Genomic DNA, 52,996 nt, shown 5'->3' on the forward strand with positions numbered 1-52,996 from the left:
CCGACACCGAGGCGCCCCCCGAATTGGTCACCCCATCGACGGCGCGTGCCGCCTCTTCCATCGCGAGCGCCTGTGCGACCATCGTCCCGCTGTCGACATCAGATGCATCGAACTGGTCGAGATCGAGCGCGTCGCGCGCCAGCCGCCGCGAATCGGCAAGCCCGGCGAATGCGTCCTCCGGCGAGACCTTGGCCATCGCCACAGCACGCTCGGCGAGCGGCTGGGCATCGGCGTGGATGTCCGCCGAGACGGTCGCCACGCGGCGGCCGACGAAGACGCGGAGCGACATATCCTCGCTCTCGGCGCTTTCGGTTTCCTCGACCTTGCCGAGCCGAACCGAGACAGAGCGTCCGAAGGAGCGGACTACCGCCACGTCGCAGGCGTCCGCCCCCGCCTTGCGTGCGGTCTCGATGAGCCGCTCGGCGGTCGCCAAGAGCCGCGTCGTATCCTCGTGCATGATGTCGCCCGCTGGTTTTCGTTCAGGAACCATCTATTGTGCGACGCGACACCCATCAAGACGCCGAATGCGAGGCGGCGCGTTTACGGCCGCCGAATCCGCGAGACAGGACGAGCCGCCGACAGTGGAACAGGCCACATCCCTCTTCATGCAAGTCGTGCTGATTCTCGGCGGCGGGATCGTCGCCGGCACCTTGTTCATGCGCATCGGCCTCGGCACGGTGCTCGGCTATCTCTTCGCCGGCATTGTGATGGGGCCGGTGTTCCAGCTGATCGGCGAAGGCAAGGAAATCCTTCATATCGGCGAGCTCGGCGTCGTCTTTCTTTTGTTCATCATCGGGCTCGAATTGAAGGCGAGCCGGTTGTGGGCGCTGCGACGGCAGATTTTCGGACTCGGTCTGACCCAGGTCGTGCTGACGGGCGCGGCGCTGACGGGGATTGCGATCCTGTTCGGCATGAACTGGCAAGCTGGCGTCGTGATCGGCTTCGGTCTCGCGCTGTCCTCGACCGCGTTCGGCCTGCAACTGCTCGAAGAGGCCGGCGAGACCAACACACGGCATGGCCAGTCGGCCTTTTCCATTCTGCTGTTCCAGGATCTCGCCGTCGTTCCGCTGCTCGCGGCGATTCCGTTCCTGGCGCCGTTTTCCGAGGGCGCCGAGGTCGATATCGAACGCATCGCTCTGTCGATCGGGGCAATCGTGGCGCTGCTCGTCGTCGGGAAATACCTGCTCAACCCCCTGTTTCGGATCATGGCGACGTCCGGCGCGCGCGAGGTCATGCTGGGCGCGGCGCTGTTCGTGGTGCTCGGTTCAGCGATGTTGATGGAGGCCGCTGGATTCTCCATGGCGATGGGCGCCTTTATCGCCGGCGTGCTGCTGGCCGAATCCTCCTACCGGCACGAACTCGAAGCCAATATCGAACCGTTTCGCGGGCTATTGCTCGGTCTGTTCTTCATCGCGGTGGGGCTGTCGCTCGACCTGTCGGTGATCACGGACAACTGGCTGATGATTCTGGTCCTCACACCGGTCCTGATGATCGTCAAGGCGGCCTTCATCTATCTCCTGTCCCGCGCCTTCGGCCAAAGCCATGCGACCGCCGTGCGGGTTTCGGGACTCCTTGCTCAGGGCGGCGAATTCGGCTTCGTCCTCTTCACCGCCGCGGCCGCGAGCCTGATCTTCCCGCGCGAGACCTCCTCGCTGCTGATCGCGATCGTCACGCTGTCGATGGCGCTGACACCGCTGGCCACATGGCTCGGGCGACGGTTTTCCATCGATCATACCGAAGAAGAGACTTTGGAAGAGGATTTCGAAGGCGCCGGTTCGGCCGTTCTGATGGTTGGCTTCTCACGCTTCGGGCAGATGGCAGCGCAGGTCCTGCTTTCCAGCGGCATCGACGTGACGATCATCGATTCCTCGGCCGAGCGCATCCGTAACGCGAGCAAATTCGGTTTCCGGATCTATTTCGGCTCCGGCCTGCGCAAGGACGTTCTGGAGGCGGCCGGCATCCGCAAGGCGAAGCTCGTCGCGGTCTGCACCAACAAGCGCGAAACCACGGATCGGGTCGTCGACCTGATCCGATCCGAATTCCCCAATGTCAGCCTTTATGTCCGTTCCTACGACCGCTCGCACGCGCTGTCGCTCCGCGCCCGTGGTGTGGATTTCGAAATACGGGAGACGGTCGAATCAGCGCTGGCCTTCGGTGCGGCAACGCTCGACGCCTTCGGAATCGAGGAGGAACTCGCCGATCGCATCGTCGAGGACGTCAGGCGGCGGGATCAGGCGCGGCTGAAGCTGCAGGAAGCCGAAGGCTTCTACGCCGGCAACGACATGGTGACGACGCGCGTCGTCACCCCCGAACCGCTGGTCAAGCCGCGCCCCTCCTTGCAAGCCATCGAAAAATCGGCTGATGAGAACGGAGACACGTCACCGATCGACGAAGGCCCTCCACGCAAACGCCGCCGTGGGCGCCCCTTTGCCGGGCGCCGCCGCAACTTCGACAAGGTCCAGTCCCGATGAGCACGACACCGTTCCACCTTGCCTTTCCCGTTCGCGACCTCGAGGAAACCCGGGCATTCTACCGCGATGTCCTCGGCGCCAATATCGGCCGATCCTCTGAGAGTTGGGTCGATTTCGATCTGTTCGGCCATCAGCTCTCGGCGCACAGCCGTCCCGGAATGACAAAAGCCGACGGCGGCGGCCAGGTGGATGGCCACGCCGTGCCGATCCCGCATTTCGGCGTCGTGCTGACGATGACCGATTGGCAGGCACTCGCCGATCGCCTGACGGAGCGCGACGACGTCGACTGGATCAAGCGCCCGATGATCCGGTTCAAGGACGAGCCAGGCGAACAGGCGACGCTGTTTCTCTACGATCCCTCCGGCAATGCCCTCGAATTCAAGGGTTTCTCGGACATGAACCGGGTTTTCGCGAGCTGAGGCCCAGCGCGGCGACGCTCAGTCGCGTACCACGGTAAGCGACGCCAAATCGCGGAAGGGATGGGTCGTGCCAGGGCACGCCCTCCCAAGCGCGCCTATGCCCGTCAAGGATTCCCTGACACGGCGCCCAATCTCCGCTGCAGCAGGTCTCGCCGTCAGAATGACGGGCCTTTCGTGACGCCGAATCTCGATTGTCTTTTTTTCAAATCTTTAACGCATTTAATCCCGTTTGTTGATTTTATTCACGATTGGTTGCTCTTACCGCATAAGGCAGTCGACTGAGACACATCCGCCGCTTCGAGACCGATAGGCAACTCTACAATCTCACTCCAGGCGTCGGAACCGGTTTCGCAAAGCTGGCGTTTCCGAGGGCCGAAGAACACGCCGGATGCATGACGTCTCCCGATGAACCGACATCTCGCCCTCCACGCCGAACGGTTTGGCCTTAGCGTCGTCGCGCCGGAGACCTTCGACGTCGAGCGGCGTTTGAACGGCAAGGGGTTCCGCATCTGTTTCCGCGATGGCGAGCCGATCACCGACAAGGACATCAAGCGAAGGGTCAAGGCGCTGGTGATCCCGCCGGCCTGGACCGACGTGCGGATTTGTATCGAGGCGACCTGCCATATCCAGGCGATCGGCCGCGACGAGAAGGGCCGGCTGCAATATCGCTACCATGACGAATGGGTGAACGTGCGCAACGCGGTAAAGACCGAGCGGCTCCTGCGCTTCGGCCGCGCCTTGCCCCGGCTTCGGCGGATGGTGGAAAAGGATATGCGCCGTAGCAAGGTCGACCGGCGGACGACATCGGCGATCGCGACGCGGCTGATCGACCTCACCGCCATGCGGCCAGGTCACGAGAAATATGCGGCCGATGGCGGCCGGGGCGTGGCCTCGCTGCGCAAGGGAAACCTCCGCATCGTCAAGAAGGTCGCGATTCTGAACTTTGTCGGAAAATCCAACAAGGAACACTGCATCGAGATCGGCGACAAGCCGCTGGTGCGCTCGCTGAAGCGGGTTCGCAAAGGCAAGGGGCAGCGTCTGTTCCGGTTTCCTGGCCAGAAGAAGAAGCAGCGCGAGCTGACCGCGAACCTGTTGAACGACTATCTGCACGAGGCCGGCGCGGCACGAATCTCGGCCAAGGATTTCCGGACGTTCCACGGCTCGGCCGAGGCGCTGCGCTATCTGGTCGAGGACGTGGGTTCAGCAGCCGACACCGAGGCCAAACGCAAGCGCGCCGTTGCCGCAGCGATGAAATCGGTGTCACGCGTCCTGCGCAACACGCCGACCGTAGCGCGATCCTCGTATGTCCATCCCGGGATCGTGCAGGCCTTCGAGGAGAAAAATCTGCCGCCAGACATGATGAAGGGCCGCAGGCGCGATGGGCTGACCCGGGTCGAGACCGGGCTGATGCGGTTTCTCGAGCAGACCGCCCGGTAGAACGGGCGACGCATCAGTGCGCCGAGGCTCTCCCAGCGCGGGCGTTTTCGACCGCCGCCGCGGTGCCTTGGTCTCCCAACAGGCGGCCGAGCGCGCGTTTCGTTTCCTCCTTGAACGAGGCCGTCTCCTCGAGGATTTGCCGCGTCCGCAGGAAATCGAGCACCCGATAACCCGACACCGATGGGCGCAGCAGCAGGTCGGGTGGGCACATCCGCAGTTTGGAGTCGGTGATCGACTGCATCATCAGCTGCGAGGCGCCGAACATCGCCTCCATCTGCGTCGGCATGGTGTCGCCACTGCCCACCGGACCGCCGTTGACGTCGACCGCGACGACAAGGTCGGCCTTGCCCCGCAGCCGGTCGAAAGGCAGCGGATTGAAGATACCGCCGTCGAACAGCACCTTGCCGTCCCGGCGAATCGGGCGGAACACGGCGGGGATGGCCGCCGAGGCCGCCAAGGCGCTGAGCAGGTCGCCGCTGTCGATCTCGCACTCGGTGCGGGCGTAGAAGTCCGTCGCCATCACCCCGAGCGGTATTTCGAGGCCCTCGAAGGTCGTCGGCAGATCGGCGGGCAGGAAGACCGACAGCACGCGCTCGGCATCGAAGGGGCCGAAGCGCAGGGCCCCGTCGCTCATGAAGTCCTGGAAGGGCGTGGGCCGCGTTTGCCAGAGCCGGGACAGCACGAGCCGCTTGCGGGCAAAGCTGTCGAGCGCGAAGGCGCGCAGCTCGGCACCGCTCATGCCGGCGGCGTAGCCCGCGCCCATGATCGCGCCAATCGAGGAACCGACGATGCGCTTCGGCCGCACGCCGAGTTCATCGAGCGCCTCGATCACGTGGATATGGGCGATGCCACGGGCACCGCCGCCGCCAAGCGCCAGCGCGAAATCGCTCACGCCGTCAGGCTCCGCCTGGGCCGACGGTGATGACGGTGGGTTCGTCCGAGAGCAGCTTGCGCGCGATCTGCTTCACCTCCTCCATCGTCACGGCATCGATAATCGCCTTGCGACGATCGATATAGTCGTTGCCGAGGTCGTCGAGCTGAATCCCCACGAGTGTCGAGGCGATCGCCAGCGAGGAGTCGAGATTGCGGATGGCGTAGGAGCCTTTGACATAGGCTTTGGCCTTGGCGAGTTCCTCCTCGCTCGGACCGTCCTTCGCCATGCGCTTCAGTTCGTCGCGGATGATCTCGATGCTTTCGGCCGCCTTGTCGGAGCGGGTCGCGGTGCTCGCGCCGAGCACGGCGGCATGATCGTAGCTCGCCAGCCACGAGCCAGCGCCATAGGCAAGACCACGCTTTTCGCGAATCTCGGTATAGAGCCGCGAGGTGAACGAGCCGCCGCCGAGGATATGATTCATCAGATAGGCGGCGAAGAATTCCTCGTCGTTCCGCATGACGCCGGGAAGCGCGAACTGGATCGCCGTTTGCGGCACGTCAAGCTCGACGGCGATGGTCTTGCCGGTGACCGGTTCGGTCTGGGAAACCGGCTTCAGATCGGCCGTCTCCGGCAAGGCGCCAAAAACAGCGTCGAGCCTTTCACCCAGCTTTTCCGGGCTGATCGCGCCGACGACGCCGACATACAAATTGTCCTTGGCGAAGGTCTTGCCGCGCAAAGCCTTCAAATCCTCGGACGTCACCTTGTCGAGGCTTTCCAGGGTGCCCTCAGTCGGACGCGAATAGGGATGGCCGGCGAAGACTGTCTCGCGGAATGCCTTGCCGGCAAGTTCGCCGGGGTCGTTCTGGTCAGCGAGGATGCCGGCCTTGATCTGACCACGGATGCGCGCCACCGGCTCCTCGTCGAAACGCGGATCGTTGACCGACAGCTTCAAGAGATCGAAGGCATCGTCCTCGAACTCCACGATGGTGCGGAAATTGCCGGTGAAATTGTCGAGGCTGGCGTCGTAGCTCAGCGAGACACCGAGATCGTCGAGACGCGCCTGAAACGCGCGGCTGTCGATCTCGCCGGCACCCTCGTCGAGCAAACCCGACATCAAATTGGCGGTGCCTTCCTTGCCGTCTGCATCCTGGGTCGAGCCGGCGCCCTTGAAAGCGAATTTCATGGCAATCAGCGGGTTCGTGTAGTCCTCGACGAGGAGGGCCTTGATCCCGCCTGGGCTCGTCACCTCCTGGATTTCCACCGCGCCGACCGGGCCGAGCGAAGCAAAGGAAAGACCGAGGGACAGGGTCAGGGCGGCGACTGCGCCGGCAAACGGATTGGCGAATGGCTTCAACGGTTTCTTCCTTCCGCGATGCGAAAAATCAGGAGCGGGTTTCGTCGGACGGCTCCGGCAGCAGATAGCCGGTCACGGAGCGCTTCGGCTGGAGATATTTCCGAGCCGCGGCCGCCACGTCTTCGACGGTGACCGCCTCGATCCGCTCGGGCCAACCCTCGACATCCGCGATGGTGCGGCCCGTCGAAAGCGCCGCGGCATAACGGCGCGCCATCGAGGTCTGGCTGTCGCGCAAATAGATGACATCCTTGCGGACGCGGTTCTTGGCGCGCTCCAGTTCCTCCGCGGTGATGCCCTTTTCGACGATGCGGGCGATCTCGGCATCGATCGCCGCCTCGATCTCCTCCAGGCTCGCCTCGCCCCGCGGCATCCCGTAGACGACGAACTGTCCCTCCTCCAGCGCGGTTCCGGCGTAGTGGGCACCGGCGCCGGCGGCGATCGCCTTGTCGACGACAAGGCCGCGATACAGCCGGCTCGTGGTGCCACCGCCGAGAACGTCGGCCAGGACGTCGAGCGCTTCGGCCTCGCCCGGATCGGCGGTCGTATCGGAAGGCACGAGATAGGTTCGTTGCATCGACGGCTGGGTGACGCGCGCGTCGGTCAGCGTCACCGTCCGCGCGGCCAGCGGCTCCGGCTCCACCGGCCGGACGCGCTCGCCAGGTTCCGCGCGGCGCGCAACCTTGCCATAGGTCGCCTCGGCAAGCCGGCGAACTTCCGCTTCGGTCACGTCGCCGGCGATCAGGAGGATCGCGTTGTTGGGGGTATAATATTTGTCGTAGAAGGCGACGGCGCCATCCCGCGACAGCGCCTCGATCTCCGAGCGCCAACCGATCACCGGATCGCCATAGGGGCTGTTCTGGAACAGTGCCGCCTGAACGGCCTCGGCGAGCTGCGAGCCGGGATCATTGTCGACTCGCGACCGGCGCTCTTCCAAAATGACGTCGCGCTCGGGTGCCACCGTTTCCTCGGAGAGCACAAGGTTCTCCATGCGGTCCGCCTCGAAGGTCATAACCATTTCCAGCGCGTCGGCCGGCACCTGCTGATAGTAGCCGGTATAGTCCGAGGTGGTGAAGGCGTTCTCCTGGCCGCCGATCTCGGCGACGGCCCGCGAGAAGGTGCCTTCCGGGTTGGTCTTGGTGCCCTTGAACATCAAATGCTCGAAGAAGTGGGCGATGCCGCTTTCGCCGGGCGCCTCGTCCGCCGCGCCGACCTTGTAGTACAGCATCTGGGTCACGACCGGGGCGCGATGGTCGGGCAGGACCACGACCTGCAGCCCGTTGTCGAGCATGAAGGTCGAGAGTTCCGCCGCCTTTTCCTTGGCCGTGGCCTGTTGCGTCGCGGCTTCGGCCTTCGGTGCGGCCACCGTTTCGGCACGGGCCGCGAGCGGCAAAGCGAAGGCGACGGCGAGAGCCGACAAGCCGATCTGGCGCGAGAAAAGCTTCATCGTTCGGTCTGATCCTCGTTCAATGCGTCTGGTCAGGGACGCCCGGACTATGGCGGATCGCAGGAATCGTGACCAATTACGGTTTAGTTAGGTCGCCGGTTTCAGGGACGCGGAGTCGGACGCGGCCACCAGAAAGCGCAAAACCGTCTCGCCCATGGCCCGCTCTTCTTCGAGCGTGAAGCCGTCCGGCGTCTCGAACGGGGCGGAGACCGCCTCCTCGACCACTACGAGCGCGCCCGGCTTCAGCCAGCCGCCATCGCGGGCGGAGACCAGCGCTGCCTCGCCGAGCCGCTGGCCGTAGGGCGGATCGGCGAAGAGACAGGAGAATGGCTCCATCGTGCTGACGCCGCCGAGCCGGGTCGCATCGCGCCGAAAGATCTTCGATCGCCCCTGCAGCCCGAAGGCCTCGACATTCTCGCGCACGAGCCCCCGGCCCTCGACACCCTCCTCGATGAAGAGACAAAAGCGAGCGCCACGTGACAAGGCTTCCAATCCCAGCGCGCCGGTACCCGCGAACAGATCGAGCACCCGGGACCCATCAAGGGTGAAGCCGCCCCTATGGGCCAGCACGTTGAACAGGGTCTCGCGGTTACGATCCGTGGTCGGGCGGATCGCGTCGGTCTTCGGTGTCGCCAGGTGGCGGCCGCGAAATTCACCCCCGACGATGCGCATCGCGGCTCAGCCCTTGCGCGGCGGTCGCGGGCCGCGCGGTCTATCGCCGCCCTCCCGCCCGGTCGAGCCGGCGCCGGCCGATGGCCTGCCCCCGCCTCCCGGTCCCCGGCGCTGCGGCCGGTCCTGAGCCGCCAGCCCCTTCTTCGTGCCCTGTGGCCGCGCGCCCGGCGCCATCCAGACATTGGCCGAACGCTTGCCTTCCCCGAACGGCTTCTTGGCTGCCGACTTGTCACCATCGGCAGATGCCGCGCCGCGATCGCCATAGGGTTTCTTCGGACCGTCGAAGCGCTTGCCGGCGCCGCCGCGCTCCGGCCTGTCCGGCCGCTCTCCGCGCTGCGGACGCGGTGCGCGCGTGTCCAGGCGGCCGAGGGCATCCTCGCGCTTGGCCTCACGGGCGCGCTTCTTGTTCGGCGCCGTTTCGCTGGCGGAAATCCAGTCGCCGCGCTTGATCGGCCGCAAATCCTCGTTCGGCTGTTCGGCCTCGACCGGCTTGTTGGAGAAGGGCTTGGCGACAGGCGCGTCGAAGTCGGCTCCGGCCTCCTCGATCAGGCGGTCACCAAGCTGGTCGCGCAGAGTCCGTCCCTTGATCTCCTGCACCGAGCCTTCGGGGAGATCGCCGAGCTGGAAGGGGCCGAAGGACAGCCGGATCAAGCGGTTCACGTCCAGGCCGAGATGCGCGAGGACGCGTTTGACCTCGCGGTTCTTGCCTTCGCGCAGGCCCAGCGTCAGCCAGACATTGGAGCCCTGCTCGCGGTCGAGACTGGCCTCGATCGCGCCATAGAAGACGCCATCGATGGCGATGCCCTGACGCAGCTCGTCGAGGCGCGCCTGATTGATCGCGCCATGGGCGCGGACGCGGTAGCGGCGCAGCCACCCGGTCGCGGGCAGTTCGAGGATGCGCGCCAGACCCCCGTCATTGGTCAGGAGCAGCAGGCCCTCGGTGGTGATATCGAGCCGGCCGACGGTGAGGACGCGCGGCATATCCTTCGGTAATCGCTCGAAGACGGTCGGACGCCCTTCCGGATCGCGGTTCGTCGTGACCGTCCCGGCCGGCTTGTGAAACAGCCACAAGCGCGTGCGCTCGATCGCCGGCAGCGGTGCGCCGTCGATCTCGATCCTGTCGGCGGCGGTTACGTCCAGCGCCGGCGTGTCGAGCACCTTGCCGTTCACCCGCACCCGGCCGTCGGCGATCATGCCCTCGGCGTCGCGGCGCGAGGCGATGCCCGCCCGCGCCAGCCGCCGGGCGATCCGCATCTTGCCCGGCATCGTCGCTTCCGCGTCGGCGCTCGCAGGACGATCCGTCCGTGGTGGCCGTCTTTCTTTGTCCGCAGGCCTTGGCTTGCGCTCGGCTTTCCCGGAATCATGAGCGAGCTGTCCGTAGCTGCGCGGCTTCGACGCCGCGCCGTCGCCGCTCTCGCTTCGTGGCCCGCCATGGGAGGCCATTCCCCGGCTGCGCGGCGTGAACGGCTTGCGCTCGCCGTCGGCGCCGGCGCCACCGGCGCGGCCGGTTCGCGGCTTGTCCGATGAGAGACGGTCACCGCGTGACTTGCCGGCATCCGGCCGATCGCCAGTCCGGGCCTCGGCGCGCGGCCGGAACGGGCGGTTTTCGCCGCCACCGCCACTCTTGCCGCCGCGCGCACCGCCGCCGTCACCCGGTTTGCGGCCGCGGCCTTTCCTGTCGTCGCCGTTCGTCGTATCGCTCATGCCATTGCCTTTGCTGCGGCGGACCCTGGCCTCGGGAACCCCTCAGATCGAATAAAATTTGCCTTTGTCCGGCATGCCGGATCGGCTGGAAAGACCGGTCTGCGGCGCGGCGAAGGGCGCGACGAGCTTCAGTCGATCCGCGCACCGACCGTGGATCGCTCTAACAGGTCGTCACCCCTGGAGCGAGAGGAACCCGACGGTGGCCAGTCAGAATTTCATGGATGTCGCGCTCGAAGAAGCCCGCGACGCGGCCGAACGCGGCGAGACGCCGGTCGGCGCCGTGTTGGTGCGAAACGGCGAAATCCTCGCCCGGGCCGGCAACGAAACGCGCCAACGCCACGATCCGACCGCTCATGCCGAAATCCTCGCTATCCGCGCTGGCGCAACGGCGCTCGGCTCGGAACGGCTGCCGGACTGCGATCTCTATGTAACGCTGGAGCCCTGCGCCATGTGCGCCGCGGCGATCTCCTTCGCGCGAATCCGGCGGCTCTATTTCGGCGCCAGCGACCCGAAGGGCGGCGCCGTCGAGGCAGGTCCGCGTTTCTTCAGTCAGCCCACCTGCCATCATGCGCCGGAGGTCTATGCGGGCATCGCGGAAAGTGCGAGCGCAACGATCCTGCGCGATTTCTTCCGCGCCAGACGATGAGACCGGCACGTCGCGCAACGCAATAGCCCGCTACGACCGGGGTGTCCCGCCCCGGTGATCAGAACGGCAGCAGGTTGCGGATTTTCGAACCGATACTGCCGTCGCTGCCGCGCATTCTCCGCTCCTTGACGCTCTCGTCCTCGCCCGGATCGCCGACCGGCGCCGTGGCCGCTGGCTTGCGATAGGCAATCGGCGGCTCGCTCAGATATTTGCGCTGGGTCGCGCTGCCCTGCTGACTGTCGCGCTGGCGCTGACGAATGAGTTCGCCGCGGCTGCGAAGTTCTCCAGGCGAAAGCGTGGTGTCGGGCCTGCCATTGTCGAATTTGTAACCGTTACCGCCCGCGCGATCGAGATAGGCTTGGGTCACGCCTTCCTTGCGCGCCGTCGCAACGTCGGCCGGCACCGGGCCATCGCCCTGATAGGCGGCCGCCTGCAGACGCGCCGCGCGCTGCTCCGGCGATTCTGGCCAGTTAGGGTCGCCAGTGGTGTTGCGGGTTGCCTGCGGCGGCGGCAAAATGCTGGTGTTCTCAGGCTTCACCAATTCCGGTCGCGGGGCGTAGGCGATCTGGGTGGCATCGCTGCTGCCCCCAAGGGAAACCACGTTGTTGAGATCGTCGAACAGCGTCTCGCCCTGCGACTTGCCGGTGCCGTAGGTCGGTCCGAGACAGCCGGAGAGGGCCAGCGCGACCGCGCCGATGGCCATCGCGTGAAACGCGAATCGAACTGTCTTCGTCATACGGTACGGCCCCCTAGCCGAATTTGCCGCCCTCATGTCAGCGGAGGGGCGGCGGCCGGCACTCGCCGGACGCGGCCCGCGCATGCCACGAAATTCAGGCGAATTCCGGGCGCATTTTTAAGCCGCTCTCCATCACCGCGCAAGCGCGGTTGGCAGTTTTACCCCGCCATCTTCGATGGGAGAGCCGTCCACCGGCGCAATTCACGAGCCTACCGAGAACCCTGGGGTCTCCTGGAGGACGCGCGCGGGGGTAACGCCCAATTCCCGCAAGGCCGCCGCGTCGCGCGCCGAAACGTCGGGGAATTGCGGATCCGATCCGACATCGTCGGTGATCTTCCAGGACCGGGCGCATTTCGTCCCTTGCGCCTTTCGGAAGATAACTGCGATGCCGGGCGTGTCGGCCAGGCGGAAGGCCTCGGCCGGCGCCGGCTCGCCGGAGATTTCGAGGCCGCTGGTGATGGCGATCTCGGCGAAATCGACGGACGCGGCGAGCGCGCGCAGATCGGCGTCGTCGAGATGGAGGACAGGTGCGGCCTCCAGCGACGAGCCAATGGTCTTTGCGCGCCGCTGTTCCTCCAGCGCGCCCATGACGACGCGGCGGACTCGGCGCAGCTTTTGCCAGCGGGCGGCAAGCGCGTCGTCGCGCCAGGCCGGATCGACATCGCGGAAGGATTCCAGATGCACCGACCGCGCCTCCGGATAACGCGACAGCCACGCCTCCTCCATTGTGAAGGGCAGCATCGGTGCGAGCCAGGTGACCAGATGGTCGAACAGCGTCCGCACGACCTGCAGCGCGGCCTTGCGGCGGACCGCCGAGGGCGGATCGCAGTAGAGCGAATCCTTGCGGATATCGAAGTAGAAGGCCGACAGCTCGACCACGACGAAATCGAGCAACGCCCGGCTGATCCGCTTGAAATCGAAGCTGTCGTAGCCCTTGCGGACCACCTCATCGAGCTCGGCGAGCCGGTGCAGCATCAGCCGCTCCAGCTCCGGCATCTCGGCCAGCGGCACCGTTTCACCGGTGTCGTGGGCAAGTGTCCCGAGCATCCAGCGCATGGTGTTGCGCAGCTTGCGGTAGCTGTCGATGTTGGTCTGCAGGATCGTCTTGCCGAGCCGCAGATCCTCCGAATAGTCGGAACTGACCACCCACAGCCGCAGGATGTCGGCGCCGGACTGCTTGATGACGTCCTGGGGGGTCACGACGTTGCCGAGGGACTTCGACATCTTGCGCCCCTCCTCGTCCATGACGAAGCCATGGGTCAGCACCGCGTCATAGGGCGCCCGGCCGCGCGTGGCGCAGGATTCCAGCAGCGAGGAGTGAAACCAGCCGCGATGCTGGTCGGAGCCTTCGAGATAAAGGTCGGCCGGCCATTTGAGGTCGGGCCGCTTTTCGAGGCAGAAGGCATGGGTCGAGCCGGAATCGAACCATACGTCGAGGATATCGCGGACCATCGTCCACTTCTGCGAATCGTGTTCGTTGCCGAGGAAGCGCTCCTTGGCACCGTCGGCGAACCAGGCATCAGCGCCCTCTTCCGCGAAGGCTTCCAGGATGCGAGCGTTCACCGCATCGTCCTTGAGGATCTCGCCATTCTCGTCGGCGAAGACGCAGATCGGCACGCCCCAGGCGCGCTGGCGGGACAGCACCCAGTCCGGTCGATCCGCGATCATGCCGCGCAGCCGGTTCTGGCCCGATGTCGGCACGAAGCGGGTGGCGTCGATGGCGGTCAGCGCGCGGGAGCGGAGTGTGTCCGGATGATCCAAAAGCATGGCCTTTGCAATGCTTTCATCCTGTATTCCATAACCGCCGAGATCCTTGTCCATATGGACGAACCATTGCGGGGTGTTGCGGAAGATTACCGGTTTCTTGGAGCGCCAGGAATGCGGGTACTGATGCTTCAGACGGCCACGGGCGAGCAGGTTGCCGGCCTCGATCAGCGCGGCGATGACACGCTTGTTGGCGTCGCCCTTCTTGCCCTTGTCGTCGATGACGCGCGCGGGACCGCCCTCGGCGTCCGGACCGAAGCCCGGCACGTCCTTGGTGTAGAAGCCGTCGTCGTCGACGGTGAACGGGATCGCCGTGTCGATGCCGCGCGCTTCGAGATCGCGGCGGGCGGCCATCCAGGCATCGAAATCCTCGCGGCCGTGGCCCGGCGCGGTGTGGACGAAGCCGGTGCCAGCCTCGTCGGTGACGTGATCGCCGGCGAGGAGGGGGACCGAGAACTCATATCCTCCGCCAACGCCGGCGAGCGGGTGAAAGCAGGCCATACCGAAAAGTGCAGTTGCTTTCACGTCCCTCAGTCTTTTCGTCCCGCCTTCCGGAACGCGCGCCTTAGCGAAAACGTCAGCTGCGAGAGCATCTGCCAAGATCAGTTTTTCGCCGTGCTTGGCCCAGCGTGGGTTCTCAGCATCTTCTGACGCTGTGACCTCATAGAGCCCATAGGCAATGCGTGGAGAATAAGCGATTGCGCGGTTGCCCGGCATTGTCCATGGCGTCGTCGTCCAGATGACGACGGACGCGTTCATGAACTCATCTGGATTGTCGCCACCCTCGCCGACAGTTCCGCCCGCCTCGGATACCGCGAACTTCACCCAGACTGTATCGCTCTCGTGGTCGTGGTATTCGACCTCGGCCTCGGCCAGCGCGGTCTTTTCCACCACCGACCACATGATCGGCTTGGAGCCGCGATAAAGCTGGCCCGACATGGCGAATTTCAACAACTCGCCGGCGATCACCGACTCGGCCCCATAGGCCATGGTCAGATACGGGTCCTTGAAGTCGCCCTCGACGCCGAGGCGGCGGAACTCCTCAGTCTGCACCCCCACCCAATGGGCGGCGAAGTCGCGGCATTCCTTGCGGAACTCGTTGACCGGCACCTCGTCCTTGTTCTTGCCCTTTGCCCGATACTGCTCCTCGATCTTCCACTCGATCGGCAGGCCGTGACAGTCCCAGCCGGGGACGTAATTGGCGTCGTAACCGCGCATCTGGAACGAGCGGGTGATGACGTCCTTGAGGATCTTGTTGAGCGCGTGGCCGATATGCAGGTTGCCGTTGGCGTAGGGCGGCCCGTCATGCAGGACGTATTTCGGCCGGCCCTCGGACGCCTTGCGCAAGGTGCCGTAGAGATCCATCGCGTCCCATTTGGCGATCCATTCCGGCTCGGCCTTGGGCAGGCCGGCGCGCATCGGAAAATCGGTCTCGGGCAGGAACAGCGTCTTGGAATAATCGACGGCGCCGTCGGAATCTGTCGTCTTGGTGTCGCTCATGATGTCAGCCATGTCGTCCGCCGCGATCAAAGCACGGCACAAAGGAAAAAAGCGGTGGTGGCGCGGCGGCCGGCAAACCCGGACCCTCCCCGGCCGAGCCGGTCAGAAGGCCGGGCGGCTAATTCGTATGAAAACGGAATGCGCGCGCGGACTGAGCATGGCTCGAGCCTTTAGCAAGTCCGGCCAGCGAAGGAAAGGCGGGCGCGGTGGCCTGCCTCAAGGAGGCAAGCGCCACGTTGGCCTGGCGGGCCGAATGATATAATTTCGAACATCGGGGTCGGCACGCTTGCTCGACGCCCCGTAAGGAGGTCGCGATGCCCCATCTCTTTCGCTTTCTCGCCCGCAACGCGCTGATCGGCTTTTGTGCCGCCGCGTTCTTCGTCGCCGTGCTGGCGCTTGCCGATATCGGCGGTTTCGGGACGACGATCGCCCGCTCGGATTCCGGCCCGCTGGCGATCGGGCTGGTCATCTATTTCCTCGGCCTGACCTTTTCGAGCGTTCAGATCGGCATGGTGATCATGCTCAACGGGCGCTTTCCCGACGATGACGAGGGGCCGAAGGGCGGCAAACGCAAACGCTTGGCCGGATGGTTCTCTCCGCCGGCCGCTCGCTCGCCGATTATGGTGTCGGCTCCGGCGCCGAGACCAAGGCAGGCCGGCTAAAACGCGATCGCGTTGTCCAGCGGCGAGAGCGGCGCCACGCCGGCGAGTACCGCCTTCGCCTCTTCGGCATCTCGGTCCATCTGGGCGACAAGGGCCTCGGCACTCTCGAAACGTGCCTCGCCGCGCAAAAAGGCGAAGATCGAGACGTCGACCGTTTCGCTATAGAGATCGCCGGAAAAGTCGAACAGGAACGTCTCGAACAATGTCGCGCCATTGTCGAAGGTCGGGCGGCGGCCGAAGCTGGCGACGCCGTCATGCAGCGTGCCGTCGGCGCGGCGCAGGCGCACGGCATAGATGCCGTGCTTCAGCATCTCGTCGGGCTCAAGCACCAGATTAGCGGTCGGATAGCCGAGGCTGCGGCCGAGCTTCTGGCCGTGGACGATCTCGCCGCGGATGGTCCAGCGATAACCGAACTGGCCGGCCGCCGCCGCGACGTCGCCGGCTTCGAGAAGCGCACGGATACGGCTCGACGAGACTGTTTCTCCGCCCTCGTCGGCGAAAGCCGGCACCAGCGTCACGCCGAAGCCGTGGCGCGGGCCCGACTCGGCAAGCGTCTGCGGGGTGCCGCCGCGCTTGGCGCCGTAGTGAAAGTCGAAGCCGGCAACGACGTGATGGGATTTCAGGCAATCAACGAGAACGGTTTCGACGAAGGCCTCAGGCTCCAGCGCGGCAAAGGCCCGGTCGAAGGGCTGCTCGACCACGGCGTCGAACCCAAGCGCTCCGAGAAGCCGCGCTTTCATTGGCGCCGGGGTCAGTCGCGCAACTGGCAGGTCGGGACGGAAGACCGTGCGCGGATGCGGCTCGAAGGTGAGGCAGACGAGCGGCCGGCCCTCGGCCTCGGCCAATTCGCGCGCGACCGCGAGCACCGCCTGGTGGCCGCGATGGACGCCATCGAAATTGCCGACCGCGACGACGCAGCCCGCGAGGCTCTCGGGAATGTCCGCGATGCCGCCAAGCCGCAGCGCGGCGCCTTTCGTCATGCCAGCGCCGCCATGAAAGTGCGGGCGTCGAGACCGCGTTCGCCCAAGACCCGCGCGACCGCCTCGGGGTCGGGGTCCGGTCCGCCGAACTCGTCGCCATGGACGCCGTCGGTAATCAGCAGCACGTCGATGCCGAAATCGTTGGCGCCCTTGATGTCGGTCATCAGGCCGTCGCCGATGGCGAGAATGCGCCCGCGATCGGACATGCCGGCCACGCGGGTCGCGACGTCGTAGATCGGCCGATGCGGCTTGCCGGCGAGATGGACCGTCGCCCCGAGCGCGGCATAGTCACGCGCCAGCGCGCCGGCACAGTAGATCAGCCGGTCGCCACGATGCACGACGAGGTCAGGGTTGGCGCAGATCATCGGCAGGCCAAGGGAATGCAGCCGGGACAGCAGGTCGCTATAGTGGGCGGGCGTTTCCGTCTCGTCGTCGTAGAGGCCGGTCGCCACAACCACCGCCGCGTCCGCCTCGTCGACCCGCTCGACGCCGAGCCCGTCGAACAGCTCGATGTCCCGTGCCGGGCCGAGATGGAAGACCGGCCCGCCGGTCTCCGCGATCAGCGCGCGGGTGGCGTCGCCGGAGGTGACGACCGCATCATAGGCATCACGCGAAAACTCCAGCGCATCGAGTTGGTCGATGACGCTGGCCGAGGGGCGCGGCGAATTGGTCAAAAGAACCACTTTGGCGCCCGCCGCGCGCGCCTCCGTCAAGGCGGCTTCGGCGGCCGGGTGCTTGCGCTCGCCATTGTGGACGACGCCCCATACGTCGCAGAACAGCGCCTCGTAGCCGCTAGAAATCTCGGCCAGAGCCTTTATCTTGCGACTGATGCCGGAATTACCGGGAGTGGTGATGTCCATCGACGGCCCGTTATCTTTCAACTGGTCGCCCGAGGCGATAGAGGGGGGCCGCCAGCGGGTCAAGGCACTGGCCGACCGGGCCGCCCGGCCGCGACAGGGTGCCCAATCCAGCTTGGCCAACCCATAAAAATCCTGTCATCCGTCGTTGCCGACATCTTGACATCGCGTCGCTCGCCACCCTATCTGCCTCGTCGTTAGCACTCTCCATTGGTGAGTGCCAAATTCTTCGAGCCGGGTCCCGTTCTGGGTCCGGCCGTATTCGTTCAACGAAGGGTTCAACGAACATGGCAGCTGTGAATTTCCGTCCCCTGCACGATCGCGTCGTCGTACGCCGGGTGGAATCCGAAGCCAAGACCGCTGGCGGGATCATCATTCCGGATACGGCGAAGGAAAAGCCCCAGGAAGGCGAGATCATCGCGGTCGGCTCCGGCGCGCGTGACGAGTCCGGCAAGGTCGTTCCGCTCGACGTCAAGTCCGGCGACCGTATTCTCTTCGGCAAATGGTCGGGCACCGAGGTCAAGCTGAACGGCGAAGACCTTCTGATCATGAAGGAATCCGACATCATGGGTATCGTCGGCTGAAGACGAGCGACGGCTCCTGAGCCGACGTTCCACAACGACATTCCAAGAAACTTCAAACGGCGCGGCCTTCGATGGCGCGCCCGGGAGAATTAAGACCATGGCAGCTAAAGAAGTAAAATTCGGCCGCGACGCACGTGAACGCATGCTGCGCGGCGTCGACATCCTCGCCGACGCGGTGAAGGTGACCCTCGGCCCCAAGGGTCGTAACGTCGTCATCGACAAGTCCTTCGGCGCGCCGCGCATCACCAAGGACGGCGTCACCGTCGCCAAGGAGATCGAGCTCGAGGACAAGTTCGAGAACATGGGCGCCCAGATGGTGCGCGAAGTGGCCTCGAAGACCAACGACAAGGCCGGCGACGGCACCACGACCGCGACCGTTCTCGCCCAGGCGATCGTTCGCGAGGGTGGCAAGTCGGTTGCCGCCGGCATGAACCCGATGGACGTCAAGCGCGGCATCGACATGGCCGTCATCAAGGTCGTCGAAGCCCTGCAGGCATCGGCCCGCAAGATCGAGACCTCGGACGAAGTCGCCCAGGTCGGCACCATCTCGGCCAATGGCGAGAAGGAAATCGGCGAGATGATCGCCGCCGCCATGCAGAAGGTCGGCAACGAGGGCGTCATCACGGTCGAGGAAGCCAAGACTGCCGAGACCGAGCTCGAAGTCGTCGAGGGCATGCAGTTCGATCGCGGCTATCTGTCGCCCTACTTCGTGACCAACCCGGAGAAGATGGTCGCAGAGCTCGAGGACGCCTACATCCTCCTGCACGAGAAGAAGCTCTCCAACCTCCAGGCGCTGCTGCCGGTGCTCGAGTCCGTCGTGCAGTCGTCCAAGCCGCTGATCATCATCGCCGAGGACGTCGAGGGCGAGGCTCTGGCCACGCTCGTCGTCAACAAGCTGCGTGGCGGCCTGAAGATCGCCGCCGTCAAGGCGCCGGGCTTCGGCGATCGCCGCAAGGCGATGCTCGAGGACATCGCCGTCCTCACCGGCGGTCAGGTCATCTCCGAGGACCTCGGCATCAAGCTCGAGAATGTCACGCTCGACATGCTCGGCCGCGCCAAGAAGGTCTCAATCACCAAGGAAAACACCACCATCGTCGATGGTGCCGGTGAGAAGGAGCAGATCCAGGCCCGTGTCGGCCAGATCAAGGGCCAGATCGAGGAGACCACCTCGGACTACGACAAGGAGAAGCTGCAGGAGCGTCTCGCCAAGCTGGCGGGCGGCGTCGCGGTCATTCGCGTCGGCGGTGCGACCGAGGTCGAGGTCAAGGAAAAGAAGGACCGCGTCGACGACGCGCTCAACGCCACCCGCGCGGCTGTTGAAGAGGGTATCGTTGCCGGTGGTGGCGTCGCTCTGCTGCGCGCCTCCAATGCCCTGACGATCAAGGGCGAGAACCAGGACCAGGAAGCCGGCATCACCATCGTGCGCCGCGCGCTCCAGGCTCCGCTTCGCCAGATCGTCACCAATGCTGGCGCCGAAGGCTCCATCATCGTGGGCAAGATCCTCGACAATTCGTCGGTGACCTTCGGCTACAACGCCCAGACGGGCGAATATGGCGACATGATCCAGATGGGCATCGTCGATCCGGTCAAGGTCGTGCGCTCGGCGCTCCAAGACGCGGCTTCAGTCGCCGGCCTGCTGGTTACCACCGAGGCGATGATCTCGGAGGCTCCGAAGAAGGATTCGGGCGGCGGCATGGGCGGCGGCATGCCCGGCGGCATGGGCGGCATGGGCGGCATGGACTTCTAAGAAGCCGTCAGGCTTCGCGGAAGACCATCAAGCCGCCCATCACTCCAAAGTGCCAAAACCGGGCAAGCCCGGTTTTGGGTGGCGGCATGGACTTCTAAGAAGTCCACCATAGCAGTCTGCTGTAATATGGAAGGGGCTCGGCATCGCCGGGTCCCTTTTTCGATTCCAGGTCGTGGCCAACGATTTATCGATCCATCTTCGGAACGCGCGCCGAGGAAAAGCGTTTGTTTTTCCGAAGCCTGGCAGTTCGCCGGACTATTCTCAAAGGAATGGATCGATGGTCGACAAGAACGAGATCAAGGGCGGCGCCAAGGAAGTTGGTGGCAAGCTCAAGGAAGCAGCGGGCAAAGCCGTCGGTAACGAGCGGCTGGAAGCCGAAGGTCAGATTGACCAGGTCGAGGGCAAGACCCAGAAGAACTACGGCAAGGTCAAGGATGCGGTGCGCGACCAAGTGAAGTGACCATTGGTCGCACCGGACTGACATCGAGGGCTGCTCCGACGCTGGAGCGGCCCTTTTGTTTCGCCCCTTCGCCAACGTCGGCGGGGATCGACCTGCCCACCACGCCCGTGGTTGCCGTCAGTGGATCCGCCCAGAGACCAGAGGTGAACACAGAGTTCCGCTTTTCGGCCACGTAGCTGCACTTGTCTCGCGCAAGGCCGCGGCTAAGTTTTAGCAAATGCTAATTTTCGGCCGCGGGAAATTTCCGGCCGCTCCCTTTCAGCCAACCGCAAGGAGGCTTGCTTGATCAATTTCACGCTTAACGGCGAAGAGAAGACGTTCGACGGTGATCCCGACACACCGCTGCTCTGGGTGATCCGCGACGCGGAAAAACTGACCGGCACGAAATATGGCTGCGGCATCGCCCAATGCGGCGCCTGCACCGTCCATCTCGACGGCATGACCCGCCGCTCCTGCATTACCCCGATCTCGACGGTTGACGGCTCCAGCGTTACCACCATCGAAGGGGCCGAGGGTCGCGAGGCCGAAGCGGTCCAAGCCGCCTGGACGGCGATCGACGTGCCCCAATGCGGCTATTGCCAGTCCGGGCAGATCATGTCGGCTGTCTCACTACTGCAGTTCAATCCCAAGCCGAGCGACGAGGACATAGACAACGCGATGGCCGGCAACATTTGCCGTTGCGCCACCTATGTCCGCATCCGCCAGGCGATCCATGACGCCGCCGCGAAGCTGGAGGGCTGACCCATGAATATCCAGAGCATCCAAACGACACGGCGCGGCTTCCTCGCTGGCGCCGGCCTCGTGATTGGCGTCAGCCTCGCCATGCGCGGCAGAGCCGCGGCTTCCTTGCTGCAAGGCGCGCCGGCCGGCGCGGCGGGACCGGTCCAGGATCTCAATGCGTTCGTGCGCATCGCGCCGGACGGCGTCGTCACTGTGCTGTCGAAGCATATCGAGTTCGGCCAGGGTCCCTATACGGGCTTGACCACACTGGTGGCCGAGGAACTCGACGCCGATTGGGGCCAGATGCGGGTCGCGGCCGCCCCTGCGAATGACGAACTCTACGCCAATCTGGCCTTCGGCATTCAGGGAACCGGTGGCTCGACCGCGATCGCCAATTCCTACGAGCAGATGCGCAAGGCCGGCGCCACCGCACGGGCGATGCTGGTCGCCGCGGCCGCCGAGGAGTGGAGCGTTTCGGCCGGCGAGATCACCGTCGCCAAGGGTCGCATCCGGCACGAGGCGTCGGGCAAGGAGTCCGGCTTCGGCGAACTCGCTGAAAAAGCCGCCACCATGGACGCGCCGGCCGATCCCGTTCTGAAAGACCCGAAGGATTTCGTGCTGATCGGCACCGACCGGCCAAAACTCGACACGCCGGAAAAGACCAATGGTCAGGCAGTGTTCACGCTCGACGTGCTGGCCGACGATATGCTGATCGCCATGGTCGCTCACCCCGCGCATTTCGGCGCAACGGTAAAGAGTTTTGACGACACCGAGGCCCGCAAGGTTCCCGGCGTCGTCGACGTCAGGCAGATCACGCAAGGCGTCGCGGTGTTCGCCGAAAACACCTTTGCCGCGCTTAAAGGGCGGGCGGCGCTCACGATCGACTGGGACCTCAGCGCGGCGGAGACGCGCTCCAGCGAGGCGATCTACGCTGACTATCGCAAGCTTCTCTCGGGCGACGGGCTCGAAGCGACCAACAATGGCGATACCGAAAGCGCCTTGTCCGCCGACGGCATCACCACCTTGCGTTCGGAAATCACCTTCCCCTTCCTCGCCCACGCACCGATGGAGCCACTTGACGCGGTGCTGATCCGGGCCGCGGATGGCTCGATCGACTGTTATAACGGCTCGCAGTTTCCCGGCCAGGACAAGGCGGCGATCGCCGATGTGTGCGGCGTCGATCCGGCCAAGGTGCGGGTCAACACCCAGCTTGCCGGCGGCAGCTTCGGCCGGCGCGCGCAGTTCGGGTCTCCCTATATGCGCGAAGCGGCGGAAGCGTTCAAAGCCTCTGGCATGACGCGGCCGATCAAACACATGTGGACCCGCGAGGATGACATTCGCGGCGGCTTCTACCGGCCGATCTACGTGCATTCGCTGGAAGGCGCCATTGATCGGGACGGCAACATCGTCGCCTGGGACCAGCAGATCGTCGGCCAGTCGGTCATGAAGAAGACCGACCTCGACGAGAGCACCGTCGAGGGGGCCGCGGATATGCCCTACGGGATTTCCAATCTGCGGGTGCGGGCCTACAATGTCGAGCTTCCGGTACCGGTGCTGTGGTGGCGCTCGGTGGGTCACAGTCACACCGGCTTTGCCGTCGAGACGTTCATCGACGAACTGCTGGAGAAGGCCGGGGAGGACCCGGTCGAGGGTCGCCTCGCCCTGCTTCAGAACGATCCTCGTCGCGCCAATGTCCTGCGCAAGGCGGCCGAGATTGCCGATTGGGGATCGCCCGTCGCCGACGGACGCCAGCGTGGCGTCGCCGTGCATAAATCCTTCAATACCTACGTCGCCGAGATCGCCGAAGTCTCGATCGGCGAGAGGGGCGAGCCACGGGTGCATAAGGTCTGGTGCGCCGTCGATTGCGGTGTCGCCGTCAACCCCAACATCATCCGCGCGCAGATGGAAGGCGGCATTGGCTATGGCCTCGGCGCGGTCCTCTTTGACCAGATCACCCTCGGCGAGGGCGGCGAGATCGTCCAGTCCAACTTCCACGACTACCGGTCGCTGCGCATCAACGAAATGCCCGAGGTCGAGGTGGCGATCATCGAATCCAGCGAGGCGCCGACCGGCGTGGGCGAACCGGGCACGCCGCCGGTCGGACCGGCCGTCGCCAATGCCTGGCGCCGCCTGACCAGCCAGCCGGTGCGGCAATTGCCATTGGTGAAGGCGCTGACATCGTGAACAACAGGATTTTCAAAGTGACATCAACGACGATTCTGACGAGCCGTTTGGCCGCTATGGTTCTGGCCGCAAGCCTCATCCTGGGTTCGGGACCGGGCCTGGCGCAGGACACCGCATCTAAGGCGTCCGTCTCGCCGGCCGCGGTAGCCGATACAGACACCGGGTCGCTGAAGTCGGTCGCCGACTTCGATTCCATCGCCGATGAGAAGGAGCGCTCGATCGCCATCTTCGAGGAAACCGGCAAGGTGCTCCAGGACCCCCGTTGCGTGAACTGCCACCCCCGCGGCGACTCACCGCTGCAAGGTGACGACATGGCGATCCACGAACCGCCGGTGGTGCGTGGCGAAGCTAATTTCGGCGCGCCCGGCATGACCTGCAACACCTGCCATGGGCCGGAAAACGCCGAAGTCGTCGCCCAGGCGGAGGACATTCAGTCGATCCCCGGCAACCCCAACTGGCATCTCGCCCCCGTCGAAATGGCGTGGGAGGGCAAGTCGCTCGGCGAGATCTGCGCGCAGATCAAGGACGAGAACCGCAATGGCGGCAAGACCCTTGCCGAGTTGGTCGAGCACATGGCGAGCGACGATCTCGTCGGCTGGGGCTGGAACCCGGGCAAGGGCCGGGAGCCGGCCCCCGGCACGCAGGAACAGTTCGGCCAGCTCTACGAGGCTTGGGTCGCCACCGGCGCCCATTGTCCGGCCGCGTAAGGCTAGGGCGTTGGACGGGCGGGTCTTTCGATCCGCCCGTTTTCTTTTTGGCACGGCCGCCCGCGACCCCTGGCTCCATCTAAACCGATTTTACGCCACCCGCGCCTCTTTCGATCCGCACGCGCGCCAGCTAAGCAAGCCGCAACGACATGGCAGAGCAGCGAGGGCATGAGATGAGCACCCGGACCGAAACGGATTCCATCGGCGCGATCGAGGTCGAGGCCGACCGCTATTGGGGCGCCCAGACCGAACGCTCGCGCAACAATTTCAAGATCGGCGGCGACCGCCAGCCGATGCCGTTGATCGTTGCGCTGGCCACGGTCAAGAAAGCGGCCGCGCGGGTGAACACCGCGATGGGCCGCCTCGACGGCGGGGTCGCCGACGCGATCGAAAAAGCCGCCGACGAGATCATCGCCGGCAAGCTCGACGACCACTTTCCGCTGGTGGTCTGGCAAACCGGGTCCGGCACCCAGACCAACATGAACGTCAACGAGGTGATCTCGAACCGGGCGATCGAAGCGCTCGGCGGCACGATGGGCTCGAAAAAGCCGGTCCATCCCAACGACCACGTCAATATGAGCCAATCGTCCAACGACGTATTTCCGACCGCCATGCATGTCGCGGCGGTCGTCGAGACGACGGAGCGCCTCTTCCCCGCGCTTGACCGGCTGCACGCCTCGCTCGACGCCAAGGCCAAGGAATATGCGTCGATCATCAAGATCGGCCGCACCCATACCCAGGACGCGACACCGGTGACGCTCGGCCAGGAATTCTCCGGGTACGCCGCCGCGCTGGAACTCTCCAAGAAGCGGATCGGCGATGCCCTCGACGGCGTTTATGCGCTAGCGCAGGGCGGCACCGCTGTCGGCACGGGCCTCAACGCGCCGGAAGGCTTCGACACCGCGATCGCCGCCGAGATCGCCACGCTCACCGGCGAGCCGTTCCGCACCGCAACGAACAAGTTCGAGGCGCTGGCTTCGCACGGGGCGCTGACCTTCTTCCACGGGGCGCTCAATTCGCTGGCAGCTGATCTAATGAAGATCGCCAACGACATCCGCTTCCTCGGCTCCGGACCACGCTCCGGTCTGGGCGAGCTGAATTTGCCGGCCAACGAGCCCGGTTCCTCGATCATGCCCGGCAAGGTCAATCCGACCCAGGCCGAAGCGATCACCATGGTCGCCTGCGAAGTCTTCGGCCATGACACCACCGTCACCGTCGCGGCCAGTCAGGGCCATTTCGAGCTCAACGTCTTCAAGCCGGTGATCGCCAACGCGGTTCTCTCCTCGATTCGGCTGCTGGCAGATTCGATGGAGAGCTTCGCCGAACATTGCGTGGACGGGATCGAGGCCAATGAGGACCGGATCAGGAGTCTGATGGAACAGTCGCTGATGCTGGTGACGGCGCTGGCGCCGACCATCGGCTACGACAACGCCGCGAAGATCGCCAAGACGGCGCACCAGAACGGCACGACCCTGCGCCAGGAAGCGGTGGCCAGTGGCCTCGTCTCCGAGGCGGATTACGACCGCATCGTCGATCCGGCGGCGATGATCCACCCCGGCTGAGGCGGCGGAAGAGCAGCTCAGGCCGATCGTCACCCTTCGTTTTCGATTGTATCGCTTTTGGTTGACGTTTCGTCGGCTGCAGCCCGGCTGTATTCGGCGCCCTCTTCGTTTACCTGGGGACATCGGAACATGGAGAGGGGCACAGGCCTCTCCCGCCAGACGGAGTCTTTCGCATGAACCCCACCCTTATCCTCGTCGGCCGGGTCCTCCTGTCGATCATTTTCATTGTCGCCGGTTTCGGCAAACTGACCGGTGCTGAAGGCTTTGCCGGCTATCTCGGGAGCCTTGGCTTTCCGGCCCCGCTCGCGATGGCCTATCTGACCGGCGCGTTCGAGCTGTTCGGCGGCCTGGCGATCCTCGCCGGGTTCCAGACCCGCGTCGTCGCGATCGCACTGGCGGCGTTCTGCGTGGCGACCGGTCTCTTGGCGCATCTCGCCGAGCCGAACGTTTTGATGAAAAACATCGCGCTCGCCGGCGGTTTCCTGGTGCTCGCCGGCTCCGGCGCCGGCGCCCTGGCTGTCGACAAGACCAAGCGCGAAAGCCGCTACGCCTGAGAGGCGATCACGCTCGTGCTTTGAACCGGGCGTGACCCGCGCAGGTCAACCGGCCTTCCGCACCTCACCGTCCGGCAGTTCGCCCGACGCTTCGGCGTCGGGCATCCTTGACCAGACCTTGACACGATTGCGACCATCCTGCTTGGCGTCATAGAGCGCCCGGTCGGCCCTTTTGAGCGCGTATTCGATCGCAGCATCGTCTTTGAGACAAGGAGCGACGCCGATGCTGATGGTAAACGGGATCGGCCCCTGCTCTCCCCAATCGTGCTCGAATCGGGCTTTTGCAACCGCTTGGCGCAATCGTTCGGCAATAACGATGGCCCGCTCCTCATCGGTCTCGGGCAGGAGCACGGCGAACTCCTCGCCGCCGAGCCGCCCGAAGATGTCGGATTGGCGCAGGATGCATTTGCCGGCGGACGCCATGGCCTTGAGCACCATGTCGCCGGCCGGGTGCCCCCTGGTGTCGTTGATCCGCTTGAAGCGATCGAGATCGATCATCAGGATGGAGAGCGGCCGTTCGTGACGGCGTGCAAATGCGATTTGGTGGACAGCCTGCTCATTGAAAGACCGCCGGTTCGGCAGTCCCGTCAACAGATCGATCAGCGCCTGGCGTTTTAGCTCGTCGATCAGCTTGGCGCGCTCGGAGATGTCGCGGATGAGGGCGGTGAATTCGGTGGCTCCGTCAACCGTGATCTTCGCGATCGAGATCTCGACGGGAAATTCCGTGCCATCCTTGGCCAGGCCGGAAATCCGCCCTCCACGCTCGAACATTTGCCGCGAGGAAATCGGCGACGTAGCAAAATTCTCCAAATGCTGACCGTGACGGTCATGATATTTTTCGGGGATGAGGGTGTTGAGCGGTTTGCCCTCAATCTCCTCGGCGCTGTAGCCGAACATCTCCTCGGCCGCGGCGTTGAACAAATGAATGCGCTGCTGCCGATCCACGGTGACGATACCGTCATAGGCCGACTGGATGACAGCGCCGAAGCGGGAATTAGCCGTCTTCAGCTCGTTTTCCAAGCGGATCTTCTCGGTGATATCCAGGCAGGTGAGCAAGACCCCGCCTGGCTCGCGGGCACCATTCAGGATCGGTTGCGCCGCAATGCGCCACCAGAACGTCCGACCTTCCAGATCGAAGGCCTGCACGATCTCGACCGGGGTGACGGTCCGAACGCATTCCTCGATTTGCGCCTCGATGTCCCGCCGTGCATAGCCCGGCAAGAAATTCCGGAGCCGAGCCCCGAGCCCGTCAGTCGCGGCGATACCCAGCATGCGGCGAAAGTGGCAGTTGCAGGCGAGGACCCGATCCGGTTTTCCACCATCGAGACCGATCACTGCGACGCTGGCAGCGATAGCGTCAACGACACCGGGAAGCTCGTCGAGCAAAATTTTCTTGATACTCACTAAGTTTTACCCCCAGGCCGAAGGGGCAATTTTTAGCGCAGAATCGTTAACGCTGCCTTGCCCGCATGCTCCGACGGAAGCGGGCATCACCCCCCTTGCCGGCGCGAGCGCACCCGAACCGCGGCGCGTTCCAGCATGTATGTTTCCGCTTCGATCATATGGCCGCGCATAATCATGCGGCACAGTTCCGGATCGCCCGCCTTGAGTGCCCGCAAAAGGCGCACCTGGTAATGCAGGCCGGTCTCGCGCAGGCCGGGATTGGGCTCCTTGTAGATCGCCCGGCAGACCGTCATCTCCCGCAACAGGCTCAACAAGAATCTGCCGATGAAGGCCAGCAACGGGTTGTCGGAATGGCGCGTCAGCTCTTCGTGGAAATCGAGCTCGGCGAGACGCTGGGCGTATTCCTCCTCCGCAGTCGTCGGTTCGTCCTCATAGAGCCGAATGGTGGATTGCAGGGCCTCCAAGCCTTCCGGCGACAATTTTCCGGCGACGCTCGCGGCGAGTTCCGGCTCGACCCATTTGCGCAGCGCGTAGATATTCGCGATCGAGGGCTGCTCGAACAGGAACAGATTGTCCAGCAAGCGGATCGCCTGATCCGGACTGACGGCCGATACGAATATGCCGCCGCCCGGCCCGGTCTTGCTGGTGATCAGCCCCTGAAATTCGAGGATCTGCAACGCCTCCCGCAGGGTGCCGCGCGAGGCTTTCAGATTTTGAGGCTGGAACCACTCCGGCGCGACCGGATCGCCCGGCCGCAGGCCATGCGCGACGATCAGCTCACGAAGCTGGTCGGCGATGATATCCGGCCGTTTGCGGCGTCTGGGACCCTTGTCCGAGACGCGCGGAGCCGGGACCATGGGAGCTTTTTCGTGCATGGGATCAGCCCCCATTGGGATGGTAACAGGCCACAAGGTGGTCCGCGCCGCCGCCAGGAACCGGCCCGAGGGGGGGGTGCCGGGATCGGCACACATCCGTCGCGTTCGGACAGCGGGCGTAAAACGCGCAGCCCGGTGGTGGGTTGTAAGGATCAGGCAGTTCGGTGTTGGCGTCTTCCGGAATCAAATCATGGCGGCCGGGCGCCGGGGCAGAGCGCATCAACAGATCGGTATAGGGATGGCACGGCACCGCGAAAACGCTGCGCGCCGGGCCGAGCTCGGCGATCCGGCCGAAATACATCACCGCGACGCGGTCGCTGACGCTCTCGACCACGGAGAGATCGTGGCTGATGAACACATAGGTGAGGCCGAAGCGGTCCTTCAGATCGTCCAGGAGGTTGAGCACCTGCGCCTGGATCGAGACGTCGAGCGCGGAGACCGGCTCGTCGAGGACGATCAATTCCGGCCCGGCGGCGAGCGCCCGGGCGATACCGATGCGCTGCGCCTGGCCACCGGAAAACTCGTGCGGATAGCGCTCGAGGAATTCCGGCGCGAGATTGACGGCGGCCATCAGTTCTTCCAGCCGGGCCGCGCGCGCGTCGCCCTTCAGCCCGGCGAGGTGAATCAGCGGCGCCTCGATAATGGTTCGGATGGTCTTGCGGGGATTGAGCGAGGCGACCGGGTCCTGGAACACGTACTGGACCTGACGCGCCAGCGCCCGGCGGTCGCGCTTGGCCTCCGCGACGAGGTCGCGGCCGTCCAGCGTGATACGCCCGGCGGTTGGCAGGTCGAGCCCGACCATCAGCCGCGCCAGGGTCGACTTGCCGCAGCCCGATTCACCGACGATCCCGAGGGTCTCGCCCTTTTTCACGTCGAGCGACAGGCTCTGCACCGCATGAACCGCCGGCTTTCGCCCGCCGAACAGGGTTTGCCCGCCGCCGAAGATCTTGGCGACGTCCGAGATCGCAAGAAGAGTCCGGTCAGACATCGGCTTCCCCCGGAACCAGAGGATGCAGGCAGCGCACCGCCCGCCCGTTGTCCGTACCGGTCATCGCGATATCGCCGCTTCGGCAGTCCGCCCGCGCCCTTGGACAGCGGGGGGCGAAGGCGCAACCCTCCGGCAGATTGTCGACCAGCGGCGGGCGTCCCGCGATGGCGTCGAGACGGCGCTCCGGTTCGCCGAGCACCGGCACGCACTGGATCAGCTTCGCCGTATAGGGATGGGCCGGCGCCGACAGGATGGCCTCCGTCGGGCCGGTTTCCACGATCCGGCCGGCATACATCACCGCGACCCGGTCGCAAATCGCCGAGACGACGCCGAAATCATGGGTGATAAACAGGATCGCCGTGTCGCGCTCCCGGCGCAGCCGGTTCATCAGTGCCAGCATCTGCGACTGCACGGTCACGTCGAGCGCGGTGGTCGGCTCGTCGGCGATCAACACTTTGGCGTCGTTGGCGAGAGCCATGGCGATGCAAACGCGCTGGCGCATGCCGCCGGACAGTTCATGCGGGAACACGTTCAGCCGCTCGGCCGGGTTCGGAATCCGCACCAGATCGAGGAGGTCGATGGCCCGCTTTTTCGCTTGCGAGCCGGTCATCCTCTGATGCGCGCGGATCGCTTCGGTCAACTGTTCGCCGACGGTGAACAGCGGATGCAGCGTCGACAGCGGGTCCTGGAAGACATAGGCGACGGCGGCGCCGCGCAACTGGCGTATCCGCTCGTCGCTGACGGCGAAAAGGTCTTCCGCGCCGAGAAAGGCCGCCCCGCCGGCGATCCGGCCCGGCGGCGTCGGCACCAGCCCCATGACCGACATGGCGGTGACGGATTTTCCGGAACCGGATTCGCCGACGAGGCCGAGACATTCGCCCTTCTTCAGAACCAGATCGATGCCGCCGACAGCCTTGTAGACGGACCCGCCGACATGAAATTCGGTGCGCAAATCCTGGATATCGAGCACCGCGCCCGCCGCCGGAACCGGCGCCTCGACGGGCCCATCGCGCATGATCGCGGTGCGGGCGACCGGGCGGGTCAGGGCGCCGGATCGCAGCCGCGGATCGAGGACGTCGCGGATGCCGTCGCCGAACAAATTGATGCTCATCACCAGCGCGAAGATCATCAGGCCCGGGATGACCGAGACATGGGGCGAGGTGAAAAGGATCTTGCGCCCCTCCCCCAGCATCGAGCCGAGGTCGGCCTGCGGCGGCTGGGCACCGAGGCCGAGGAACGACAGGCCCGCCGTCTCCAGAATCATCCAGCCGACCGTGGTCGACATGGTGATCACGATCACCGGCAGCACGTTGGGCAGGATTTCCAGGAACAGGATCTGCGCCGGGGTCTTGCCCGACAGGCGCGCGGCATCCACGAACTCGCGGCGTGACAACCCTAGCGTGATGCCGCGGATGTTGCGGGCGAAGAACGGAATATTGACCAGCGCGATGGCGTAGAGCGCGTTAATCAGCCCCGGCCCCAGCACCGCGACGATGGCCAGCGCCAGGAGAATGTAGGGGAACGCCATCACCATATCGATGCCGCGCATGACAAGACTGTCGGTGCGACCGCCCGCGTAACCCGCCACGAGGCCGAGCAGCGAGCCGAAGAAGGCGGCAATGAACGTGGCCGAAAGGCCGACCGCGAGGCTGACCCGCGTGCCCCAGATCAGCCGCGACAGGATATCGCGGCCGAGATGGTCGGTGCCGAGCGGGTGTCCGGCGCTGAACACTGGCATCAAGCGGTCGACCGGCGCGGTGACATCGGGATCGGCCAGTGGCAGGATCGGCGCCGCCAGGGCGATCAGCGCGATCAGGACGAGAACGACGAGGCCACCGGTGGCCAGCGTGTTGGCGAACAGCAGCGCGGCGCTGCCCGGCCGGCCGCGTCGGGCCTTGGGTTTGGGAGAGGCCAAGGTCGCGCCCGTCATCAGCGCAGCCTCGGATCGAGCAGGGTCTGCACGACGTCGGCGATGAGGTTGAACAAGACATAGGCGGCCGCGACGACCAGGACGCCGCCCTGCACGAGCAGGAGATCGCGGGTCGAGATCGCCTTGACCAGCATCGAGCCAATTCCGGGCCACTGGAACACGGTCTCGATATAGACCGCGCCGCCGATGACGAAGCCGGCCTGGATTCCGATCACGGGAATCACGCTGACCAACGCCGATTTGAAGGCGTGGCGGAAGATCACCCGGCGCTCGGTCAGGCCCTTGGCGCGGGCGGTCCGGATATAGTCCTGCCGCAGCACCTCCAGCATGGCGGTGCGCGTCAGCCGCGCGATCACGCCGGTCGCGACGACGGAGAGGGTCAAAGCCGGCAGGGCCAGATGATGCAGGAGGTCGAGGAGATCGCCGCCGCCGTAGATCGCATACATGCCGCTAACCGGAAACAGCCGCAGATTGACCGCGAAGCCGAGGATCAGAAGCAGGCCGAGCCAGAAGGACGGCGTCGATATGCCGATCAGCACCAGGAGGGTGACGATCTTGTCGGTCCAGCCATATTGCCGGACGGCCGACGCGATGCCGGCGAGAAGACCGAAGATCGAGCACAGGATCAGCGATGTGCCCGCGAGGATCAAGGTCGCCGAGAAGCGCTCCAGCACCTCATCGAGCACCGGCCGGTTCAAGGTGTAGGAGCGGCCGAGATCGCCCTGGAACAGATTGCCGAGCCAGATGAAATATTGCTGAGGCAAGCTCTTGTCGAGACCGAGATCCCGGTTGAGCCGCGCGACGTTTTCCGGCGTCGCGTAGGAGCCGAGGATCGCCGTCGCGGGGTCGCCGGGGATCATCGCCATGATCAGGAAGACGATGATCGTCAGCCCGAACAGAACCGGGATCGCCGCGAGCAGGCGTTTGGCGATGTAGGCGGCCACGGCGCGCGTCCCGGTCGGATGCTAGAACGAGCGCCGGCGGCACGAGGCCACCGGCGCGATGGAGCGACGCTTAGGGCTTCTTTACGTCCTGCAGCATCAGGAAGAAGGACGGCTGCAGCTTGAAATCCTCGACGGCGGCGGCAGTCACCGCGTTCTGCTTCCAGTTGGCGACGAACACCCAGGGCGCATCCTCATGGACGATCTTCTGCATCTCCTTGTAGAGCGTGGCACGCTCGCTTTGGTCCGTCACCTGACGGGCCTTTTCCAGGAGTTCGTCCACCTTGGGGTTGGAGTAGTAACCGGAGTTGAATCCGCCCTTGTCGGGGAAGGCCTCGGTACGCAGGGCAAGGAACGGCAGGGTGTCTGGATCATTGGTCATCCAGGCCATTTCGGCCATGTCCGCCTTACCTTCCAGGCCCGGATTGACGTTGCCGAGGAAGGTGTTCCACTCATAGGTCTCGATCGAAACATTCATGCCGACGGCCTGAAGGTCGGCCTGGATCGCCGTGCCCATGGCGACCGGATCGAGCATCCCGGAGCCGCCCTCGGTGACGTAGAAGGTGACCTCCTCGCCGTCATATCCGGCTTCCTTGAGGAGTTCCTTGGCCTTTTCCGGATCGTAGGGATAGGGCTCCAGCGTCTCGTCATAGGCCCATGCGAAGGCCGGCGGCGTCGGGCCAGCCGCGACATCGGCGGTGCCCTGCAGGATGTTGTCGACCAGCGCGGTCTTGTCGATCGCGTAGTTCGCCGCCTGGCGCGCCGCCTTGGACGAGAACGGCGCTTCCTTGGTGTTGAGGATCAGGAACCAGAGATGCGGCCCGGCCTGTTCGCGAACCGTGAAGTCGCCGGAGGATTTGAACTGCTGGAGACTGTCCGGCGGCACTTCCACCATGATGTCGAGCCCGCCCGACAGCATTTCGGCGATGCGGGTGTTGGCGTCGGTGATCGGCCGGAAGATGACCGCCTCAAGTTCCGGCGCCCCATCCCAATAGTCTTCATTCCGGGTCGCCACCATTTTCGCGTTCGGCTCCCATTCGGCGAATTTGTAGGCGCCGGTGCCGGAGGGATTGCGGCCGAAATCCTTGCCATATTTCTCCACCGCCGCGGGCGAGACGATCAGGCCGGTCGGATAGGCGAGATTGGACAGGAAAGGGGCGTAGGGCGCGTCGAGCTTGAACTCGACCGTCGTCGGATCGACCGCCGTCACCTCCTCGACGGCGGAGAAGAAGAAAGCGAGCGGAAAGGGCCCGGTGTCGGCGAAGGGATGATCTTCCTTCAGCATCCGGTCGAAGTTGAACTTGACCGCTTCGGCATTGAACGGCGTACCGTCGTGGAATTTGACGCCCTCCCGCAGCTTGAAGGTGTAGGTCTTGCCGTCCTCGGAGATGGTCCAGCTCTCGGCCAGCGACGGTTCGACCTCCAGCGTGCCGTCCTTGTAGCGGACCAACCCGTCATAGAGATTCACCAGGATGCGGAAATCGTTGACCGCCGTCACCGCCTGCGGATCGAGCGATTTCGGCTCGGCGATCTGACCGACCACCAGAACATTAGGCGGCGTCTGGGCGACCGCCGCCGGAGCCAGTGCCATCAATGCCGTGGCGATCGCCGCGGCCAGCCATTTTCTCATAACGCGCTCCCCTGCCTGCCTATCTTCCATAATTAATCATGATAAATTGCATGAAGGCAACGTGTAATTCATAATCAATTATATGGCGTCTCGGGCAATCTTGCCTGATATCGCGACAACACTTTGATTGAGGGGCGGAATTCGGATGCCTTCGGCGACGGCGCACATCGATCTTTCCCGCCTGCAAGCGCTTCTGGCCGGCGTGAACGGTTTCGGACGGAACCCGCGGACCCGCGGCTTCAACCGGATCGGCTTCAGCGAGGCCGACATGGCGGTCCGCGACTGGTTCGCCGATGCAATGGCCGCCGACGGTCTCGCGGTCCGCCGCGACGGCGCGGCAAATATCTTCGGCCGGTTCGGACCCGCCGACGGTCCCGCGATCATCACCGGATCGCATCTCGACACGGTGCCGGAAGGCGGTGCCTTCGACGGCGCGCTCGGCGCGTGCGTCGCTCTGGAATGCGTAAGAGCGATGCGGGATGCCGGGCTGAGCCCGACGACCGCCATCGAAGTCGTCGCGACGGCGGAAGAGGAAGGCCGCTTCGGCGGCATGCTCGGTTCCCAGGCGATCGCCGGCCAGGTGACACAACAATGGATCGATCAGGCACGCGACGCCGACGGCGTCACCCTGGTCGCGGCGATGCGTGCCCACGGCCTCGACCCTTGTGAGATCATGAATGCTGCGCGCGCGCCGAGTTCGGTGCGGGCCTTCCTGGAACTGCATATCGAACAGGGCCCGGTCCTCGAGGCGGCGGGTATCCCGATCGGCATCGCCGATTCCGTCTCGGGCATCAGCCATCTTTTCGTGCGGCTCGACGGCACAGCCAATCATTCCGGCACGACACCGATGGACATGCGCGCCGATGCCTTCGCCGGGCTGGCGGAGGTGGCCGGCGCGATCCCCGCGGTGATCGACGAAATCGGCGGCGAGCAATCGCGAATCACCATCGGCAAGGTCGATCTCACGCCCAATGCCCCGCACACGATTCCGGGTACCGCGGAGTTCTCCGTCATCATTCGGGATATTTCGGAAGCGATCATGCGGCGGTTGACGGACCGGCTGCGCAGCGAGATCGCCGCCGTCGCCGCCCGGCACAACCTCACCTCCGCCATCGAGGATAAAAGCTGGCTGCCGCCGGTCGCGCTCGATCGGGAACTGGCGAGCCTCTTGGCCGGGGAAGCCGCGAAACAGGGAATTGCCGTCCGCTCGATGCCGTCCGGCGCCGGTCACGATGCCCAGACCATGCAGGCGCTGTGTCCTTCGGCTCTGATCTTCGTTCCCAGCAAGGGCGGCATCAGCCACGCACCGGACGAAGCGACCGCTTGGCCCGACATCGAAAAGGGCGCCAACCTGCTGCTCGGAACGCTGGTATCGCTGGCCGTTTGATGCCCGGCTTTCGCCCGCCGCGTCCCTTGCTGACAACGTCCGTAATTTTTCCGTTTACGTAAAGGGAAACCAATTCCGTTTCTCGCGCGACTGCGTTATCGATACCCTCAGATAACGGGAGGTATCGACAATGCAGAAACCCTGGCTTCAGCACTATCCCGCCGACGTGCCGGCCGAGCTTCCAGATTTTCCCTACCGCTCGCTGGCCGAGTTGCTCGACGAGGCCTTCGCCAAACATGGCGACCTCCCGGCGTTCCATTTCATGGGAACGACTATGAGCTTTCGCGAACTGGACGAGCAGTCGCGGATCTTTGCCGCCTATCTGCAGTCGCTCGGCCTGGAGCAAGGCGATCGCGTGGCGCTGATGATGCCCAACGTCTTGCAATATCCGGTCGCGGTCGCCGGGGTGCTGCGGGCCGGGATGGTCGTGGTCAACACCAATCCGCTCTATACGCCCCGCGAACTGTCGCATCAGCTGAAGGATTCCGGCGCCCGGGCGATCGTCATTCTCGAGAATATGGCGAAGACGCTGGAGACCTGCCGCGCCGAGACGCCGGTCGAGCATGTGGTCGTGGCGACCATCGGCGACATGCTGCCGACGGTCAAAGGCTTCATCGTCAATTTCGTGCTTCGCAAGGTGAAGAAGCTGGTGCCGGGATTCGATCTGCCGGACGCGGTTCCCTTCAAGGCGGCGATGGCCAAGGGCCGCGACAGGCAATTCACGCCGGTCGCGTCGGACCGTTCCGACGTTGCTGTCCTGCAATATACGGGCGGAACCACCGGCGTGTCGAAAGGCGCGACACTGACCCATGGCAACATTATCGCCAATGTTCTGCAGTCGGAACTGTGGAACATGCCGGCCATGAAGCACATACCGGCGGGGGAGCAGCAGCTCACGGTTTGCGCGCTGCCGCTCTACCACATCTTCGGCTTTACCGTGAACATGATGCTGTCGATGCGCACCGGCGGTTGCAACATCCTGATCTTGAACCCACGCGACATCGCGGCGACGCTGAAGGAACTGAAAAAATACAAGTTCCACTCGTTTCCGGCGGTCAACACGCTGTTCGGCGCACTGGCCCGGCACAAGGACGCCGGGGCCGTCGACTGGTCGCACCTCAAACTGTCGCTCGGCGGCGGCATGGCCGTCCAGGCGGCGACGGCGGAGCTGTGGAAGAAGCGGACCGGTTGCTCCATCTGCGAGGGTTACGGCCTCTCCGAGACCGCGCCGTCGGCCTGTTGCAACCCGACGGACGCCACAGACTACAGCGGCACGATCGGCATGCCGATCCCATCGACCGAGTTGCGGATCATCGATGACGACGGCGAGGAATTGCCGATGGGCGAGCGGGGCGAGATCGCCATCCGCGGGCCGCAGGTCATGGTCGGTTACTGGAACCGACCGGACGAGACCGCGAAGGTGATGACGAAGGACGGCTTCTTCCGCACCGGCGACATCGGCGTCATGGACGAGCGCGGCCAATTCAAGATCGTCGACCGCAAGAAGGACATGATCAATGTCTCCGGCTTCAACGTCTACCCCAATGAGATCGAGGAAGTGGTCACCCGAATGCCGGGGATCGTCGAGGCCGCCGCGATCGCCATCCCGGACGAGAATTCGGGCGAGGCGGTCAAGCTGTTCGTGGTGGCGAGCGATCCGCAGATCACCGCCGACCAGGTCAAGGCCTTCTGCAAGGACAATCTCACCGGCTACAAGCGGCCGAGCGCGGTCGAGTTCAAGGACGAACTGCCGAAGACCGGGGTGGGCAAGGTGCTGCGGCGGGCGTTGCGGGACTGATGTGGCCGGGGCCGCTGCGGGAGCGGCTCTCACGCGGGGGATATTGCGGCGCGATCCGGGCGGCCGGCCATCCGATCCGGTTTGATTTTCCGAAAAGCGAGAATGCCCCTTCACATTCAGCCAAGCCTCGCATATATCGCACTCACCGGCGGCGCAGAGCGGCGCACGGCCATGACGCGGGGTGGAGCAGCCCGGTAGCTCGTCAGGCTCATAACCTGAAGGTCGTAGGTTCAAATCCTACCCCCGCAACCAAAGACAATCGCATTATCAGTGATTTAAAAGGCGTCCTCCGGGGCGTCTTTTTGCGTTCGCGCGCACCGTAGCAAGCGCGCAAGGTTGCCCGCTCCCAGCAGAAATCCGACGGCATGATCATCGACGAGAACGCACAAGCGCGACGAGCGTTCGACCCGGAACCGGCGACCTGGCCCCGGAGGGCGCGGTGCCGAAGAGTACGTGGGGAGACCCGCCGGAGCGCCACGCGACATCGGTACCCGGTTCCGCCGGCCGTAAGCATGGTTTAGGACAACATCATTCCGCCGAGAGCGGCAGTTCGTTCCAATGGGACGGATTGGCGTCCCCTTGTTCCCTCCTGTCTCGCCCCGACGACGAGATCATTCCTCGCACCTTTGCCCGATATGATCCCATTCCGCACGCTGAAGAGACCCGCAAGCCGCCGGACACCGCAGGCCGGCGACGGCTTTGGCCCGCCCGACCGCGGCACTTCCGCGAACGGACGGCGATGAGCGCGATACGCGACCGGCTGGCCAAAGCCCTGGAGCCTCTCGCACCGAAGCGCTTTGCCTATGCGCGCTTCGCGCTGGCCCTGGGGATCGGCCTTATCGGCGCCTTCGTGTTCCTGCGTCTGTCGTTGCCGCTGCCCTGGATGCTCGGGCCGCTGGCAGCGTGCCTCCTCGCCTCGCTCCTGCGAATGCCGGTTACCGCGCCCACAATCCTGCGACCTCCCATGACCATGCTCGTCGGGGTGCTGCTGGGAGCAGGCTTTACGCCGGGTATGGTGACCGGGATAGCGGATTGGCTTCCGAGCCTCCTCGGCCTGATGGTCTTCCTCTTCGTCGCGGCGGCGGCCTGTGTCACCTATTTCTACCGCGTCGCCGGTTTCGATCTGCCCACAGCCTATTTCGCCGGCATGCCCGGCGGCCTGATCGAGATGGTGACGCTCGGCCAAGCCAAGGGCGGCGATCCGCGGATCATCGCCCTGATCCATTCCAGCCGCATCATGCTGATCGTCTTCTCGCTGCCGTTCGTTCTCGACGTGGTGACCGGCGAACAGGTGATCACACGACCGACGACCGGGCTGTCCATCTTCGACGCGCCATGGACGGTGGAAGCATGGCTGGTTGTGACCGGGCTCGTCGGGATCGTCCTGGGACGAATACTGCGACTGCCCGCGCCCTATCTGATGGGGCCGATGCTGGCCAGCGGCGCGGTGCATTTGACCGGGATCACGGAGTTCCGCCCGCCCTACGAGCTGGTGGCGGCCGCGCAGTTGGTGCTCGGCACCGCCCTCGGCTGCCGGTTTGCCGGAACCCGGCTGACCGAACTCGCGCGGATTCTTGGGCTCGCACTGGGATCGACCGCCATCTTGCTGTCGATCACGCTCGGCTTTTCGCTGGGATTGAACCGCCTGATCGGTTTGCCGGTCCTCGACCTGCTGCTTGCCTATTCCCCCGGCGGCCTGACCGAAACGAGCCTGATCGCGCTGGCCCTCCATGTCGAGGTGGCTTTTGTCGCGACCCATCACGTCACCAGGGTTTTCCTGGTGATGACCACGGCGGGTCTGGTGTTCCGCCTGGTGGACAAATTTCGCGGGCCGAGCTGACGGCAAGGCTCATCCCGCACGCGCTGCAAAAGGGAGCACCGGTGCGCATGGCTGGGCGAACGGCTCGTTCCGCGCCAGACTGGCGGCTACGATTCGACAACGAGACGATAACGGGAAAGATCTCGCCATGACGCCCTTCCTCTTCAACACCACGCCGTCGATCGTGTTCGAGCCGGGCGCGGCCAGGCGGCTGGGGCCGATCGCGGCGAAGACGCTCGGCGCGCGCGTGTTGCTGGTCACCGACCCTGGCCTCCGCGCGCTCGGCCTCTGCGACCCGGCGATCGCCTCGCTGGCCGAGTCCGGCGCCGCCGTCACCATCTTCGACGACGTCGCGGCCGATCCGAAACTGTCGATTCTGGAGGCCGCGACCGACGCCGCCCGATCGGCGGAGGCAACCGGCATCATCGGCTTCGGCGGCGGCTCGTCCCTCGACGTCGCCAAGCTCGTCGCGCTCATCGCCGGCTCCGGCGAGAGCCTCGACAACGCCTGGGGCGTCGGCAACGCCAAGGGCCCGAGGCTTCCGCTGGTACTCGTGCCGACAACGGCCGGCACCGGCTCGGAAGTGACGCCGGTCTCGATCATCACGGTCGGCGAGGAGGAAAAGCGCGGCGTTTCCTCGGCGCTGATCCTGCCGGACATCGCGGTGCTCGACGCCGAACTCACCCTCGGACTGCCGCCGGCGATTACCGCGGCCACCGGCGTCGACGCCATGGTCCACGCGATCGAGGCCTATGCGTCGAAGAACGCCAACAACAACCCACTGTCGAAGATGCTGGCGCGCGAAGCCTTGCGTTTGCTCGGCGCGAATATCGAAGCGGTGATCGCCGAACCGGCCAATGTGGCAGCACGCGGCGCCATGCTGCTCGGCTCGATGCTTGCCGGCCAGGCCTTCGCCAATTCGCCGGTCGCCGCCGTCCATGCCCTCGCCTACCCGATCGGCGGGACCTTCCATATCCCGCACGGCCTGTCCAACGCGCTGGTGCTGCCGCATGTCCTGCGCTTCAACGCCCCCGACGCGGCGCATCTTTATGCCGAGATCGCGGCGGACGCCTTTCCGGCGCTGGAACGCGAGGAAAGCACGCAAGGCCGCTGCGCCGCCTTCGTGGAGGAACTCACCGCGCTGTCGAAGCGCCTCGGCCTGCCGCCGCGCCTGCGCGACGTCGGCATCGGCGAGGAACACCTGGCCAAGATGGCGGCCGACGCGATGAAGCAGCAGCGCCTGTTGGTCAACAATCCGCGCGATGTCTCGGAATCCGACGCGCTGTCGATCTACAGGGCGGCCTGGTAGGCAGGCGCCGGCGGTCCGTCAGCCGCCGGGCCAGGTGTCGGACAAGCGATATCCGCCGGGCCACGGATCGGACGGGTCGAGCATCAGTTGCGTCGTTCCGGTTATCCAGGCCCGCCCGGAGATCGACGGGACGATGGCCGGCCGGTCATCCACCGTCGTCAGGCTCTCGATGCGGCAGTAGAATTGCGATCCGGTGACCGACTCACCGACAAAAGCGTCTCCCGCCTGCATCTCGCCATGCGCCTTGAGCACCGCCATGCGAGCGGAACAGCCGGTTCCGGTCGGCGACCGGTCGAGCTTGCCGGGGCGGATCGCGACGGTGTTGCGCCCCGTGAGGATTCCGTTCTCCCGCGTCACCGGTTCGGTGAACTGGCAGAAGGAAATGTGGTCCCACTCTCCGTTCTGAGGGTGTCGGAAGCCGATCTGCTCGTTTGCGGCGCGGGTGATCCTCATGCCCGCCTCGGCCAGCACTGCCGCGCTTGCCGGGCTGATCCCGAGGCCGGCCTCGGCGGCGTCGACGAGCACGAAGCTGTCGCCGCCATAGGCGGTATCGACGGTCAACGTGCCCAGCCCCTCGACCTCAAGCCTGACGCCGAGGCGGTCGGCGAAGGACGGGACGTTGGTGACCGTGATGCGCTCCGCCTTGCCATCCCGGCAATCGGCGGCGATCTCCACCAGCCCGCCCGGCGCTTCCAGCCGGAAGCGGGTGACGGGTTCGCGCATCGGCACGATCCCGCTGTCGAGAAGAACTGTGGCAACGCAGATCGCATTGCTCCCCGACATCGGCGGCGTATCGGCCGGCTCCATGATGATGAAGCCCATCGCGGCATCGGGGTGCTTCGGCGGTACCAGCAGATTGACATGGCGGAAGACGCCGCCCCTCGGTTCGTTGAGGACGAAATTGCGCAATTCGCCGTCGGTCGCCACGTGGCGGGACTGGTCCCAGAGCGTGTCGCCCGGCGGGGGCGCCACGCCGCCGACGATGACGTCGCCGACCTCGCCTTCCGCGTGGCAGCCGACGATGTGGACGAGTTTGGAGCTGCGCATGCGTCTAGCTCCCGACGTGAAGACAGGGCTCGCCTAGCGCCTCCCAGCGCGGGGTCACGCCAAGGCCCGGCGCGTCCGACGCGCGCATGGTCCCATTCTCCCGTATCGGCGCCCCCTCGGCGATCGAGACGGTACCGTAGGAGTTGAAGTCGGTCGCCGAGAAGCTGAATTCGGCAGGCGTCGATTGCGCCAGATGGGCGATGGTGGCCGTGACGATGTCGCCGCCCCAGGTGTCCTCGATCGTCATCGGCGTTCCGCTGGCGACGCAAAGGTCGCGCATCAGCCGCGCTTTGGTCAGGCCGCCGACCTTCGAGATCTTCAAATTGACGATGTCCATGGCGTCGTCGGCCAGGGCACGCTGCAGCGTCGCGACACTGTCGATGACCTCGTCGAGCACGAAGGGCAGCGGGGTGCGCCGGCGCACCGACAGGCACTCGTCATAGGTCGGGCAAGGCTGTTCGATCACGACGTCGAGGTCTCGGACCGCCAGCACGACCCGCGCCGCCTCGGCTCGCGTCCAGCCGGTATTGGCATCGGCGACAAGAACCTCTCCATCCTGGAGGACCGAACGGGTCGCGCGAATGCGGGCAATGTCCGCGTCGGCGTCGCCGCCGACCTTGAGNATTGGCATCGGCGACAAGAACCTCTCCATCCTGGAGGACCGAACGGGTCGCGCGAATGCGGGCAATGTCCGCGTCGGCGTCGCCGCCGACCTTGAGCTGGAATTTGCGATAGCCTTCCGCCCGGTAGCCCTCGATATTCGCCGCCATCTCCGCCGAGCCCCGCTGACTGATGGCGCGATACAGCGCGACATGCGCCTGCGCCTTGCCGCCCAGCAGCTTCCACACCGGCAGGCCGGCCGCCTTGCCGAGAATATCCCAACAGGCGATGTCGAGCGGCGCCTTGATATAGGGATGGCCACGCAGAACCCGGTCCATATAGGCGTTGACGACGCCAAGGTCGGTCGGATCGAGGCCCAGCAATTGCGGCGCCAGCTCCGCCAGGCCCGCGCGCACGCCGGCCGCGAAGGCCGGCAGATAGGCTGAGCCGAGCGGGCAGCACTCGGCGTAGCCGGTGATGCCCGCATCCGTCTCGACCGCAACGACCGTGCTGTCGAAGATTTCGACGAAATGGCCGCTCGACCAGGTGTAGCGTCCCTCCTTCAACGGAAGGTCGACCTGCCACGCCTTGATGCCGGTGATCTTCATGCGGAACCTCTCATTCGCTGAACTCAGACGACCTGGAATCCCGTCGCAAAGGGATCGCGGTCGTCGATGAAGATGGTGTTGAGACCGGTCATCCTCGCCCAGCCGGCCACCGACGGGATGATCGCCGGCAGGTCGCCGACCCGCGCGTTCTCCTCGACGCGGCCGCGAAACAGCGAGCCGATGATGCTTTCATGGACGAAGTCGTCGCCCGGCTCCAGCCGGCCTTTTGCGACCCATTGCGCCATCCGAGCCGAGGTGCCGGTGCCGCAGGGGCTGCGGTCGATCGCCTTGTCGCCGTAGAAGACGGCGTTGCGGGCGGTCGCCTCCGGCCGGGTGGGCTTGCCGGTCCACAAAATATGGCTGAGACCGTTGATTTCCGGCTTTTCCGGATGGACGAATTGGTAGGCGTCGTTAAGGGCCTGGCGGAGCGCGCCGGACATCTCCACGAGCTGCCCGGCCGAGAACGCCGCCATGTCATCGAAATTTTCCTGGCTGTCCACGATCGCGTAGAAATTGCCGCCATAGGCGACATCGACGGTGAGCCGGCCGAGATGCGGACTTTCCACCTCCAGTCCCTCGCGGAACAGGAAGGTCGGGACATTCGTCAATCGAACCTCGGCGACGTATCCGTCCACTTCGGTATAGGTCGCGACGACCAGTCCGGCGGGCGTGTCGAGCCGGACCACGCCCGGTTCCCGTGGACGGATCAAGCCGTTTTCGAGCGCCATCGTCACGGTGCCGATCGTGCCATGGCCGCACATGGCGAGACATCCGGAGGTCTCGATGAAGAGGATCGCCGTGTCGCAGTCCGACCGCGTCGGGGGATAGAGGATCGCACCCGACATCATGTCGTGACCACGCGGCTCGAACATCAGGCCGGTGCGAATCCAGTCGTATTCGCGCAGGAAGTGGGCGCGCTTCTCGATCATGGTGCTCCCCACCAGCGCCGGCCCGCCGCCGGCGACAAGCCGAACCGGGTTGCCACAGGTATGACCGTCTATGCAAAAGAACGTGTGACGTGCCATTGGGAGAATGCTCCAGAGGGCCGGCTAGAACCGATCGGGCCGGAACGGCGCGACATCGATCGCCGTCGGTCGGTGGGCGACGAGGTCGGCTATGAGGCGGCCCGTGGCCGCCGATTGCGTCAGGCCGAGATGGCCATGGCCGAACGCGTAGAAGACAGTGGGGGCACGCGGCGAGCCCCCGATCACCGGCAGGGAATCGGGAAGCGACGGCCGATAGCCCATCCATTTTTTGCCTCCCGTCGTATCGAGCGCCGGCAGGAAGGCCTTGGCCTTGGCCAGCATGACGTCGGCCCGGCGCATGTTCGGCGGCAGGTGCAGCCCGCCGAACTCCACCGCCCCGCCGACGCGGATGCCGGAGGACAGCCGAGTCACCACGAAGCCGTGGCCGCCGAAGGTCAGATGGCGCCGAAGGTCGAACGCGCCGGGCGGCAGCGTCGTGTTGTAGCCCCGCTCGGTGTCGAGGGGGATCTTGTCGCCGAGCGATGCCGCGAGGCTTTTCGACCATGCCCCCGCCGCGATCACGGCTTGCTTCGCGCGGATCGCCGCCCCGTCGACACAGCGTAGAACCACACCGTCCTCGCCGGGCTCGACCGCCGTCACCTCGCCGGTGCGAAATAAAACGCCGCGTCCCCGCAACTTGTCGGCGAACGCCACGGCAAAATCGTAGGGGTCGGTGACCGACTGCCACTCGGGCAGGAAGGTCCCGTGCGAAAAGCGGGAGTCCAGACCCGGCTGCAATTGGTCGATGGCGTCCCTGCCCACATGCTCGAACCGGATGCCTTCCCGGCCGCGCGCGTCCCAATTCGGACGTGCGGCATCCCGTTCGGCCTCGCTCTCGTAGAGTTCGAGGGCGCCGTCGCTGACCAGCATGTGCGACAGCGACGCCTCCGCGACGTGACGCTGCATCTCGCTCCGCGCGAGTGTCATGAGCGCGACCTGCGCCGCCATCGAGCCCGCGGCCGCGGCGGGAAAACTCGCCCGCCAGAAGCGGAAGAGCCAGGGGGCGATCGGCAACAGGTAACCCGGTCGGATCGTCAGCGGTCCGGCCGGGTCGAGGAGCCAGCGGGGGGCCTTTCGCATGATCCCCGGCGAGGCCAGCGGCAGCACATCCGAATAAGCGAGCGCACCGGCATTTCCGCGGCTCGCGCCGCAGGCGACGTCCTCCCGATCGACGAGCGTCACCGTCAGGCCGTCCCGCACGAGCGCATGGGCGATCGAAACGCCCACGATACCCGAGCCGACAATGGCGACATCGACCCTTTGATCTGGCGATGGATTCATCCGATACCGGCCTCAGACGAAAGACGGAAGTTGCGGGCGGGTCGCGAGAGCGTCGGCGATCACCTTCTCCACCCGCTGGCGCTCGGCGCCTTGGAGCGGCTGACGCGGCAGGCGGACACGGTCGTTTGACTGGATAGCATGGACTTCCGCGAGCTTGATGTTCTGGACGAGGTAGCGCGACACGTCGAGATCGAGGAGCGGTCGGAACCAGCGATAGATGCTGAGCGCCTCTTTGGCGCGCCCCGCCTTCATCAGGCGGTAGATCGCGACCGTTTCGCGCGGAAATGCGACCACGAGGCCCGCCACCCAGCCGATTGCGCCGACCGCCAGCGCCTCGAAGGCCAGATTGTCGACACCGGTGAAGACGTCGTAGCGATCGCCGAGGCGGTTGATGATTTCGGTCGTGCGGCGGATGTCGTCGCAGGATTCCTTGATCGCGACGAAGCGCGCGTCGGACGCGAGGTCTTCCATCATATCCGGGGTCACGTCGACCTTGTAGGCGACCCGGTTGGAATAGATCATCGCCGGAAGATCGCCCGCCTCGACCACCGCCCGCAGCGTATCGAGCGTCTCCCGGCGGTCGGTGAAATAGACAAGGCTCGGGACAATCATCAACCCGTCGGCGCCGACCTTGGCGGCGGCCTTGGCGATGTCGCAGGATTCGGCTGTGGAAGCGGCGGCCACCGTCATCAGCACCGGCTTGCCGTTCGCGGTCGATTTGGCGATCCGCAGAAGTTCGAGCTTCTCCGCCAGAGTCAGCATCGGCCCTTCGCCGAGCGACCCGCAGACGATCAGGCCATCACATCCGGCATCCATCTGGATGCCGAAGCAGCGCTCGTTCTCGGCGGGGTCGAGGTCGCCGTCCTCGCGGAACTTCGTGGTCGCGGCCGGCATTACTCCACACCACATTCTCGTTCTCCCGTCTAAACAGCTTTTGTCGGATAGGGCGTAGGTCGGCGGAGCGACACGGACCCGCATTGCCATGAGCTTGGTGATTGTCCTGATTGGTATTTGTCGATGATCTACCGAAGAATGCGTAGGACGCCGGCGCGACCGTGCCAAGACCCATTTCGGCGAAACCGGGATATCGTGCGCTCTTGGCTCGCCAGGGGTTGCATCCAACATTCAAATTTCTTAAATTACATATCATGAATGTAGATGATTTGATTCAGGCTTCGGAAGAGGCGGCGGATCTGATGGGCAGCCTGTCGCATCCGCAACGGTTGCTCGTGCTCTGCGCACTGGCCGACGGGGAGAAGCCCGTGAGCCAGTTGCGCGAAGAGCTTGCGATCGACCAGGTGCGGATGTCGCAGCAACTCATGCGGCTGCGGGCCGATGGGCTGGTCGAGTCGCGCCGCGTGGGGACGACCGTCTACTACAAGATCGCTCGCAGCGAAATCTTGCTGGTCATCGAAGCCTTGCAAAAGGCTTTCTGCCCGGATGCTTCCGTCAAGCCAGGCTGTGCGGGCCGCGATCGCGGCGAGATCAAGGAAACATCGGCGGCTAACGTAAAGCCCCTGCCGCTCCCCCGGCGATCGCGGACGAAGTCTTGATGATCTCCGGAAAAGGTGGCGTCCCCGCGAAGAATGACGCCGGACGCTCGCTCGGCCGCCGCGCCCCGATCGTCGGGCGTGCGGCCGCGGCTCACGATGCCAAGCGTATCAACGCAAGAAATTCTTCCGCGCTGATTTTCGCGGACTGCTCCAGCCCATTCTGAATCTGGAAAGGAAAGATAGCCAATGACGCTTACGCGACACAGCCCCTCCCGCGGCAAGGGAAGTCCCGACATCTGGGGCTTCTATGAGGAAGACACCGGCTCCATCCAGTATGTCTGCGCCGACCCGGCCACGCGCAAAGCGGCGTTGATCGACGTCGTGCTGAACTTCGATCCGAGCGAGGCGCAGACATCGACCGACAGCGCCGACGAGATTCTCGCCCATGTGAAACGGGAAGGCCTGGAGGTCGAGTGGATTCTCGACACCCATCCGCATGCCGATCACATGATGGCCTCGGCCTATCTGAAGGAGAAACTCGGCGCGCCAACCGCCATCGGGGCGAAGGTCAAGGAAATCGCCTCGCTCTGGGAAGGCCTCTACAACTTGCCCGGCGGCTTCGATCCCGAGCGGGACATCGATGTCCTCTGGGACGACGGAGCGAGTTTCAAGATCGGCGAACTGGACGTCCGGGTGATGCTGTCGCCAGGCCATACACTCGGCTCGATCACCTATGTCGTCGCCGACGCCGCTTTCGTCCATGATACGTTGATGTACCCCGACAAGGGCTCGTCGCGCGCGGACTTTCCGGGCGGTTCGGCCAAGGAGCTCTGGGGCTCGATCCAGGCAATTCTGGCGCTTCCCCGCGACACGCGCCTGTTTGTCGGCCATGACTATGGCTCGGACGAGCGCGACGGGCCGGCCTGGGAAGCCACCGTCGACGAGCACAAGCGCGGCAACGTCCACGTCAAGGACGGGACGTCCGAGAGCGCGTTTATCCAGACGCGCGAGAAGCGGGATCGCACACTCCCCCTCCCCGATCGGATGCTCCACGCCCTGCAGGTGAATTTGCGCGGCGGCCGGCTGCCGCCCGCCGAAGACGACGGCAACCACTATTTCAAGATTCCCGCAAACCGGTTCCAAGGAGGCAATTGATGGCCATGGGTATTAAAGACTTCATCGCCGCCGCAATGGCGACGGCAGGCTCTGTCTCGCCGCGCGACGCGCATGGCGCCGACGCCGTCATCCTGGATGTGCGCGAGGCCGGAGAACTCGCGCAGACCGGCCGCGTCGCCGGGTCTGTCCACGTTCCCCGTGGGTTTTTGGAAGCGCGCGCCGATCCCTCGGCCGAGACCGCCGATGCCGGATTGACCGCGGCGCTGGACAAGAACCAGCCGGTCTATGTGCTGTGCGCTTCCGGCGCTCGCGCGGCCATGGCAGCGAAGACGCTCACCGACATGGGCTACACCGCCAAGAGCATCGAGGGCGGCTTGAAAGGCTGGCGCGAATGCGGCCTGCCGGTCGAGACGCGCTGATACCTCTCTGAGTCCGTCAAGAACCAACAGGAGCGCCTGCCGAGCTGGTGGGCGCTCCACTGCCGCCGAAAGCTTGCCCGATGGCCCTCGACCTCTCCCAGTATCTGCTCGGCGCCTTTTCAGGCTCGCTCGTCGGCTTCACCCTCGGCTTGTTCGGCGGCGGCGGCTCGATCCTGGCGGTGCCGCTTCTGGTCTATCTCGTCGGCGTGCCCGGCGCGCATATGGCGATCGGCACCAGCGCCCTGGCGGTCGCCGCCAATGCCGCGGCGAACCTCATCAGCCACGCCCGTCATGGCAATGTGAAGTGGCGTTGCGCCGCGCTCTATAGCGGCGCCGGCGTCCTCGGCGCGCTCGGCGGCGCGGCCGTCGGCAAGGCCATCGACGGTCAGCAATTGCTGTTTCTGTTCGCCATCCTGATGCTCGTCGTCGGGGTCTTGATGTTCCGCCGCCGGGGCAGCACGGGCGATGCCGGCGCCGAGTGCAACCGCGAGAACGCGCCGAAAGTGCTGGGCTTCGGCGCCGTCACCGGCGCCTTCTCGGGTTTCTTCGGCATCGGCGGTGGTTTTCTGATCGTCCCGGGGCTGATCGCCTCCACCGGCATGCCGATCCTCAACGCGGTCGGCTCCTCGCTGGTCGCCGTCGCCGCTTTCGGCCTGACCACCGCCTTGAGCTACGCCTTTTCCGGTTACGTCCTGTGGACGCTCGCCCTCGTCTTCATCGCCGGGGGGATCGCCGGCGGCCTGGTCGGCGCCACCGCCGCGCGGGGGCTCGCGGAGAAGAAGGGCGCGCTGAACATGGCCTTCGCCGGGCTGATCTTCGTGGTCGCCGTCTATATGCTCTACAAGAGCACCATGACCTGGCTGGCTTAGAGTCGCGAGGCTCCAGCCGGCGTCTTCGTCTGCGCGCAGCTTGGCGCGAAGCTTCGGCCTGATGATGCGGGCCGCCTCGGTGGCGGCCCATTTTCCAGATGCTTTGCAAGAAGAGGCGCTCTCATGGTCCCGGTCCAGCTATCGTATTATTCCGACATCCTGTGCATCTGGGCCTATGCCGCTCAGCGCCGCCTCGAGGCACTGGTGGAGAAATTCGGCGCCGACCTCGCGATCGACGCGCATTTCTGCCCTGTCTTTCCCGACGCCTGGGGCAAGATCGAGACGAACTGGAAGCATCGTGGCGGCTTTGAGGGCTTCAATCGGCACATCAACGAGGTGGCGAAGAAGTTTCCCCACATCGAGGTTCACGAGCGCCTGTGGCTCGAAACCCGGCCGCGAAGTTCTGCAAGCGCCCACCTGTTCGTCAAGGCTGTCGAACTGGTCGAAGCCGACGCGACGGGCGGCGAGGCCGAACAACTGCCTTATCTCGACCGGCTTTCCACACGCGCCAGTTGGGAGTTGCGCCGCGCCTTCTTCGCGTCGGCGAAGGATATTTCCGACTGGCGGGTCCACGAGGAGATCGCCGATCGTCTCGGCATCGACTACAGCAGCGTCGACCGCAAGATCCGATCCTCCGAAGCGCTGGCGCAGCTTGCCGCCGACGACCAGATGAGCCGCAAGCACGGCGCCGAGGGCAGCCCTACCTTCCTGCTCAACGAGGGCCGGCAAAAGCTGTTCGGCAATGTCGGCTACCGACTGCTCGAGGCGAATGTCCACGAACTGTTCCACAACAAGGCGGCAAACGACGCCAGCTGGTGCTGAGACGCCGCCCGACCGGGCTCGGCACCGCCCATCAAACGATGGCGTTTCGGACGGCGCGAGCGCGTTCGTCATCCCGGTAGGGTTTTCGCAGGAAAGGCTTGAGGGCATCGTCACCCGCGGAGGCAACAATCTGGCCGCCATAGCCGGAGGTGAACAAGACCTTCAATTCCGGACGCCGGCGCTGCGGGTCAGCGCCTGTGTTTAACCTGCACTGAAGCGGCGCAGATCGTCTGCGTCTGCAACCGTCAAGCCGCAGCCTCGAACCGTCTCTGCCACTGACGAGACCAGACCAGCGTTTCTGCCTGCCAGCGTGCCATCCGGCCGGAATAGATTGTTCTCGAAACCGACCCGCGCGTGCCCTCCGAGGAGCGCCCCCGCCGTTACGCAGGCCGTTTCATGCCGGCCGAAGGCACAAACGCTCCAGTGTGCGAAGCGCGGCATTCCGGGTGCCAGGAACGGCAGGAGGTCCGCCGGCGTCGACGTCTGGCCGACGCTGTAACGGCCGAGCACGTAAAGGACGGGAATGCGATCGAAGGGAACGAGGCCTCGCCGCCACATGGCGTCGAGCCGCAGTGCCTCATCCGGCGCGTAGAGAATGATCTGGGGGGCGACGCGCTCGCGCTTCAACCAGGCGAGCAAATCGGCGAACGCCGCTTCCTCGCTGTCGTCGGGCACGAGCTCGCGCAGCGCCAGCGACACCGCCTCGGGCTTGACCTCGCGCACCACGCTTCGCTGCTCGGCGGGCGTATAGATCCCCAGAGCTTCGCTGGTGATCTGAATGACCATGCGATCGCCCACCACCTTGTGAATAGCCGCGATGGCGTCGCGATAGGCGCCGGCGTCGAGGAGATGTGTCCCATCTAATCTTCGTACGTGGACGTGGATCATCGCCGCGCCGGCGTCCAGGCACTCGGCCGCGGTGTGCGCCAGTTCCCGCGGCGTCAGCGGAATGGCCGGATGGTCGGCCTTGATGCGACGTCCGCCATTGGGAGCGACCGCGATGGCGACGGGCTGCGGGAAAGAGAGGGATTCCATTTGGGCTACTCGCTTGAACGATGACCTGTTTGAATCTTTTCTATCATCACTGAAACATTTGTTGCAATGATCGTCGCTGCGGCGTACAGCTGACAACCATGGATCAGGGACCTCTTACCAAAGAGATCGTCAAGGCGTTCGGCGCAATGTCGCCGCAGCTCCAGACGGCGGCGCGATACGTGCTCGACCACCCCAGCGATGTGGCCCTCCTGTCGATGCGGGAGCAGGCCCGGCAAGCCGGCGTCCAGCCCGCGACCATGACGCGTCTCGCCAAGCATCTGGGCCTGGACGGGTTCGACGACATCCGAGAAATATATGCGGCCGCCGTACGGGACGGGCACCTTGGCTTTGCCGGCAAGGCCGGGGCGCAGGTCGCGGGCCAGAAGCTGCGGGGCGACAAGGCTCTCGCGGCCGAGATGCTGACGTCCATCGGGCGTCAGATCGAGGCGCTCCGGTCGCCGGACAATCTGGAACGCATCGCCGCCGCCGCCAAGGTGCTCGCCGCGGCACGTCGGGTCTACTGCCTCGGCTTGCGCTCCAGTCACGCGGTCGCCTGGCACTTTCATTACGTGCTGACACTGATCGGAGAGCGCTCGATCCAACTCGACGGGATCGCCGGCACCGGCGCCGACGCATTGGCCACCGCTACGGCGGAGGATGTCCTTCTCGTCACGAGCGTCCAGCCCTATACGCGCCAGACGGTCGAACTCGCCGAGCATGCCTCTCGGCGTGGCGTGAAAATCGTCGCGATCACCGACAGCGCGGTCGCCCCGCTCGCGCAAACCGCGACCTGCGTGATGGTCGTACCGACGAGCAGCCCGTCCTTTTTCCACACCATGGCGCCTGCCTTCGTGATCGCCGAGATCCTCGCCGCGATCATGGCCGGCCATGACGACGACGCGGCTCTCGCGGCGCTGCGTCGGACCGACGAACACCTTGCGTCCCTCAACATCCACCTGAAGCCGAAGCAGGCAAAGAGACCGTCATGAGCCACATTCTCCACCGTGCCGCCAATGCCGTGATGCCCGTCGCCGTCGCGGGGCGAGGCATCGAGCTGTTCGATCGCGACGGCAAGAGTTACATCGATGCTTCGGGGGGCGCGGCCGTCTCCTGCCTCGGCCATGGCCATCCTGACGTCATCGCCGCGCTCCACAAGCAGCTCGACACGATCGCCTACGCCCATACCGGCTTCTTCACGACCGAGGTCGCCGAGCGTTTGGCCGATCGCCTCGTTGAGGACGCGCCGGACGGGCTCGACCACGTCTATCTCGTCAGCGGGGGCTCGGAGGCCGTCGAGGCGGCGCTCAAGATGGCGCGCCAGTATGTCGTGGAGAAGGGCGAACCCAAGCGCCGCCATATCATCGCACGCAAGCAGAGCTACCATGGCAATACGCTCGGTGCCCTGGCGACGGGCGGCAATGAGTGGCGTCGGGCGCAGTTCCGCCCGCTACTGATCGAAACCCACCACATCGACGCCTGCTACGCATACCGTCTGCGCGAAGACGGCGAGAGCGACGCCGACTACGCCGCCCGTTCCGCCCGGCAGCTGGAAGACAAGATCCTGGAACTCGGCGCCGACGAGGTCATCGCCTTCGTCGCCGAGACCGTGGTCGGCGCGACCGCCGGGGCCGTGCCGCCGGTCGGCGATTATTTCAAACGCATCCGCGAGATATGCGACCGCTACGGCGTCCTTTTGATCCTCGACGAGGTCATGTGCGGCATGGGCCGGACGGGCACGCTGCACGCCTGCGAGCAGGACGGCGTCGCGCCGGACCTGATGACCATCGCCAAGGGCCTCGGCGGTGGCTACCAGCCGGTCGGCGCGGTGCTTGTGTCGGCACAGATCTTCGAGGCCTTTTCGAAGGGCTCGGGCTTCTTCCAGCACGGCCATACCTATATGGGCCATCCGATGGCCGCAGCCGCGGGCCTTGCCGTTCAGGACATCATCCGCCGCGACGGTCTCCTCGATAACGTCGTGGCCATGGGCGAGTGCCTGAACCGGCGCCTCGTCGAGCGGTTCGGCAATCACCATCACGTCGGCGACATCCGCGGGCGTGGCCTGTTCCGGGGCATCGAGCTGGTCCGCGACCGCTCGACCAAGGAGCCCTTCGACCCGAAGCTGAAGCTCCACGCCCTTATCAAGCGCGAGGCGATGGGGCGTGGGCTGATGGTCTATCCGATGGGCGGTACGATCGATGGCGTCCAAGGTGATCATGTCCTCCTCGCGCCACCGTTCATTGTCGACGAAACCCAGATAGCAACGATCGTCGAGCGTCTCGGCGACGCCATCGATGCGGCTCTCGAAGGCCTGCCGGGCAACCTTACGCGGTAAGGAGAAGATTCCGCATATTATACTTGCCATACCCACATCGATCATCTATGTAGGGTCCACACGGAGTTAGGTCGATGTCGGGGCTTTCAAACCGCCACTTCCACGACGAAGCCGCCGCCTACGGTAGTGTCCGCTTTGATGGTGGAAAATCGGACCTCGAATGGTGTGACGGAAGTGGCCACCGGATTGGCCGGCTAAGGTGGAGTTGCGAGACTTCAACCTGACCGGAG

The 52,996-nt window shown here is 65.1% G+C and carries 45 protein-coding genes, 1 tRNA gene and 1 pseudogene (1 of these 47 cut by a window edge); 25 read left to right on the top strand and 22 right to left on the bottom strand.

Features of this window, described 5'->3' with window-relative positions; translation table 11 throughout:
- Nucleotides 1-457, bottom strand: partial view of a TldD/PmbA family protein gene (locus VSX60_RS01885; RefSeq protein WP_442873030.1) — the 5' end (the start) only. The gene continues 881 nt to the left of window position 1, outside the view; the window shows 457 of its 1,338 coding nt (coding positions 1-457); it begins with the start codon at nucleotides 455-457; its stop codon lies beyond the left edge, outside the window.
- Nucleotides 458-524: 67 nt separating this feature from the next.
- On the opposite strand from VSX60_RS01885, the gene VSX60_RS01890 reads away from it, so the two are divergent.
- The 3 genes from VSX60_RS01890 to VSX60_RS01900 all read left to right on the top strand — a co-directional run bounded on the left by VSX60_RS01890 (nucleotide 525) and on the right by VSX60_RS01900 (nucleotide 4,327).
- A complete protein-coding gene (locus VSX60_RS01890; RefSeq protein WP_442873031.1) occupies nucleotides 525-2,471 on the top strand; it encodes a monovalent cation:proton antiporter-2 (CPA2) family protein in 1,947 nt (648 codons plus the stop codon).
- The gene (locus VSX60_RS01895) at nucleotides 2,468-2,890 is read left to right on the top strand and encodes a VOC family protein (RefSeq protein WP_327622433.1); all 423 of its coding nucleotides are present in this window, start codon (nucleotides 2,468-2,470) and stop codon (nucleotides 2,888-2,890) included. The genes VSX60_RS01890 and VSX60_RS01895 overlap by 4 nt, the downstream gene beginning before the upstream one ends.
- Nucleotides 2,891-3,295: 405 nt before the next feature.
- The gene (locus tag VSX60_RS01900; protein WP_327622434.1) at nucleotides 3,296-4,327 is read left to right on the top strand and encodes a DNA topoisomerase IB; all 1,032 of its coding nucleotides are present in this window, start codon (nucleotides 3,296-3,298) and stop codon (nucleotides 4,325-4,327) included.
- 13 nt (nucleotides 4,328-4,340) lie between these two features.
- Here VSX60_RS01900 and VSX60_RS01905 read toward each other — a convergent pair whose 3' ends face one another.
- From VSX60_RS01905 to VSX60_RS01925, 5 genes are all read right to left on the bottom strand, one after another.
- Nucleotides 4,341-5,219 (bottom strand): patatin-like phospholipase family protein, encoded by an 879-nt coding sequence (locus VSX60_RS01905; protein ID WP_327622435.1) that lies wholly within the window; start codon nucleotides 5,217-5,219, stop codon nucleotides 4,341-4,343.
- 4 nt (nucleotides 5,220-5,223) lie between these two features.
- Complete coding sequence (locus VSX60_RS01910) at nucleotides 5,224-6,555, bottom strand: M16 family metallopeptidase (RefSeq protein WP_327622436.1); 1,332 nt, start codon at nucleotides 6,553-6,555, stop codon at nucleotides 5,224-5,226.
- A 28-nt stretch (nucleotides 6,556-6,583) separates the two neighbouring features.
- A complete protein-coding gene (locus VSX60_RS01915; protein WP_327622437.1) occupies nucleotides 6,584-7,999 on the bottom strand; it encodes a M16 family metallopeptidase in 1,416 nt (471 codons plus the stop codon).
- Nucleotides 8,000-8,086: 87 nt separating this feature from the next.
- The gene (rsmD, locus tag VSX60_RS01920) at nucleotides 8,087-8,671 is read right to left on the bottom strand and encodes a 16S rRNA (guanine(966)-N(2))-methyltransferase RsmD (protein ID WP_327622438.1); all 585 of its coding nucleotides are present in this window, start codon (nucleotides 8,669-8,671) and stop codon (nucleotides 8,087-8,089) included.
- A gap of 6 nt (nucleotides 8,672-8,677) precedes the next feature.
- Nucleotides 8,678-10,375 carry a pseudouridine synthase gene (locus VSX60_RS01925; RefSeq protein WP_327622439.1) on the bottom strand — a complete coding sequence of 566 codons (1,698 nt, stop codon included), beginning with the start codon at nucleotides 10,373-10,375 and terminating at the stop codon, nucleotides 8,678-8,680.
- 217 nt (nucleotides 10,376-10,592) lie between these two features.
- Here VSX60_RS01925 and VSX60_RS01930 point away from each other — a divergent pair, with 217 nt between their 5' ends.
- The gene (locus VSX60_RS01930) at nucleotides 10,593-11,021 is read left to right on the top strand and encodes a nucleoside deaminase (protein ID WP_327622486.1); all 429 of its coding nucleotides are present in this window, start codon (nucleotides 10,593-10,595) and stop codon (nucleotides 11,019-11,021) included.
- 58 nt (nucleotides 11,022-11,079) lie between these two features.
- Here the strand turns inward: VSX60_RS01930 and VSX60_RS01935 are convergent, their stop codons facing one another.
- Entirely contained in the window at nucleotides 11,080-11,724 is a 645-nt protein-coding gene (locus tag VSX60_RS01935; protein ID WP_327622440.1) for a hypothetical protein, read from the bottom strand.
- Nucleotides 11,725-11,958: 234 nt separating this feature from the next.
- A complete protein-coding gene (gene ileS / locus VSX60_RS01940; protein WP_327622441.1) occupies nucleotides 11,959-15,033 on the bottom strand; it encodes an isoleucine--tRNA ligase in 3,075 nt (1,024 codons plus the stop codon).
- A 302-nt stretch (nucleotides 15,034-15,335) separates the two neighbouring features.
- Between ileS and VSX60_RS01945 the strand changes: the two genes are divergently transcribed.
- Complete coding sequence (locus tag VSX60_RS01945) at nucleotides 15,336-15,683, top strand: hypothetical protein (protein ID WP_327622442.1); 348 nt, start codon at nucleotides 15,336-15,338, stop codon at nucleotides 15,681-15,683.
- Here the strand turns inward: VSX60_RS01945 and VSX60_RS01950 are convergent.
- Together VSX60_RS01950 and VSX60_RS01955 are read right to left on the bottom strand one after the other, a co-directional pair.
- Complete coding sequence (locus tag VSX60_RS01950) at nucleotides 15,680-16,663, bottom strand: bifunctional riboflavin kinase/FAD synthetase (protein WP_327622443.1); 984 nt, start codon at nucleotides 16,661-16,663, stop codon at nucleotides 15,680-15,682. The two genes, VSX60_RS01945 and VSX60_RS01950, sit on opposite strands and share 4 nt — an antisense overlap.
- A complete protein-coding gene (locus tag VSX60_RS01955) occupies nucleotides 16,660-17,523 on the bottom strand; it encodes a TIGR01459 family HAD-type hydrolase (protein WP_327622444.1) in 864 nt (287 codons plus the stop codon). The genes VSX60_RS01950 and VSX60_RS01955 overlap by 4 nt, the downstream gene beginning before the upstream one ends.
- Before the next feature lie 284 nt (nucleotides 17,524-17,807).
- Between VSX60_RS01955 and groES the strand changes: the two genes are divergently transcribed.
- The 8 genes from groES (at nucleotide 17,808) to VSX60_RS01995 (ending at nucleotide 26,038) form a co-directional block, all read left to right on the top strand.
- Nucleotides 17,808-18,104 (top strand): co-chaperone GroES, encoded by a 297-nt coding sequence (gene groES, locus VSX60_RS01960; RefSeq protein WP_327622445.1) that lies wholly within the window; start codon nucleotides 17,808-17,810, stop codon nucleotides 18,102-18,104.
- Between the two features lie 97 nt (nucleotides 18,105-18,201).
- Complete coding sequence (groL, locus tag VSX60_RS01965) at nucleotides 18,202-19,851, top strand: chaperonin GroEL (RefSeq protein ID WP_327622446.1); 1,650 nt, start codon at nucleotides 18,202-18,204, stop codon at nucleotides 19,849-19,851.
- 277 nt (nucleotides 19,852-20,128) lie between these two features.
- Entirely contained in the window at nucleotides 20,129-20,311 is a 183-nt protein-coding gene (locus VSX60_RS01970; protein ID WP_327622447.1) for a CsbD family protein, read from the top strand.
- 282 nt (nucleotides 20,312-20,593) lie between these two features.
- On the top strand, nucleotides 20,594-21,052 hold the full coding sequence (locus tag VSX60_RS01975; protein WP_327622448.1) for a (2Fe-2S)-binding protein: 459 nt from the start codon (nucleotides 20,594-20,596) through the stop codon (nucleotides 21,050-21,052).
- A gap of 3 nt (nucleotides 21,053-21,055) precedes the next feature.
- The gene (locus VSX60_RS01980) at nucleotides 21,056-23,215 is read left to right on the top strand and encodes a xanthine dehydrogenase family protein molybdopterin-binding subunit (protein ID WP_327622449.1); all 2,160 of its coding nucleotides are present in this window, start codon (nucleotides 21,056-21,058) and stop codon (nucleotides 23,213-23,215) included.
- A gap of 56 nt (nucleotides 23,216-23,271) precedes the next feature.
- Nucleotides 23,272-23,922 carry an Isoquinoline 1-oxidoreductase subunit gene (locus tag VSX60_RS01985; RefSeq protein WP_442873037.1) on the top strand — a complete coding sequence of 217 codons (651 nt, stop codon included), beginning with the start codon at nucleotides 23,272-23,274 and terminating at the stop codon, nucleotides 23,920-23,922.
- A 173-nt stretch (nucleotides 23,923-24,095) separates the two neighbouring features.
- Nucleotides 24,096-25,484 (top strand): class II fumarate hydratase, encoded by a 1,389-nt coding sequence (gene fumC / locus VSX60_RS01990; RefSeq protein WP_327622451.1) that lies wholly within the window; start codon nucleotides 24,096-24,098, stop codon nucleotides 25,482-25,484.
- Nucleotides 25,485-25,657: 173 nt separating this feature from the next.
- Nucleotides 25,658-26,038: a DoxX family protein gene (locus VSX60_RS01995; RefSeq protein ID WP_327622452.1), complete on the top strand. Its 381-nt coding sequence runs from the start codon at nucleotides 25,658-25,660 to the stop codon at nucleotides 26,036-26,038.
- Nucleotides 26,039-26,083: 45 nt separating this feature from the next.
- Here VSX60_RS01995 and VSX60_RS02000 read toward each other — a convergent pair whose 3' ends face one another.
- The 6 genes from VSX60_RS02000 to VSX60_RS02025 all read right to left on the bottom strand — a co-directional run bounded on the left by VSX60_RS02000 (nucleotide 26,084) and on the right by VSX60_RS02025 (nucleotide 33,806).
- The gene (locus VSX60_RS02000) at nucleotides 26,084-27,442 is read right to left on the bottom strand and encodes a sensor domain-containing diguanylate cyclase (RefSeq protein ID WP_327622453.1); all 1,359 of its coding nucleotides are present in this window, start codon (nucleotides 27,440-27,442) and stop codon (nucleotides 26,084-26,086) included.
- A gap of 86 nt (nucleotides 27,443-27,528) precedes the next feature.
- The gene (locus VSX60_RS02005) at nucleotides 27,529-28,299 is read right to left on the bottom strand and encodes a FadR/GntR family transcriptional regulator (protein WP_327622454.1); all 771 of its coding nucleotides are present in this window, start codon (nucleotides 28,297-28,299) and stop codon (nucleotides 27,529-27,531) included.
- 22 nt (nucleotides 28,300-28,321) lie between these two features.
- Nucleotides 28,322-29,305 carry an ABC transporter ATP-binding protein gene (locus VSX60_RS02010; RefSeq protein ID WP_327622455.1) on the bottom strand — a complete coding sequence of 328 codons (984 nt, stop codon included), beginning with the start codon at nucleotides 29,303-29,305 and terminating at the stop codon, nucleotides 28,322-28,324.
- Nucleotides 29,298-31,235, bottom strand: a complete 1,938-nt coding sequence (locus VSX60_RS02015) for a dipeptide/oligopeptide/nickel ABC transporter permease/ATP-binding protein (RefSeq protein ID WP_327622456.1) — start codon at nucleotides 31,233-31,235, stop codon at nucleotides 29,298-29,300. Before VSX60_RS02015 ends, VSX60_RS02010 begins: the two co-directional genes overlap by 8 nt.
- Nucleotides 31,235-32,179: an ABC transporter permease gene (locus tag VSX60_RS02020; RefSeq protein WP_327622457.1), complete on the bottom strand. Its 945-nt coding sequence runs from the start codon at nucleotides 32,177-32,179 to the stop codon at nucleotides 31,235-31,237. Before VSX60_RS02020 ends, VSX60_RS02015 begins: the two co-directional genes overlap by 1 nt.
- A 70-nt stretch (nucleotides 32,180-32,249) precedes the next feature.
- On the bottom strand, nucleotides 32,250-33,806 hold the full coding sequence (locus tag VSX60_RS02025; RefSeq protein WP_327622458.1) for an ABC transporter substrate-binding protein: 1,557 nt from the start codon (nucleotides 33,804-33,806) through the stop codon (nucleotides 32,250-32,252).
- 145 nt (nucleotides 33,807-33,951) lie between these two features.
- Here VSX60_RS02025 and VSX60_RS02030 point away from each other — a divergent pair, with 145 nt between their 5' ends.
- From VSX60_RS02030 to VSX60_RS02050, 5 genes are all read left to right on the top strand, one after another.
- Nucleotides 33,952-35,193 (top strand): Zn-dependent hydrolase, encoded by a 1,242-nt coding sequence (locus VSX60_RS02030; RefSeq protein ID WP_327622459.1) that lies wholly within the window; start codon nucleotides 33,952-33,954, stop codon nucleotides 35,191-35,193.
- Between the two features lie 130 nt (nucleotides 35,194-35,323).
- Nucleotides 35,324-36,991 carry a long-chain-fatty-acid--CoA ligase gene (locus VSX60_RS02035; protein WP_327622460.1) on the top strand — a complete coding sequence of 556 codons (1,668 nt, stop codon included), beginning with the start codon at nucleotides 35,324-35,326 and terminating at the stop codon, nucleotides 36,989-36,991.
- A 175-nt stretch (nucleotides 36,992-37,166) separates the two neighbouring features.
- Nucleotides 37,167-37,243 (top strand) — tRNA-Met (locus tag VSX60_RS02040).
- A 487-nt stretch (nucleotides 37,244-37,730) separates the two neighbouring features.
- Nucleotides 37,731-38,831, top strand: a complete 1,101-nt coding sequence (locus VSX60_RS02045) for an AbrB family transcriptional regulator (RefSeq protein ID WP_327622461.1) — start codon at nucleotides 37,731-37,733, stop codon at nucleotides 38,829-38,831.
- Between the two features lie 127 nt (nucleotides 38,832-38,958).
- Nucleotides 38,959-40,119, top strand: a complete 1,161-nt coding sequence (locus VSX60_RS02050; protein WP_327622462.1) for an iron-containing alcohol dehydrogenase — start codon at nucleotides 38,959-38,961, stop codon at nucleotides 40,117-40,119.
- An 18-nt stretch (nucleotides 40,120-40,137) separates the two neighbouring features.
- On the opposite strand, the gene VSX60_RS02055 is transcribed toward VSX60_RS02050, so the two are convergent.
- The 5 genes and pseudogenes from VSX60_RS02055 to VSX60_RS02075 form a co-directional block, all read right to left on the bottom strand.
- Nucleotides 40,138-41,166, bottom strand: coding sequence for a trans-3-hydroxy-L-proline dehydratase (locus VSX60_RS02055; RefSeq protein ID WP_327622463.1), 1,029 nt, complete (start codon nucleotides 41,164-41,166; stop codon nucleotides 40,138-40,140).
- A 4-nt stretch (nucleotides 41,167-41,170) separates the two neighbouring features.
- A pseudogene (locus VSX60_RS02060) lies at nucleotides 41,171-42,374 on the bottom strand (mandelate racemase/muconate lactonizing enzyme family protein).
- A 23-nt stretch (nucleotides 42,375-42,397) separates the two neighbouring features.
- Nucleotides 42,398-43,399: a 4-hydroxyproline epimerase gene (locus VSX60_RS02065; protein WP_327622464.1), complete on the bottom strand. Its 1,002-nt coding sequence runs from the start codon at nucleotides 43,397-43,399 to the stop codon at nucleotides 42,398-42,400.
- A gap of 24 nt (nucleotides 43,400-43,423) precedes the next feature.
- Complete coding sequence (locus VSX60_RS02070; protein WP_327622465.1) at nucleotides 43,424-44,680, bottom strand: NAD(P)/FAD-dependent oxidoreductase; 1,257 nt, start codon at nucleotides 44,678-44,680, stop codon at nucleotides 43,424-43,426.
- A 12-nt stretch (nucleotides 44,681-44,692) separates the two neighbouring features.
- Nucleotides 44,693-45,589: a dihydrodipicolinate synthase family protein gene (locus VSX60_RS02075; protein WP_327622466.1), complete on the bottom strand. Its 897-nt coding sequence runs from the start codon at nucleotides 45,587-45,589 to the stop codon at nucleotides 44,693-44,695.
- A gap of 188 nt (nucleotides 45,590-45,777) precedes the next feature.
- On the opposite strand from VSX60_RS02075, the gene VSX60_RS02080 reads away from it, so the two are divergent.
- From VSX60_RS02080 to VSX60_RS02100, 5 genes are all read left to right on the top strand, one after another.
- Nucleotides 45,778-46,233, top strand: a complete 456-nt coding sequence (locus VSX60_RS02080) for an ArsR/SmtB family transcription factor (protein WP_327622467.1) — start codon at nucleotides 45,778-45,780, stop codon at nucleotides 46,231-46,233.
- 186 nt (nucleotides 46,234-46,419) lie between these two features.
- Nucleotides 46,420-47,328: an MBL fold metallo-hydrolase gene (locus VSX60_RS02085; RefSeq protein ID WP_327622468.1), complete on the top strand. Its 909-nt coding sequence runs from the start codon at nucleotides 46,420-46,422 to the stop codon at nucleotides 47,326-47,328.
- Nucleotides 47,328-47,708, top strand: a complete 381-nt coding sequence (locus VSX60_RS02090) for a rhodanese-like domain-containing protein (protein WP_327622469.1) — start codon at nucleotides 47,328-47,330, stop codon at nucleotides 47,706-47,708. Before VSX60_RS02085 ends, VSX60_RS02090 begins: the two co-directional genes overlap by 1 nt.
- Nucleotides 47,709-47,788: 80 nt before the next feature.
- Nucleotides 47,789-48,577, top strand: a complete 789-nt coding sequence (locus tag VSX60_RS02095) for a sulfite exporter TauE/SafE family protein (RefSeq protein WP_327622470.1) — start codon at nucleotides 47,789-47,791, stop codon at nucleotides 48,575-48,577.
- 123 nt (nucleotides 48,578-48,700) lie between these two features.
- A complete protein-coding gene (locus VSX60_RS02100; protein WP_327622471.1) occupies nucleotides 48,701-49,399 on the top strand; it encodes a DsbA family oxidoreductase in 699 nt (232 codons plus the stop codon).
- Between the two features lie 201 nt (nucleotides 49,400-49,600).
- On the opposite strand, the gene VSX60_RS02105 is transcribed toward VSX60_RS02100, so the two are convergent.
- Complete coding sequence (locus VSX60_RS02105; protein ID WP_327622472.1) at nucleotides 49,601-50,434, bottom strand: 3-keto-5-aminohexanoate cleavage protein; 834 nt, start codon at nucleotides 50,432-50,434, stop codon at nucleotides 49,601-49,603.
- A 98-nt stretch (nucleotides 50,435-50,532) separates the two neighbouring features.
- On the opposite strand from VSX60_RS02105, the gene VSX60_RS02110 reads away from it, so the two are divergent.
- A complete protein-coding gene (locus VSX60_RS02110) occupies nucleotides 50,533-51,423 on the top strand; it encodes a MurR/RpiR family transcriptional regulator (RefSeq protein ID WP_327622473.1) in 891 nt (296 codons plus the stop codon).
- A complete protein-coding gene (locus VSX60_RS02115) occupies nucleotides 51,420-52,766 on the top strand; it encodes an aspartate aminotransferase family protein (protein ID WP_327622474.1) in 1,347 nt (448 codons plus the stop codon). The genes VSX60_RS02110 and VSX60_RS02115 overlap by 4 nt, the downstream gene beginning before the upstream one ends.
- Nucleotides 52,767-52,996 lie beyond the last annotated feature (230 nt).

The organism is Aurantimonas sp. A3-2-R12, from assembly GCF_036016755.1.
Classification (GTDB): domain Bacteria; phylum Pseudomonadota; class Alphaproteobacteria; order Rhizobiales; family Rhizobiaceae; genus Aurantimonas; species Aurantimonas coralicida_A.

Coding starts and splice junctions, on each gene's coding strand:
- VSX60_RS02095 (WP_327622470.1), top strand. CDS start 47,789: ATGGCCCTCGACCTCTCCCAGTATCTGCTCGGCGCCTTTTCAGGCTCG.
- VSX60_RS02025 (WP_327622458.1), bottom strand. CDS start 33,806: ATGAGAAAATGGCTGGCCGCGGCGATCGCCACGGCATTGATGGCACTG.
- groL (WP_327622446.1), top strand. CDS start 18,202: ATGGCAGCTAAAGAAGTAAAATTCGGCCGCGACGCACGTGAACGCATG.
- VSX60_RS02035 (WP_327622460.1), top strand. CDS start 35,324: ATGCAGAAACCCTGGCTTCAGCACTATCCCGCCGACGTGCCGGCCGAG.
- VSX60_RS01950 (WP_327622443.1), bottom strand. CDS start 16,663: ATGACGAAAGGCGCCGCGCTGCGGCTTGGCGGCATCGCGGACATTCCC.
- VSX60_RS02015 (WP_327622456.1), bottom strand. CDS start 31,235: ATGACGGGCGCGACCTTGGCCTCTCCCAAACCCAAGGCCCGACGCGGC.
- VSX60_RS01995 (WP_327622452.1), top strand. CDS start 25,658: ATGAACCCCACCCTTATCCTCGTCGGCCGGGTCCTCCTGTCGATCATT.
- VSX60_RS01935 (WP_327622440.1), bottom strand. CDS start 11,724: ATGGCCATCGGCGCGGTCGCGCTGGCCCTCTCCGGCTGTCTCGGACCG.
- VSX60_RS02065 (WP_327622464.1), bottom strand. CDS start 43,399: ATGGCACGTCACACGTTCTTTTGCATAGACGGTCATACCTGTGGCAAC.
- VSX60_RS01915 (WP_327622437.1), bottom strand. CDS start 7,999: ATGAAGCTTTTCTCGCGCCAGATCGGCTTGTCGGCTCTCGCCGTCGCC.
- VSX60_RS02010 (WP_327622455.1), bottom strand. CDS start 29,305: ATGTCTGACCGGACTCTTCTTGCGATCTCGGACGTCGCCAAGATCTTC.
- VSX60_RS02045 (WP_327622461.1), top strand. CDS start 37,731: ATGAGCGCGATACGCGACCGGCTGGCCAAAGCCCTGGAGCCTCTCGCA.
- VSX60_RS01980 (WP_327622449.1), top strand. CDS start 21,056: ATGAATATCCAGAGCATCCAAACGACACGGCGCGGCTTCCTCGCTGGC.
- VSX60_RS01895 (WP_327622433.1), top strand. CDS start 2,468: ATGAGCACGACACCGTTCCACCTTGCCTTTCCCGTTCGCGACCTCGAG.
- VSX60_RS02085 (WP_327622468.1), top strand. CDS start 46,420: ATGACGCTTACGCGACACAGCCCCTCCCGCGGCAAGGGAAGTCCCGAC.
- ileS (WP_327622441.1), bottom strand. CDS start 15,033: ATGGCTGACATCATGAGCGACACCAAGACGACAGATTCCGACGGCGCC.
- groES (WP_327622445.1), top strand. CDS start 17,808: ATGGCAGCTGTGAATTTCCGTCCCCTGCACGATCGCGTCGTCGTACGC.
- VSX60_RS02090 (WP_327622469.1), top strand. CDS start 47,328: ATGGCCATGGGTATTAAAGACTTCATCGCCGCCGCAATGGCGACGGCA.
- VSX60_RS01900 (WP_327622434.1), top strand. CDS start 3,296: ATGAACCGACATCTCGCCCTCCACGCCGAACGGTTTGGCCTTAGCGTC.
- VSX60_RS01925 (WP_327622439.1), bottom strand. CDS start 10,375: ATGAGCGATACGACGAACGGCGACGACAGGAAAGGCCGCGGCCGCAAA.
- fumC (WP_327622451.1), top strand. CDS start 24,096: ATGAGCACCCGGACCGAAACGGATTCCATCGGCGCGATCGAGGTCGAG.
- VSX60_RS01970 (WP_327622447.1), top strand. CDS start 20,129: ATGGTCGACAAGAACGAGATCAAGGGCGGCGCCAAGGAAGTTGGTGGC.
- VSX60_RS02115 (WP_327622474.1), top strand. CDS start 51,420: ATGAGCCACATTCTCCACCGTGCCGCCAATGCCGTGATGCCCGTCGCC.
- VSX60_RS02050 (WP_327622462.1), top strand. CDS start 38,959: ATGACGCCCTTCCTCTTCAACACCACGCCGTCGATCGTGTTCGAGCCG.
- rsmD (WP_327622438.1), bottom strand. CDS start 8,671: ATGCGCATCGTCGGGGGTGAATTTCGCGGCCGCCACCTGGCGACACCG.
- VSX60_RS01955 (WP_327622444.1), bottom strand. CDS start 17,523: ATGGACATCACCACTCCCGGTAATTCCGGCATCAGTCGCAAGATAAAG.
- VSX60_RS02075 (WP_327622466.1), bottom strand. CDS start 45,589: ATGTGGTGTGGAGTAATGCCGGCCGCGACCACGAAGTTCCGCGAGGAC.
- VSX60_RS02110 (WP_327622473.1), top strand. CDS start 50,533: ATGGATCAGGGACCTCTTACCAAAGAGATCGTCAAGGCGTTCGGCGCA.
- VSX60_RS01930 (WP_327622486.1), top strand. CDS start 10,593: ATGGATGTCGCGCTCGAAGAAGCCCGCGACGCGGCCGAACGCGGCGAG.
- VSX60_RS02070 (WP_327622465.1), bottom strand. CDS start 44,680: ATGAATCCATCGCCAGATCAAAGGGTCGATGTCGCCATTGTCGGCTCG.
- VSX60_RS01890 (WP_442873031.1), top strand. CDS start 525: ATGCGAGGCGGCGCGTTTACGGCCGCCGAATCCGCGAGACAGGACGAG.
- VSX60_RS02055 (WP_327622463.1), bottom strand. CDS start 41,166: ATGCGCAGCTCCAAACTCGTCCACATCGTCGGCTGCCACGCGGAAGGC.
- VSX60_RS01985 (WP_442873037.1), top strand. CDS start 23,272: ATGGTTCTGGCCGCAAGCCTCATCCTGGGTTCGGGACCGGGCCTGGCG.
- VSX60_RS02030 (WP_327622459.1), top strand. CDS start 33,952: ATGCCTTCGGCGACGGCGCACATCGATCTTTCCCGCCTGCAAGCGCTT.
- VSX60_RS02105 (WP_327622472.1), bottom strand. CDS start 50,434: ATGGAATCCCTCTCTTTCCCGCAGCCCGTCGCCATCGCGGTCGCTCCC.
- VSX60_RS02005 (WP_327622454.1), bottom strand. CDS start 28,299: ATGGTCCCGGCTCCGCGCGTCTCGGACAAGGGTCCCAGACGCCGCAAA.
- VSX60_RS01945 (WP_327622442.1), top strand. CDS start 15,336: ATGCCCCATCTCTTTCGCTTTCTCGCCCGCAACGCGCTGATCGGCTTT.
- VSX60_RS02100 (WP_327622471.1), top strand. CDS start 48,701: ATGGTCCCGGTCCAGCTATCGTATTATTCCGACATCCTGTGCATCTGG.